General features: G+C 61.3%; 50 protein-coding genes. 30 read left to right on the top strand and 20 right to left on the bottom strand.

Annotated features, from left to right (window positions below; all coding sequences use genetic code 11):
* The 10 genes from SOX55_RS10405 to SOX55_RS10360 all read left to right on the top strand — a co-directional run.
* Positions 1 to 721: glycosyltransferase family 4 protein (locus SOX55_RS10405; protein WP_325287387.1), on the top strand; the 721-nt coding region annotated here is incomplete at its 5' end.
* A 9-nt stretch (positions 722 to 730) separates the two neighbouring features.
* Positions 731 to 1498 carry an ABC transporter permease gene (locus SOX55_RS10400; protein ID WP_325287386.1) on the top strand — a complete coding sequence of 256 codons (768 nt, stop codon included), beginning with the start codon at positions 731 to 733 and terminating at the stop codon, positions 1496 to 1498.
* A gap of 11 nt (positions 1499 to 1509) precedes the next feature.
* On the top strand, positions 1510 to 2259 hold the full coding sequence (locus SOX55_RS10395) for an ABC transporter ATP-binding protein (protein WP_325287388.1): 750 nt from the start codon (positions 1510 to 1512) through the stop codon (positions 2257 to 2259).
* Positions 2260 to 2513: 254 nt separating this feature from the next.
* Positions 2514 to 3896: a glycosyltransferase family 39 protein gene (locus tag SOX55_RS10390; RefSeq protein ID WP_325287385.1), complete on the top strand. Its 1383-nt coding sequence runs from the start codon at positions 2514 to 2516 to the stop codon at positions 3894 to 3896.
* Positions 3897 to 3935: 39 nt separating this feature from the next.
* Positions 3936 to 4904: a glycosyltransferase family 2 protein gene (locus SOX55_RS10385; protein ID WP_325287384.1), complete on the top strand. Its 969-nt coding sequence runs from the start codon at positions 3936 to 3938 to the stop codon at positions 4902 to 4904.
* 35 nt (positions 4905 to 4939) lie between these two features.
* Positions 4940 to 5308 carry a GtrA family protein gene (locus tag SOX55_RS10380; protein WP_325287383.1) on the top strand — a complete coding sequence of 123 codons (369 nt, stop codon included), beginning with the start codon at positions 4940 to 4942 and terminating at the stop codon, positions 5306 to 5308.
* A gap of 25 nt (positions 5309 to 5333) precedes the next feature.
* Positions 5334 to 6539 (top strand): hypothetical protein, encoded by a 1206-nt coding sequence (locus tag SOX55_RS10375; protein WP_325287382.1) that lies wholly within the window; start codon positions 5334 to 5336, stop codon positions 6537 to 6539.
* Positions 6532 to 7011: a COG2426 family protein gene (locus SOX55_RS10370; protein ID WP_325287381.1), complete on the top strand. Its 480-nt coding sequence runs from the start codon at positions 6532 to 6534 to the stop codon at positions 7009 to 7011. The genes SOX55_RS10375 and SOX55_RS10370 overlap by 8 nt, the downstream gene beginning before the upstream one ends.
* Positions 7012 to 7040: 29 nt before the next feature.
* The gene (locus tag SOX55_RS10365; protein WP_325287380.1) at positions 7041 to 7967 is read left to right on the top strand and encodes a nucleotidyltransferase family protein; all 927 of its coding nucleotides are present in this window, start codon (positions 7041 to 7043) and stop codon (positions 7965 to 7967) included.
* A gap of 346 nt (positions 7968 to 8313) precedes the next feature.
* Positions 8314 to 9288 (top strand): tyrosine-type recombinase/integrase, encoded by a 975-nt coding sequence (locus SOX55_RS10360; protein WP_325287379.1) that lies wholly within the window; start codon positions 8314 to 8316, stop codon positions 9286 to 9288.
* 241 nt (positions 9289 to 9529) lie between these two features.
* Here SOX55_RS10360 and SOX55_RS10355 read toward each other — a convergent pair whose 3' ends face one another.
* From SOX55_RS10355 to SOX55_RS10340, 4 genes are all read right to left on the bottom strand, one after another.
* The gene (locus SOX55_RS10355) at positions 9530 to 9886 is read right to left on the bottom strand and encodes a thioredoxin family protein (protein WP_325287378.1); all 357 of its coding nucleotides are present in this window, start codon (positions 9884 to 9886) and stop codon (positions 9530 to 9532) included.
* A 32-nt stretch (positions 9887 to 9918) separates the two neighbouring features.
* On the bottom strand, positions 9919 to 10671 hold the full coding sequence (locus SOX55_RS10350) for a DUF2703 domain-containing protein (protein ID WP_325287377.1): 753 nt from the start codon (positions 10669 to 10671) through the stop codon (positions 9919 to 9921).
* Positions 10672 to 10685: 14 nt separating this feature from the next.
* Positions 10686 to 11699 carry a permease gene (locus SOX55_RS10345; RefSeq protein ID WP_325287376.1) on the bottom strand — a complete coding sequence of 338 codons (1014 nt, stop codon included), beginning with the start codon at positions 11697 to 11699 and terminating at the stop codon, positions 10686 to 10688.
* 86 nt (positions 11700 to 11785) lie between these two features.
* A complete protein-coding gene (locus SOX55_RS10340; protein WP_325287375.1) occupies positions 11786 to 12100 on the bottom strand; it encodes an ArsR/SmtB family transcription factor in 315 nt (104 codons plus the stop codon).
* Positions 12101 to 12557: 457 nt separating this feature from the next.
* Between SOX55_RS10340 and SOX55_RS10335 the strand changes: the two genes are divergently transcribed.
* The 7 genes from SOX55_RS10335 to SOX55_RS10305 all read left to right on the top strand — a co-directional run bounded on the left by SOX55_RS10335 (position 12558) and on the right by SOX55_RS10305 (position 19748).
* Positions 12558 to 13055 carry a TRAP transporter small permease gene (locus SOX55_RS10335; protein WP_325287374.1) on the top strand — a complete coding sequence of 166 codons (498 nt, stop codon included), beginning with the start codon at positions 12558 to 12560 and terminating at the stop codon, positions 13053 to 13055.
* A complete protein-coding gene (locus SOX55_RS10330; RefSeq protein WP_325287373.1) occupies positions 13052 to 14338 on the top strand; it encodes a TRAP transporter large permease in 1287 nt (428 codons plus the stop codon). The genes SOX55_RS10335 and SOX55_RS10330 overlap by 4 nt, the downstream gene beginning before the upstream one ends.
* Positions 14339 to 14429: 91 nt before the next feature.
* Positions 14430 to 15518 carry a TRAP transporter substrate-binding protein DctP gene (dctP, locus tag SOX55_RS10325; RefSeq protein WP_325287372.1) on the top strand — a complete coding sequence of 363 codons (1089 nt, stop codon included), beginning with the start codon at positions 14430 to 14432 and terminating at the stop codon, positions 15516 to 15518.
* A gap of 136 nt (positions 15519 to 15654) precedes the next feature.
* Complete coding sequence (locus SOX55_RS10320; RefSeq protein ID WP_325287371.1) at positions 15655 to 16521, top strand: NAD(P)-dependent oxidoreductase; 867 nt, start codon at positions 15655 to 15657, stop codon at positions 16519 to 16521.
* A 45-nt stretch (positions 16522 to 16566) separates the two neighbouring features.
* The gene (locus SOX55_RS10315; RefSeq protein WP_325287370.1) at positions 16567 to 17562 is read left to right on the top strand and encodes a thiamine pyrophosphate-dependent dehydrogenase E1 component subunit alpha; all 996 of its coding nucleotides are present in this window, start codon (positions 16567 to 16569) and stop codon (positions 17560 to 17562) included.
* Positions 17562 to 18539 carry an alpha-ketoacid dehydrogenase subunit beta gene (locus SOX55_RS10310; protein WP_325287369.1) on the top strand — a complete coding sequence of 326 codons (978 nt, stop codon included), beginning with the start codon at positions 17562 to 17564 and terminating at the stop codon, positions 18537 to 18539. The genes SOX55_RS10315 and SOX55_RS10310 overlap by 1 nt, the downstream gene beginning before the upstream one ends.
* Positions 18540 to 18551: 12 nt before the next feature.
* Positions 18552 to 19748, top strand: a complete 1197-nt coding sequence (locus SOX55_RS10305) for a dihydrolipoamide acetyltransferase family protein (RefSeq protein WP_325287368.1) — start codon at positions 18552 to 18554, stop codon at positions 19746 to 19748.
* 189 nt (positions 19749 to 19937) lie between these two features.
* Here SOX55_RS10305 and SOX55_RS10300 read toward each other — a convergent pair whose 3' ends face one another.
* The 4 genes from SOX55_RS10300 to SOX55_RS10285 form a co-directional block, all read right to left on the bottom strand.
* A complete protein-coding gene (locus SOX55_RS10300) occupies positions 19938 to 21290 on the bottom strand; it encodes an APC family permease (RefSeq protein ID WP_325287367.1) in 1353 nt (450 codons plus the stop codon).
* Positions 21291 to 21371: 81 nt separating this feature from the next.
* The gene (locus tag SOX55_RS10295; RefSeq protein ID WP_325287366.1) at positions 21372 to 22595 is read right to left on the bottom strand and encodes an amidohydrolase; all 1224 of its coding nucleotides are present in this window, start codon (positions 22593 to 22595) and stop codon (positions 21372 to 21374) included.
* A 207-nt stretch (positions 22596 to 22802) separates the two neighbouring features.
* Positions 22803 to 24731: an AAA family ATPase gene (locus SOX55_RS10290; protein ID WP_325287365.1), complete on the bottom strand. Its 1929-nt coding sequence runs from the start codon at positions 24729 to 24731 to the stop codon at positions 22803 to 22805.
* Positions 24732 to 24832: 101 nt separating this feature from the next.
* Entirely contained in the window at positions 24833 to 25660 is an 828-nt protein-coding gene (locus SOX55_RS10285) for a MerR family transcriptional regulator (protein WP_325287364.1), read from the bottom strand.
* A gap of 119 nt (positions 25661 to 25779) precedes the next feature.
* Between SOX55_RS10285 and SOX55_RS10280 the strand changes: the two genes are divergently transcribed.
* Positions 25780 to 27081 (top strand): MATE family efflux transporter, encoded by a 1302-nt coding sequence (locus tag SOX55_RS10280; protein WP_325287363.1) that lies wholly within the window; start codon positions 25780 to 25782, stop codon positions 27079 to 27081.
* 81 nt (positions 27082 to 27162) lie between these two features.
* Here the strand turns inward: SOX55_RS10280 and SOX55_RS10275 are convergent, their stop codons facing one another.
* From SOX55_RS10275 to pepV, 4 genes are all read right to left on the bottom strand, one after another.
* Positions 27163 to 28536 carry a transglutaminase-like domain-containing protein gene (locus SOX55_RS10275; protein ID WP_325287362.1) on the bottom strand — a complete coding sequence of 458 codons (1374 nt, stop codon included), beginning with the start codon at positions 28534 to 28536 and terminating at the stop codon, positions 27163 to 27165.
* Between the two features lie 87 nt (positions 28537 to 28623).
* On the bottom strand, positions 28624 to 29814 hold the full coding sequence (locus tag SOX55_RS10270; RefSeq protein ID WP_325287361.1) for a DUF819 family protein: 1191 nt from the start codon (positions 29812 to 29814) through the stop codon (positions 28624 to 28626).
* A 98-nt stretch (positions 29815 to 29912) separates the two neighbouring features.
* Positions 29913 to 31007, bottom strand: coding sequence for a dipeptide epimerase (locus SOX55_RS10265; RefSeq protein WP_325287360.1), 1095 nt, complete (start codon positions 31005 to 31007; stop codon positions 29913 to 29915).
* A 19-nt stretch (positions 31008 to 31026) separates the two neighbouring features.
* Positions 31027 to 32397, bottom strand: coding sequence for a dipeptidase PepV (pepV, locus tag SOX55_RS10260; RefSeq protein WP_325287359.1), 1371 nt, complete (start codon positions 32395 to 32397; stop codon positions 31027 to 31029).
* Between the two features lie 353 nt (positions 32398 to 32750).
* Between pepV and SOX55_RS10255 the strand changes: the two genes are divergently transcribed.
* Positions 32751 to 33083: a DUF3870 domain-containing protein gene (locus SOX55_RS10255; RefSeq protein WP_325287358.1), complete on the top strand. Its 333-nt coding sequence runs from the start codon at positions 32751 to 32753 to the stop codon at positions 33081 to 33083.
* A 57-nt stretch (positions 33084 to 33140) separates the two neighbouring features.
* On the opposite strand, the gene SOX55_RS10250 is transcribed toward SOX55_RS10255, so the two are convergent.
* Together SOX55_RS10250 and SOX55_RS10245 are read right to left on the bottom strand one after the other, a co-directional pair.
* Entirely contained in the window at positions 33141 to 33857 is a 717-nt protein-coding gene (locus tag SOX55_RS10250; protein ID WP_325287357.1) for a LytR/AlgR family response regulator transcription factor, read from the bottom strand.
* Positions 33858 to 33872: 15 nt separating this feature from the next.
* Positions 33873 to 35555 carry a LytS/YhcK type 5TM receptor domain-containing protein gene (locus tag SOX55_RS10245; RefSeq protein ID WP_325287356.1) on the bottom strand — a complete coding sequence of 561 codons (1683 nt, stop codon included), beginning with the start codon at positions 35553 to 35555 and terminating at the stop codon, positions 33873 to 33875.
* A 330-nt stretch (positions 35556 to 35885) separates the two neighbouring features.
* Here SOX55_RS10245 and SOX55_RS10240 point away from each other — a divergent pair, with 330 nt between their 5' ends.
* The 11 genes from SOX55_RS10240 to SOX55_RS10190 all read left to right on the top strand — a co-directional run bounded on the left by SOX55_RS10240 (position 35886) and on the right by SOX55_RS10190 (position 48934).
* On the top strand, positions 35886 to 36941 hold the full coding sequence (locus tag SOX55_RS10240) for a TAXI family TRAP transporter solute-binding subunit (RefSeq protein ID WP_325287355.1): 1056 nt from the start codon (positions 35886 to 35888) through the stop codon (positions 36939 to 36941).
* A gap of 88 nt (positions 36942 to 37029) precedes the next feature.
* Positions 37030 to 37530 (top strand): DUF1850 domain-containing protein, encoded by a 501-nt coding sequence (locus tag SOX55_RS10235; RefSeq protein ID WP_325287354.1) that lies wholly within the window; start codon positions 37030 to 37032, stop codon positions 37528 to 37530.
* On the top strand, positions 37530 to 39521 hold the full coding sequence (locus tag SOX55_RS10230) for a TRAP transporter permease (protein WP_325287353.1): 1992 nt from the start codon (positions 37530 to 37532) through the stop codon (positions 39519 to 39521). The genes SOX55_RS10235 and SOX55_RS10230 overlap by 1 nt, the downstream gene beginning before the upstream one ends.
* A 149-nt stretch (positions 39522 to 39670) precedes the next feature.
* Positions 39671 to 41299 carry a gamma-glutamyltransferase family protein gene (locus SOX55_RS10225; RefSeq protein WP_325287352.1) on the top strand — a complete coding sequence of 543 codons (1629 nt, stop codon included), beginning with the start codon at positions 39671 to 39673 and terminating at the stop codon, positions 41297 to 41299.
* A 386-nt stretch (positions 41300 to 41685) separates the two neighbouring features.
* Positions 41686 to 42162 (top strand): MarR family winged helix-turn-helix transcriptional regulator, encoded by a 477-nt coding sequence (locus SOX55_RS10220; RefSeq protein ID WP_325287351.1) that lies wholly within the window; start codon positions 41686 to 41688, stop codon positions 42160 to 42162.
* Positions 42159 to 43910, top strand: a complete 1752-nt coding sequence (locus SOX55_RS10215) for an ABC transporter ATP-binding protein (RefSeq protein ID WP_325287350.1) — start codon at positions 42159 to 42161, stop codon at positions 43908 to 43910. Before SOX55_RS10220 ends, SOX55_RS10215 begins: the two co-directional genes overlap by 4 nt.
* The gene (locus SOX55_RS10210) at positions 43910 to 45850 is read left to right on the top strand and encodes an ABC transporter ATP-binding protein (protein WP_325287349.1); all 1941 of its coding nucleotides are present in this window, start codon (positions 43910 to 43912) and stop codon (positions 45848 to 45850) included. Before SOX55_RS10215 ends, SOX55_RS10210 begins: the two co-directional genes overlap by 1 nt.
* Before the next feature lie 183 nt (positions 45851 to 46033).
* The gene (locus SOX55_RS10205) at positions 46034 to 46642 is read left to right on the top strand and encodes a DAK2 domain-containing protein (RefSeq protein WP_325287348.1); all 609 of its coding nucleotides are present in this window, start codon (positions 46034 to 46036) and stop codon (positions 46640 to 46642) included.
* A 62-nt stretch (positions 46643 to 46704) separates the two neighbouring features.
* Positions 46705 to 47703 (top strand): dihydroxyacetone kinase subunit DhaK, encoded by a 999-nt coding sequence (locus SOX55_RS10200; RefSeq protein ID WP_325287347.1) that lies wholly within the window; start codon positions 46705 to 46707, stop codon positions 47701 to 47703.
* A 3-nt stretch (positions 47704 to 47706) separates the two neighbouring features.
* Positions 47707 to 48588, top strand: a complete 882-nt coding sequence (lsrF, locus tag SOX55_RS10195) for a 3-hydroxy-5-phosphonooxypentane-2,4-dione thiolase (RefSeq protein ID WP_325287346.1) — start codon at positions 47707 to 47709, stop codon at positions 48586 to 48588.
* Positions 48589 to 48610: 22 nt separating this feature from the next.
* A complete protein-coding gene (locus tag SOX55_RS10190; RefSeq protein WP_325287345.1) occupies positions 48611 to 48934 on the top strand; it encodes a hypothetical protein in 324 nt (107 codons plus the stop codon).
* A gap of 51 nt (positions 48935 to 48985) precedes the next feature.
* Here the strand turns inward: SOX55_RS10190 and SOX55_RS10185 are convergent, their stop codons facing one another.
* The 6 genes from SOX55_RS10185 to SOX55_RS10160 form a co-directional block, all read right to left on the bottom strand.
* Entirely contained in the window at positions 48986 to 49732 is a 747-nt protein-coding gene (locus SOX55_RS10185; protein ID WP_325287344.1) for an AAA family ATPase, read from the bottom strand.
* 246 nt (positions 49733 to 49978) lie between these two features.
* Positions 49979 to 51013 carry an XdhC family protein gene (locus SOX55_RS10180; RefSeq protein WP_325287343.1) on the bottom strand — a complete coding sequence of 345 codons (1035 nt, stop codon included), beginning with the start codon at positions 51011 to 51013 and terminating at the stop codon, positions 49979 to 49981.
* A 12-nt stretch (positions 51014 to 51025) separates the two neighbouring features.
* A complete protein-coding gene (locus tag SOX55_RS10175; RefSeq protein WP_325287342.1) occupies positions 51026 to 51679 on the bottom strand; it encodes a class II aldolase/adducin family protein in 654 nt (217 codons plus the stop codon).
* A gap of 77 nt (positions 51680 to 51756) precedes the next feature.
* Positions 51757 to 52380 (bottom strand): Crp/Fnr family transcriptional regulator, encoded by a 624-nt coding sequence (locus SOX55_RS10170; RefSeq protein ID WP_325287341.1) that lies wholly within the window; start codon positions 52378 to 52380, stop codon positions 51757 to 51759.
* Positions 52381 to 52813: 433 nt separating this feature from the next.
* Positions 52814 to 55726 carry a M56 family metallopeptidase gene (locus tag SOX55_RS10165; RefSeq protein ID WP_325287340.1) on the bottom strand — a complete coding sequence of 971 codons (2913 nt, stop codon included), beginning with the start codon at positions 55724 to 55726 and terminating at the stop codon, positions 52814 to 52816.
* A 6-nt stretch (positions 55727 to 55732) separates the two neighbouring features.
* Positions 55733 to 56092: a BlaI/MecI/CopY family transcriptional regulator gene (locus SOX55_RS10160; RefSeq protein WP_325287339.1), complete on the bottom strand. Its 360-nt coding sequence runs from the start codon at positions 56090 to 56092 to the stop codon at positions 55733 to 55735.
* Between the last annotated feature and the right edge of the window lie 573 nt (positions 56093 to 56665).

Genomic DNA, 56665 nt, shown 5'->3' with positions numbered 1-56665 from the left:
AGCTGGGCGACAGAAGGACATGCGCCCCTATTACAAGGACAGCGCTATGACGCTGATTTGTTCGCTGAAGGAGGGGCTTGCCCTGACGGCCTACGAATCCCTGTCCATGGGAAAACCGGTGGTCACGTCAGACGTGGGCGGACAGGCGGAGTTGATCGACGATACGGTGGGCCGGGTCCTGCCGCTTCTGCAGAGCGAGGCGGAGGAGCTGGACAGCCGGGCGTTTACGGAGGAGGAGATCCGGCAGTACGCGGACGCCATCGCGGAGCTGCTGGGAGACACGGGTGCTTATGAGAAAATGTGCGCTGCCTGCCGACGGAAGATTGAGGAGGGCTTTTCCTCCCAGATTATGATCCGGAAGCTGGAGCAGATCTTTGAGAACTTGGTGAACGACCCGACAGCGGTCCAGAAGCGCAGGACGACGGCGGCAGAGTTGCAAAGATTCGGACATTTGATCTCAGATCACTACACCATGTATCGACTGTATGAAGCGCAGCAGGCAGAGGCAGGGGAGGTCTGGAAATCGCGAGAGTGGTTCCGCGAGCTGTATGAAAATGCGATTGGGCAAGGAGTGTCCGGACAGGATGCGTTGCAGGTTTCCGGAACGACACTCCCGGAAACGATGCTCCAACTTTACAGGTCCGGCAAAATCGGATTCAAGTACATCTTCAAATACATCCTTGCGTGGGCAAAGTACAAACTTGCAGGGAAGAAAGCGTAAAGAGGCACCATGATACAAAAGTTGAAAAAATACCAGTTCCTGTTTGAGGAACTGGTAAAACGCGATTTCAAAAAGAAATACAAAAGAACGGTATTGGGTATGGCGTGGAGCCTGCTCTCTCCACTGCTGATGCTGCTGGTCATGCGGTTGGTCTTCACGCAGTTTTTCGGTGCCACGATGGAGCATTATACGACCTATTTGTTCTGCGGCAACCTAATCTTTGCCTGCTTCAGCGAGTCTACCGGACTGGGGATGACGTCCCTTCTGGAAAATGCGGACATCTTCTCCAAGGTCAACGTGCCGAAATACCTGTTCCTGCTGTCCAAGAACATCCAGGGCCTAATTAACTTTGGACTGACATTGTGCGTGTTTTTCCTGTTCTGCGTTCTGGACGGTATCACCTTCACCTGGAAGCTCATCCTGCTGGTGTATCCGGTCTGCTGCCTAATCCTGTTCAATATCGGCGTGGGACTGATCTTGTCGGCGCTGTTCATGTTTTTTCGGGATATTCAGTACCTCTGGTCGGTATTCACCCAGCTTTTGATGTATATGTCTGCAATCTTCTACACCATCGACCACTACAGCTATGCTGTGCAGTGCCTGTTTTTAGCCAATCCGATTTATCTGTTTATTCGCTATTTCCGGAAGATCGTCATCGACGCCACGATCCCCACCGTGTGGTTCCACCTGCTGATGGCGGCGGACGTGGTGATCGTGCTGGCTCTGGGCTGCTGGATGTACAAGAAGTACAATCACAAGTTCCTGTACTATATCTGACGGAGGACATGATGGAAGTTTTAAAATTGGAAAATGTCTCCATCCGGTATATGATGGGAGACTTCAAGGAGATCGGACTGAAGGAATATGTGGTGCGCCGCTTGAAGCGGAATTACTACGTTTCGGAATTCTGGGCGGACCGGAACATCAGCTTTTCTTTGGAGCAGGGCGATATGCTGGGGATTATCGGCACCAACGGCGCGGGGAAAAGCACGCTGCTGAAGGCGATATCCGGGATCATGGAGCCTACAGAGGGAACGGTGGAGCGGAAGGGAAACATCGCCGCATTGCTGGAACTGGCCTCCGGCTTCGACGGCGATTTGACCGTGCGGGAAAACACCTACCTGCGGGGTGCCATGCTGGGGTACACCCGGAAGTTTATGGACAAAATGTACGACCAGATCATCGAGTTTTCCGGCCTTGGGGAGTTTCAGGACCGCCAGTTCAAGCATCTGTCCTCCGGCATGAAGTCCAGGCTGGCGTTCTCCATCGCCAGTCTGGTGAATCCGGATATCCTGATCCTGGACGAGGTTCTTTCTGTGGGCGACGGCGCCTTCAAAAAGAAAAGCGAGGCCAAGATGAGGGAGATCATCGCCGGCGGGACCACAACGATCTTGGTCTCCCACTCCCTGGCACAGGTGCGGGAGATGTGCAATAAGGTGCTGTGGCTGGATAAAGGCCGGCAGATCGCCTTCGGAGATGCAGAAGAGATCTGCGACAGGTATCAGCAGTTTTTGGATGGTGGAATAATTTTAGAGTGATTTCTCCTCATGGAAGATATGACACACATAAGGAGCTAACTATGAGGTCGGTATCAAATCGGATGCTTGGAATCATTGGCATCTCATATCTATTGATCATGATTTACATCAATGTGATGGTCATGATCGTTTCTCCCAATATGGACTACCCCTGCAAAAGAGAGATTGTACATCTATCTATTTTTGCTGTTGCCTTGGTATGTGTTTTGGGAGTAGTGACCGTTTTACAGAGTAGATACGTACGGCCAATATGTATGAAGCTGAACGAAAAAACGGCACAAAAGATCGTGACCTATGGCTGCATCATTTTCTGCATGCTCCAGATCTATATGTGCTTCAATTACTATTTTTTAACAGATTGGGATGTAGACCTGATTTATCAGTCCGCCACTGAGCTGGCAAACGGAACTTTCGAGAGCGCCCAGCGGTATGGCGAGTTTTGCTGGTACTATTCAACATATCCAAACAATATGGAACTTCTTGGGGTCTTTGTGGCTTGCTTAAAGCTGAATCAGTATTTTGGAGCGTTAGATCCCGAAAATGGAGTGATGGTGTTTATCGCGCTGAACTGCGTGATCATGTCAGTGACTGGTCATTTGTTGTATCAAGTGATCACACAGCTGTTCTCACACCGTTGGGGACTGGCGGGGTGGATCATCTACGTACTGTTCATCGGACTGTCGCCGTGGGTCGTGATCCCGTATAGCGATCCCCTGGGATTCATTTTTCCAACATTGGAATTGTGGCTCTTTCTGAAATTGCGGTCGAGCGATCGCAAATGGCCATATAGCATATTGCTGGGAGTTGTGAGCGGTATCGGATACTATATAAAGCCGCAGACGATCATTATGCTGCTCGCGATCGGCATCGTTGTATTTATACATTTCTTAACGCTTTTCACAGATCGGAACAGGTGCAAGCGAGCCATATTGCTGGCTGTGTTGTGTGTGTTTTCTGTATACCTTTCTTCTTTCGTACCAAAGGCGACCAGTTCCGCTTTGGGTGTCCCGCTTGATCCTGCCCGAACGTTTGGGGCAAGTCATTTTGTGATGATGGGGATGAACCCGGAGAAGCGGGGCGTCTACTCACAGGAAGACTGCGACTTTTCCCACTCTTTTGGCGATGCAGCGTCGCGAAAGCAAGGGGAGATCGCCGTTATCAAGGATAGGCTGAAGCAATACGGTGTTGGCGGATATTTCTATTTGCTGAATCAGAAATTACTGACCACATATGGAGACGGAACCTTTGCCTGGGGATTTGAAGGGTCATTTTGGAAAGAGATACCGCCATTGAAAAACAGCGGCGTATCCGTCCTGCTTCGGGAGTTCTATTACAGAGATGGAAAGCATTTCTCGGCATTTATAGCGTATATGCAGTTTTTCTGGATCTCGACGCTTCTTTTATCGTGCTTTTCCTATAAAAGAAGAAATCCCAATCCTATTTTTGCGGTGCAGCTTGGCGTGATAGGATTGACGATGTTTGAACTGCTGTTTGAAGCAAGAGCCCGATATTTGTACACGTTTTCTCCGTTGTTCCTTCTTCTTGCAGTGTGCGGGGCGCGCAACATTTACTATATGGTGCGCCATTGCTTGTGCCTCAGAGCTGAGAATGCGCGCGAACTGGGATCTTCAAATTGAGGATCCGACCAAAGTGGTATATCAAAGGGGGAACAAAATATGAGTTCGATCCTATACATAGTAATCCCCTGCTACAAAGAGCAGGAGGTCTTGCACGAAACTGCCCGTCGCCTGAAGGCCAAGATGGAAAGCCTGATCTCGGCGGGAAAAATCAGTCCGGAAAGCCGTGTCCTGTTCGTCAATGACGGCTCCACGGACCAGACTTGGCCCATCATCTGTGAATTACACAAGGCAGACCCGCTGTTCTCCGGTGTGGATCTCTCCCGGAACCGGGGCCATCAGAACGCTTTGCTGGCCGGGCTGATGACGGCGAAGGACAGGGCAGACATGGTCATCTCCATGGATGCGGACTTGCAGGACGACATCAACGCGGTGGACGCGATGGTGGACAAGTTCTATGCGGGCTGCGACATCGTGTACGGTGTGCGGTCCTCACGTAAAAAGGACACTTTTTTCAAAAAATTCACCGCAGAGGGGTTTTACCGCGTCATGAGCTTTTTGGGCGCTGATACGGTGTTCAACCACGCGGACTACCGCCTGATGTCCAAGCGTGCCCTGGAAGGCCTTGCCCAGTTCAGGGAAGTGAATCTCTTCCTGCGGGGCATCGTACCCATGATCGGCTATCAGACCGGCGTGGTGGAGTATGAGCGGGGAGAGCGCTTTGCGGGCGAGAGCAAGTACCCGCTGAAAAAGATGCTGGCTTTCGCGGCGGAGGGCATTACATCACTGTCCACAAAGCCGCTCCAGTACATAACAGGGCTGGGCTTTCTGATCTTTGCCGTCAGCATCCTGATGCTGATCTACTTCATTATCCAGTGGGCGGTCGGCAATACCGTGGCGGGCTGGGCCAGTGTGATCTGCTCCGTGTGGGCCATCGGCGGCCTGATCTTGCTGTCTCTCGGCGTGATCGGAGAATATATCGGAAAGATCTATCTGGAGACGAAGGACCGTCCCCGCTTCATTATCCGTGAAATTCTCGATGATAAGAACTCTGAGGGCCGCGTATGAGGATAAACTGGAAGGATAACACACTTTTCAAGTTTTTGATCGTAGGTGTGTTCAATACGCTTGTCGGCTGCGGGACCATGTTCCTGCTGTACAATCTGGCGCATTGCTCCTATTGGGTTTCTTCTGCCGCCAACTATATCGTCGGCGGGATCGTGAGCTTTTTCCTGAACAAGTATTACACCTTCGGGAATAAGAAGTGGGAATGGGCGCAGGTGTGGAAGTTTGTGCTCAATGTCACGGTGTGCTACCTTTTGGGATACGGCCTGGCAAAGCCCATCACCCTGCGGCTTTTGGAAGGACAGGCTGTGCGCGTTCAGGAGAATGTGGCGATGCTGGTGGGCATGTGCCTGTATACCGGCCTGAATTACCTGGGGCAGCGGTTCTTTGCGTTTCGGGGAAAGTGATCTGTTTGAGCAATAAGGAGCGTCTATGACCAAATTTGAAAAGAGAACTCTTGATTTCGCGGACCGGCACCTTCCGCTTTTGCTGGCGGCTTTGTGTACGCTTTTGGGAATTGCGGTCCGGGTTTCGCTGCGGGAGGTCGTCAGCGACGATTACAATACCTTTCTGCAGCCGTGGTATAACTTGATCTCCGCCAACGGATTATCCCAACAGGTTGGCGACTACAATTTCCTCTATCAATTCATCATCTGGATATTGACTAAAATACAGATCCCCTCTCTATATGCGTATAAGATCTGTTCGTGCATTTTTGACTGGGTCCTTGCAATTACTGCCGGCGTGATCGTTCGCAGCATCTCTGTGCATGAGAGAGAATGGGTTGGGTGCCTTGCATATTGCGCAGTACTGCTGTCTCCCGTCGGTTTTCTAAACTCAGCGGCATGGGCACAATGTGATGCGATTTACAGCGCGTTTGCGCTGCTGGCGATCCTGCATCTGGAAAGAAAACAGTATACCAGGGCGATGTGCTTTCTGGGGGTCAGTTTTGCGTTTAAGCTGCAGGCTGTATTTGTGCTGCCGCTGTTCCTGGTTGTGTATTTCACGGAGCGGAAGTTTTCTGCCGCCCGGTTTTTGCTCGTTCCCTGTACCATGGTGATTCTGTCATCGCCAATTGTTCTGTGGGGGAGAAGTTTGACTGAGGTAGTGAAAATTTACTTTAGTCAAACCGGTACATATCAGGCAATGTCCATGAATTACCCTTCCCCGTGGCTGCTTTTGTGCCAAGCGCGGGAACAGACCCAATATGCGTACCTGAAAAAGGCTGCCATTGTTGTGACGGTATTTGTTTTGGCAGCGCTGATGGTTTGGTGGATCAGGAAAGCTTACGCGCCAACGGGGAAGAATCTGTACATGATGGCGTTCCTGCTGGTGTATACGTGCGTGTTGTTTTTGCCATCCATGCACGAGCGGTACGGATACCTGTACGAAGTGCTGGCAATTATTTTAGCGATTTTGATTCCAAAGACGATCCCTCTGTGTGCGGGCCTGCTTGCCATCAGTATGAATACGTACGGAATCTATCTGTTTGGGGTTTCCGGAAACTGGACTTTCTTAGCATGTGCAAACCTGTTTTTCTACTGTGCGTATATATATTCTTTGAAAGAAGAGTTTCAACCCGGTATTACAGAAAAAGCAAACGAAGAAATCACCTACAAGGGAAAAAGAAATGCTTGAAAATTTAACAGCAACCACAGTTGGAAAGCTGGCCAGGACATTCCTGCTTTCCATGGTCCCGGTTATCGAACTGCGCGGCGGCCTGCCGTACGGGATCGCGCTGGGCCTGGACTATCCGCTGGCTTTAGCAGCAGCTATCCTTGGAAATATGGTCCCGGTCCCATTGATCATCCTGTATATCCGGCATATATTCCATTGGCTTCGGAAGCAAAGTCCGTGGTGGCATGAAAAAATAGAAGTGCTGGAGAGAAAAGCCCACCTCAAAGGGCGGATGGTCCGCAAGTACAGAACGCTTGGTCTGTGCGTTCTGGTAGCGATTCCGCTGCCGGGTACAGGCGCTTGGACCGGCGCTCTGGTGGCGGCGGTAATGGATATGCGGCTGAAAAGCGCGGTTCCCACCATTTTCCTTGGGGTGTGCATCGCATCGGCTATCATGACGGCGGTGACCTTTGGAGTCATCCATATCTTGTAATGAGAGATAGAAATAGAGGAAACAGATATATGAAAACCACATTAGTTATTATGGCGGCTGGCCTCGGTTCCCGCTACGGCGGCAACAAGCAGGTGGACGGTGTCGGTCCTAACAACGAGATTCTGATGGAATACTCCATTTATGATGCCATCCGGGCGGGCTTTAGTAAGGTTGTATTCATCATTAAACCCGAAATGGAGGGTTTGATGCACCGGCTCTGCGGAGACTACTTAGCGAAGAAAGTGGCAAAAGACGGCACACCTTTTGAAGTTGCATACGCTTTTCAGGACTTTTCATCGGTCCCCAATTTTTACAAAATACCGGCGGAACGGACGAAACCCTTTGGCACAGTCCACGCATTGCTTTGTGCGGCAGATGTAGTCCACGAGCCGTTCTGTGTCATCAATGCAGATGACTACTATGGTATAGGTGCCTATCAGACGGCCCATGATGCTCTCCAGCGTATGCCGGGAACCGGCAAAGCTGCTATGGTAGGCTATCTGTTGAAGAACACAGCGAGCCTCTACGGAAGCGTTACCAGAGGTATCTGCACGGTGGAGAACGGAATGCTGAAAGCAGTAAAGGAGACGCCGCAGATCAAGCTGCACCCAGATGGACAACTGGAGAGTGTGCTGGAGCAGAAAATGTTAAATCCGGACGCTATTGTGTCTATGAATTTCTGGTGTTTTATGCCTAGCATTTTCCCATTATTGAGAGAATACTTCGATGACTTCCTAAAGAATAAAGCCGGGGACGACATTATGGCCGAATGCCTGCTGCCCAACATGGTAGATGACTTGATGAAGCAACAGCAACTGGAGGTATCGGTTCTTCATTCTCCTGATAAGTGGTTCGGGATGACTTATAAAGAAGATAGGGCATTGGTGTCAGAAGAGCTAAAGTGCCTGCATGAACGAGGGGTATATTCATCAATATTTATGTCGTTGGTTCGGTGATGATCTTCTCTGCGCGGCTTTAAAATGTTGATTGATTTTAGCTTGTGTCAGGTAATAACTGGAAGTGTTTTTTGTCGGGCGCACAATTGCTGTAAAAGTTCAAAAATCATACAGCTTCAGCAATTTGCCGCACAGGAAACGGCTGCGGTCCAAGCGCTCGAGCGCTTGCAGTTACCTGCGCCAAAATCCCTGTATTTCTTCACACGCAGGAGGTCACTGGTTCGAGTCCAGTAGTCTCCACCAAATCCTTGGAAACCAAGCGTTTCCAAGGATTTTTTCTATTTTCCCGCAAATGTTAGAGCGCCTGCGTCCTTACCAAAAATCAAGATACGCAGGAGGTCTGATTATGAGCCGAAAGATTAAGCGCACACCGCAGGCAGCATTGTCCATTCAAGGAGCCTTTGATGAATTTGTGGTCGCTCAAACCGCAAAAGGATTTTCTGAATCCACCATCAAGAATTACCATTCACATTTTCACTCCATCAGCAAGCACTTCGACATTGAAAAGTCATTTGGCGAACTCACGCAAACAGATATTGACGGTATGATCGTTTCCATGCGGGAAAGCGGTTTGGCAACAAACTCCATCAGCAGTTATCTTCGAGTGTTTAAGACATTTATGAATTGGAGCCAACAGCAGGGCTATACCACCTTAACCGTCCCCAACTACAAACAGGTGGAAACAGTGAAAGACCCCTATACTGACGAAGAACTACTGCGGCTTTTGGAAAAGCCAAAAGCAAATTGTAATTTTTGTGAATATCGAAACTGGGTGATCGTCAATTTCCTGCTGAATAGTGGCTGCCGTGCCTCCACCGTTCGTAATATCCAAAATAGAGATGTTGATTTTTCCAATAGCCGAATTGTATTTAGGCATACGAAAACCCACAAAGTTCAAGTAGTGCCGTTGTGTAGTCAAATGGTGCGTATCCTTAAAGAATACTGTAAAACGCGCGGCGGAGGAGAAAGCGACTACCTTTTCTGTGATGAATATGGTGAAATGTTATCCGCTAACGCCCTGCGCCTTGCCATTGAACGCCACAATCGAAGCCGTGGTGTCGAAAAAACATCAATTCATCTGTTTCGGCACACATTTGCCCGTAAATATCTGATTGATTGTGGTGGGGATGCGTTTATGCTCCAAAAACTGTTAGGTCATTCTACGCTGAAAATGACCCGCCATTATTGTAATATCTATGACGCAGATTTAGCCAAAAACTATGACAGGCTTTCCCCGTTAGCAATTATGAGCCAACCGAACAAAAAGATTAAAATGAGGCTTTTGATGAGGACCGGAAAGCAGCCATGGAGTGCGGCATGAACGGCTTCCTTTCCAAGCCCATCCTGATTGATGAGCTGGCCGAAACACTGCGAAGCGTATTTGGACAGGGAGGAAAGAACGGTTGAAAAGGGCTGCGGAGCAGGGCTTTGCGGCGCTTTTCAGCGGAAAATGAATCATCCAAAAAAGGACACGCCCCATTTGAAATGGGGCGGGTCCTTCTGGAATGCGTCTGCGGCTTCAACGGAATGCCATTGGCCGTCCGGCGCCATGCTTTTCACTTTCAGTAACCCAGCCTGCGCAGCAGCTTCTCCACGTCGGCGGCCTTCAGCACCTTGCCCATGGAGACCACCTGCTCATTGACCACGATGGCAGGCATGGACATGACGCCGTAGCCCATGACCTTCTCCATGTCGGTGATGTACTCCACCTCCAGGTCCAGCCCCATGGCCCTGACGGCGGCCTTCGCGTTTTCGTACTGCTCGTGGCAGGACTTGCAGCCCGCGCCCAGCACCTTGACGGCTGCGGCCTCGCAGCCGGTTCCGCAGCAGCCTTCCTCCGTCTTTGCCCCGGAGCCGCAGCAGCAGGCGGGAGCCTGCGCTTCCGCTTCCTTCTTTTTTCCAAAACCAAACAGACCCATGATGATTTCCTCCTTCACTGTTTTGATGATCCTTAGCAGGAGCAGCCGCACCCGCAGGAGGGGCTGCTCCCGGATTTTTTGGCCTTGCCCTCATAAAACCGCCGGAGATTTTCGGGCAGCTCATAATCGCCCCGGGGACACTCCGGCTGCGCGTTCAGGCTCCTGAGAATGGCGTTTGCCAGCATCTCCCTGGTGGGCACCTCGTAGGTCCTGCCCCCGTATGCAAACACCCGGCAGTTCACCTCCGTTCCGGCGATCTCCCCGCAGCAGCCGCAGCCGGACTCCCGCACGGCCCCGAAAATGTCCCGGCCGTTCACCAGAATGGTGGGGGAGGAGAGGAAGTGATATTGCTCCGCCAGCTGCGGCGTGGCCATTTCCCGCTTCCGGTACTCCACCGCGTAGCCCGCCAGCTCCAGCGCGGGGCGGAGGACGGCAACAACTTCATCCAGAACCGCGCCCGTGCCCACACAGCGGTCACAGGTGTTCAGGTCGAGATACAGGTACTCAATCCGCAGCGGACGGCCCTCCGCCGCCTCCGGCTCCGGATCGCAGCAGCAGGCGGGCGGGGCGTCGGACCGCGCCCCCGTGTCTCCTGTATAGGCGATGGCCCCCGCGGGGCAGTTCCTCTGGCAGCCGCGGCAGCGGTCGACGCACCCGTCGGGATGCACCACCACCGGGACAGGGGCCTTCCCCTTGTCATAAACGCCGTGGCGGCAGAAGTCCACGCAGGCGCCGCATTCCGTGCAGGACAGGATGTCGATGACAGGATACCAGTGTTTTGCCATGCTCTGTCCCTCCTTCAGATCAGCAAAAACTGAATGGCGTTGAAAAAGTAGCCCACCGCAATGATGCCGCCGGTGCAGATGGCGGCGAAAATGGCCAGCAGCCGGGGCTTCACCGCCTTGCGGAGCATGATCATGGAGGGCAGGGACAGCGTGGTGACGCCCATCATGAAGGACAGGACCACCCCCAGCCGGGCCCCCTTGGCCAGCAGCGCCTCCGCAATGGGGATGGTGCCGAAGATGTCGGCATACATGGGGACGCCGGCGACGGCGGCGATGATCACGCCGAAGGGGTTGCCGGTGCCCAGAATCCGGACGATCCACTCCCCGGGAATCCAGTTGTGGATGAAGGCGCCGATGCCCACGCCGATCACCACATAGGGCGCCACCTTTCTGGCGGTGGACACCACCTGCTCCCAGGCGTACCGGATGCGATCCCGGAAATGCAGCTCCTCCCGGGGAACATCGATGGCATGGCCGCTGCGGATGAATTCCTCCACCTGCTCCTCCAAATGCAGCTTTTCAATGAGGGTTCCGCCTGCCACGGCGATCACCAGCCCCAGCACCACATAGACAATGGCCACCTTCCAGCCGAAAATGCTCATCAGCAGCACAAGGCTCCCCAGATCCACCATGGGGGAGGAGATCAGGAAGGAGAAGGTGACGCCCAGGGGCAGCCCCGCGCCGGTGAAGCCCATGAACAGAGGGATGGAGGAGCAGGAGCAGAAGGGCGTCACCGTGCCCAGCAGGGCCGCGGCGCAGTTTGCTCCCAGCCCCCGGAACCGGCCCAGAATCTTCTTCGCCCGCTCCGGCGGAAAGTAGCTCTGAATATAGGAGATGATCAGGATCAGAACACCCAGCAGCACCATGATCTTGATGACGTCGTAGAAAAAGAAGCGGACGGTGCCGCCCGCCTTGCCTGCGGGGTCCAGCCCGACAGCCTGTACGGCGACGCCAATCAGGCGGTTCAGCCATTGCATGCCCAGGACCTCGTTCTGAAAGAAGTCCCACCCGGCCCGGAATGCTTCCATCGTATTTCCTCACTTCCTTTAAAATCAAAAAAATTCGATTTGAATGGTCCGAAAAAAGCCATCTCCGCATTGGGATGGCTTTTGCTTCATTGGCAGCAGCTTTCGCATCCGTCGGGGGTCTCCGTGACGGCTGTGATCTCCCGCAGCAGCGCAATGGCCTTTTCACTGCCCTGCCGGCTGATCTGGTAGTGGGTCCATTTTCCCTCCTCCCGGCTGGTGACAATGCCGGAGTCGCAGAGAATCTTCATGTGGTAGGAGAGGGAGGACTGGGGCATCTCCATCTCCTCAATCAGGACGCAGGCGCACTTCTCTCCGCCGCGCAGCAGCTCCAGTATCCGCTGCCGCCGCTGGTCACAGAGGGCCTTGAACACCCTGGCCCGCTCCTCGTATACCGTCGCCATGCGCTCACCTCAAATCAAGTTTTCTTGATTGATTATAGGCCTTACATCCAAAAATGTCAATCTGTTTTTTTGCGCGGCTGCGGAAAAACCCGCCGTCAGTGTGTGAAGTAAGATGTACAGATATGACAACATACAACCTGCGGGCTTCTCAGTGAAAGAAATCCTGCAGAAATATCATAAAAATTGCCGGGAGGAAAACCGCTGCATTGTAAAACGCAAAGAAAAAGTGACAGAAAATGCTAAAAAACGGGCGTTTATCCGATTGATCGACAAAAAACAGATGTAGCAAAACGCCGGGAAACTGTTTTTTCCGGGGAGAAAGAAGCTGCATCAGACATCTTGCATTTTTGAAAAAAGCATTTTATAATTTTAAACAACTAAATAGCGGGGGTTCCCGCTGTCTGGGAAAATCGGAAAGGTACGGTGAAGTGGTCCTATGAGATTGTATAAGAGGTGTATGGACACCTTGGCCGCGGCCGAGAAGGCTGTGATAGGAATCCTGCTGCTGATCGAGGTGGTGCTGACCGCCGGAAACGTTCTGTCCCGCTACGTGATCCACAGCGGCTGGTCCTTTACGGAGGAGATCGTGGTGGCGCTGCTGGTGCTGATGTCCGTCATCGGCGCGGCGCTGTGCGTCCGGGAGAGCGGCGGCCTGGTGAGCCTGACGCTGCTGACGGACCGGCTGCCCAAGCGGGTGCGGCTGGCGCTGGATATTCTGATGATCCTGCTGTCCATGGCCTTCGCCGCCGTCATGCTCTGGTACGGCATCCAGCGCTGCCTGGTGCAGGTCCGCACCAACCGCACCACGGCGGTTCTGCAGCTGCCGGAGTGGTATTACAGCTCCTTCATCCCCATCGGCGGCGCGCTGCTGCTGGTGCACTTTGTGGAGCGGATCGTGGATGACCTCCGGGAGATCATTGGCTGCCGGGGCGGCGAGGAGGACTCTGAGAAATGACATACCTGCTTTTGTTCGGCGTTTTCTTTATTCTGCTGTTTCTGGGCGCCCCCATCTGTATGTGCCTGGGATTGTCCTCCGTGCTGGCCCTGCTGCATAACGGCACCAGCCTGACGGTGGTGGCCTCCAGCGTGTATGCCGGCATTGCCAAGTACCTGCTGCTGGCGGTTCCCTTCTTCGTCCTGTCCGGCAACATCATGGCCCGGGCGGGCATCTCCCGCCGGCTGATCGCCTTCGTGGACGCCTGCTGCGGCCACATCCGGGGCGGCATCGCCGTGGTGTGCGTGGTGGTGGCCTGCTTCTTCGGCGCCATCTCCGGCTCCGGCGCCGCCACCGTGGCCGCGCTGGGCGTCATCCTGGTGCCCGCCATGATCGACCGGGAGGGCTTCGATCCCCCCTTCGCCACCGGCATTATGGCCGCCGCCTCCTCCATCGCCATCATCATTCCCCCCAGCATCTCCTTCGTGGTGTACGCCTCCATCACCGGCGCCTCCGTGGGCGACCTGTTTATGGCGGGCATCATTCCCGGCATTCTGATGGGCCTGGCCCTCATCGTCATTGTGGAGATGAAGGCCAGAAAGGACCACCTGAAGCCCTCCCACGGGTGGATGGGATTCCGCAACCTCTGGGACACCTTCCGGGACGCCGTGTGGGGCCTGCTGATGCCGGTGATCATTCTGGGCGGCATCTACGGCGGCATTTTCTCCGCCACGGAGGCCGCCGCCGTGGCAGTGGTGTACGGATTGTTTGTGGGCGTGTTCATCTATAAGGAGCTGGACCTGAAGGCGCTGGCGGCCTTGTTTGTAGACACCGCCAAAACCACCGGCGGACTGATGCTCATTGTGGGCGCGGCCGGCATCTTCTCCTACGCCTGCACCGCCTACGGCATCTCCACCGGCGTGCAGAATCTGCTGCTCAACGGCAGCGGCAACCGCTACGTGTTCCTGCTGATCGTCAACATCGTGTTCCTGGTTGCCGGCTGCTTCGTGGACGCCAACTCCGCCATGTACATCTTCATCCCCATCATGACCCCGGTGGCCAAGGCCTTCGGCATCGACCTGATCCACTTCGGCATCATCGCCACCGTCAACCTGGCCATCGGCCAGGTGACGCCGCCGGTGGGCATGAACCTGTTTGTGGCCACGGGCCTGCGCATCGACGGCCACAAGCCCGTCACCATTGCCGAGATCTCCAGAGCGGTGGTTCCCATGATCCTGTCCGCCCTGGTGGTGCTGCTGCTGGTGACCTACGTGGAGGGCATCTCCATGTGCCTGATTGCCTGATCCCCCCGCCGGCCGCGCCGGCATGATCCTGCTGTGCTTCACCCCGCGTGATGACATAGATTTTTACGTTACTTGAAGGGAGAAAACCATCATGAAAATCCGCAAGATCCTGGCATTCGCAATGGCGCTGATTATGACCGCCTCTCTGGCGGGCTGCGGCGGCTCGTCCTCCGGCAGCTCCGGTGCTGCCGCCGCTCCGGCCGCCTCCGCGGCTTCCTCCGCTGCCTCCTCCGTTTCCGGCACCAGCTTTGAGCCCATGACCTGGTCCGCCGCCACCTCCGGCGCCGACAGCTCCAACTTCGCCGCCGGCCTGTACAAGTTCGGCGAGCTGCTGAAAGAGCGCACCGGCGGTGCCATCACCCTGAACGTGTTCCCCTCCGACCAGCTGACCAACGGCAACGCCGTGGACAGCCTGCAGGCCGAGATGGAGGGCACCATTGACGTGACCTTCCAGGCCGACGGTATCTGGAGCAACTTCGATCCCCGCTTCAACGTGCTGATTCTGCCCTTCCTGTTCTCCACCACCGACCAGGTGGACGAGAAGCTGTTCAACGGCGCCGGCGGCCAGTACATGATTGACATGCTGGAGAAGGAGCAGGGCGTCAAGTGCCTGGGCATCGGCGAAAACGGCTTCCGCTACATCACCAACAGCAAGCACGAGGTCTGCACCCCCGACGACCTGAAGGACCTGAAGCTCCGCGTCGGCGGCAGCCCCCTGCTGACCCGTACCTATGAGCTGTGGAACGTGGACTACACCACCGCCAACTGGGCCGAGGTTTACACCGGCCTGCAGACCGGCCTGTATGACGGCCAGGAGAACCCTGTGGCCGTGGTTCACGCCTCCTCCATCCAGGAGGTCCAGAAGTACGTCACCGCCTGGACCGCCCAGTACAGCTGCATGTTCCTGACCATGAACGGCGACCTCTTCAACAGCCTCAGCGATGAGCTGAAGCAGATCGTGGAGGAGTGCGGCGCGGAGGCCTGCGCCTATCAGGTGGAGCTGACCCGCCAGCAGTGCGAGGACTACCTGAAGGTCTGGGAGTCCGACTACGGCATGCAGGTCCACTACACCACCGAGGACGAGGTGGCCCAGTTCAAGGCCCTGTCCGATCCCATCTATGAGGAGGCCGTCAGCAAGTACGGCTTCACCCAGGACCTGCTGGATATGTTCATTGACTGACCGCCTTTCCCGGGTCTGACAGCGGTCTGAGCGCGTAATTGACCGCCGCGGCCGGCCATCCCTGGCGGGAAGGTCGGCCGCGGCGACTATCATTTCCGGCGGCTGAGGACTTCAGCCGCCCCAACGGAGGCAGCGTATGAAATTGGGTTTGATCGGCATGGGCGTCATGGGACTGCCCATTGCCCTGAATCTGGTAAACAAGAGCGGACTTCCCGTGCTGGGCTTCGACGTGGTGGAGTCCCAGTGCGCCCGGTTCGCGGCGGGCGGCGGCACGGTGGCCGCCTCCCCGGCGGAGATCTATGAAGCCTGCGGCGTCATCTTTTTCAGCCTGCCCAGCAACAAGCTGGTCAGCGCGTATCTGGAGGAGGCGGTGGCCGCGTGCCCCGCCGGGACCATCCTGGTGGACCTGAGCTCCTCCTATCCCACGGTGATCCGTGCCTTCGCCGAAGCGGCGGAGAACAGGGGCGTCGGACTGGTGGACTGCCCCGTCAGCGGCGGGGAGGCCGGCGCCGTGGCCGGTACCCTGTCCGCCATGTGCGGCGGCAGGCCGGAGGACGTGGCGGCGGTGATGCCCTACCTGCGGCTGTTCAACAGCAAGGTTACCCACATGGGCGGTCTGGGCTGCGGCTACGCGGCGAAGCTGGCCAACAACATGATCATCGGCGTGGAGATTGCCGCCGTGGCGGAGGCCTTCGCCTACGCCCGCCGGGCGGGCCTGGATGAGCGGACCCTCTTCGAGGCCATCCGGGGCGGCGGCGCCGGCAGCAGCGTGCTGGAGGTGAAGGGCCCCAAGATGCTGGACCGGGACTACTCCGTCAGCTCCCGGCTGTCCATCCACCTGAAGGACCAGCACAACGCCCTGCTGCTGGCGCAGGACACCGGTGCCTGCACCCCCATGCTGGAGCTGGCCACCCGCCTGATGGAACAGCTGGAGGCTGCCGGCCGCGGCGGCGAGGACGTGGCGGCCCTCATCGACCTGTTCGGGGAAGAAAAACCGCAGTGAGCACCGCGGCCCGGAAGCCGCGAGAAAGAAATAGGAGGCAACAATATGCAGGATATCAAGCAATATGACCGGCAATTCCTGCTGGATATGCTGGAAAACATGTGGACGGTCCGGAAATTCGAGGAGACCGCCGCAGACTGCTTCGTGAAGGGCATGGTCAGCGGCAACCTCCACATCTGCCTGGGCCAGGAGGGCCTGGTGGTGGGCGCCAACTCCGCCCTGGAGCCTACGGACTTCGTCACCGCCAGCCACCGGGGCCACGGCCACTGCCTGATGAAGAGCGGGGACCCGGACCGCACCATGGCGGAGCTGTTCGGCAAGACCGAGGGCTTCTGCGGCGGACACGGCGGGTCCATGCACGTGACCAAGGTGGAGAGCGGCCTGCTGGGCGCCAACGGCATTGTGGGCGGCGGCATCCCCCTGGCCACCGGTTCCGCCATGGCGTCCAAGCTGAAGGGCGACGGCGCCGTGACCGTGGCGTTTTTCGGCGACGGCGCCACCAACCAGGGCTGCTTCCACGAGTGCATCAACATGGCCGCCGCATGGAAGCTGCCGGTGGTCTACTTCGTGGAGAACAACGGCTTTGCCGTCTCCGTGCCCATTGAAACCGTCACCAACACCCCGAACCTGGCGGAGCGGGCCAAGGGCTACAACATCCCCGGTGAGGTGGTGGACGGCACGGACGTGCTGGCCGTCTACGAGGCCACCAGACGGGCCGTGGAGCGGGCCCGCAGGGGAGAGGGCCCCACCCTCATCGACTGCCATGTCTACAAGTTCATCGGCCACTTTGTGGGCGACCCGGCGGCCTACCTGCCCCAGTCCTACAAGGATGCCGCCCATGAACAGGACGCCATTGAGAAGTTCAGAAAGCTGCTGCTGGACAACGGAATTGCCTCGGAGGAGGAGCTGACCGCCATGGAGCAGCGGGTCATTGAGAAGATCGGGCACGCCAAGGAGTTCGCCGTCAACGCGCCGCTGCCGGACAAGAGCACCGTGCTGGATCACAACTATTCCTCTGACAATGAAAGGAGCGTCCGCTGATGAGAACCATTACCATGATCGGCGCCATCCGGGAAGCCATCGAAGAAGAGATGAAGCGGGACGAAAACGTCATCATGCTGGGCGAGGACATCGGCGAGATGGGCGGCCCCTTCGGCTCCGCCAAGGGATTGCTGGAGGAGTTCGGCCCCGGCCGCATCATTCAGACCCCCATCAGCGAGTGGGGCTTCACCGGCATCTCCGTGGGCGCCGCCGTGCGGGGCATGCGCCCCATCGCGGAGCTGATGTACAATGACTTCATCTCCGTCTGCCTGGACCCCATTATGAACCAGGCCGCCAAGCTGTGCTATATGACCGGCGGACAGGTGTCCGTCCCCATGGTGCTCCGCGCCCCCACCGGCACCGGCCGCCGGGGTGCCGCCCAGCACTCCCAGAACATGGAGGCCCTGTTTGCCCACATTCCCGGCCTGAAGGTCATCTGCCCCTCCTGCCCCCAGGACGCCAAGGGCCTGCTGAAGTCCGCCATCCGGGACGATGACCCGGTGATCAGCCTGGAGCACAAGGCCCTCTATCCCCAGAAAGGGGAGATCGATGACAGCATCGACGCCATCCCCCTGGGCGTTGCCAGCGTGAAGCGGGAGGGCAGCGACGTGTCCATCATCACCTGGAGCCGCCAGGTGCAGTTCTCCCTGGAGGCCGCGGACCGCCTGGCGGAGCAGGGCATTCAGACGGAGGTGCTGGACCTGCGGACCCTGGTTCCCCTGGACTGGGACGCCATCTGCAGAACCGTCAGCAAGACCCACCGCGCCGTCATCGTGGAAGAGGACGTGCGGCGGTGCGGCTTCGGCGCGGAGATCGCCGCGGAGATCGGCGAGAAGCTGTTCGACACCCTGGACGCCCCTGTGGTGCGGGTGGCCGCCCTCAACAGCAGCGTGCCCTTCGCACCGGTGCTGGAGGACGAGATCTTCCCCCATCCGGAGACCATCGTGGACGCCGTGGTCAACCTGGTGAACCAGTAAAGGAGGCGGGCCATGATCTCTGAAATCAGGATGCCCCAGCTGGGCGTTTCCATGGAAACCGGCACCATCTCCCAGTGGCACAAACAAGTGGGCGATCCCGTGAAGGCCGGCGACGTGCTGCTGAGCATCGAGACGGAAAAACTCACCAACGACATCCCCAGCGAGAGTGACGGCGTGCTGCTGGCCATCGTGGCGCAGGAGGGGGAGGAGCTTCCCATCCAGGCGCTGCTGGGCATTGTGGGCGCGCCGGGCGACACCTGGGAGGGCCAGAGCGCCGGCAGCGCGCCTGCCGCGGCGCCCGCGCCCCGGCCGGAGCCTGCTCCGGCCCCCGCCGCCCCCGCCGCCGCGGATCACCGCGTCAAGGCGTCGCCCCTGGCCAGAAAGGTGGCGGCCGACCTGGGCGTGGACCTCAGCAAGGTCACCCCCGGCGGCACCTCCGGCCGCGTCCGGGAGCGGGACGTGCGGAGCTATTATCAGCAGATGACCCGGACAGCGGCCCCTGCCGCCGTGCCGCAGCCCGTTTCCGGAGAACGGCGGGAGAAAATGAGCGCCGCCCGCCGGGTCATCGCCCGCCGCATGACCGACAGCATCCTCACCGCCCCCCAGGTGACGCTGACCCGGGAGGTCAACGCCGACAGACTGCTGACGCTGCATCAGGACATCAAGGCGTCCGTCCGGGACACGAAGGTCAGCATCAATGACCTGCTGATCCGGCTGCTGGCTGCCGCCGTGGTCCGGGAGCCGGTGCTGAATGTCTCCGTGGACGGGGATTACCTCATCCGCCATGACCACGTCAACATCGGCGTGGCGGTGGCGCTGGAGGACGGACTGCTGGTGCCCGTGGTGCGGGATGCGGAGTGCAAGGGCGCCCTGGCCATTGCCGCGGAAACCGGCAGCCTCATCGCCCAGGCCCGGGCAGGCACCATCTCCCCCGACGCCCTCACCGGCGGCACCATCACCATCAGCAATCTGGGCAGTTACGGCGTGGATGGCTTTACCCCCATCGTAAACCTGCCGGAGACGGCCATCATGGGCGTCGGCCGCATTGTCCGCAAGCCTGCCGTGGCGGAGGATGGCAGTCTCTGCACCGCCAACATGATGATGCTCAGCCTCTCCTTTGACCATCGGGCTGCAGACGGCGCGGCGGCGGCCAGATTCCTGAAGCAGTTCGCGGAACTGGTGGAAAACCCCGGCTTCGCTCTGCTGTGACCCCGCTTCCGGCGGGCGGAAACAGAATAACCGCAAAACAGAGGCGGGTCTCATTCTGAGACCCGCCTCTGACTGCTCCTGACGCTCAACACCCCGGAAAGCTTTGCTTTCCGGGGTGTCGGGCATGGAGAAAATTGAGAAAAAGGGAGGGAATATCACCGGAGGTCTGGTGTGAAAACCTCTGATTTGTCAGGACAGCTCGTAGCTGTCTTCCACCCTGACCTTGCCGCTCTTGAACCGGACGCTGCCGAAGAGGAAGGCAAAGGCCACCACTCCCAGGTTGCCCAGCAGCAGCGGCAGGGGCAGCTCAAAGGAGGAAGTGATGCCGGAGATGACGATGACCAGCAGGTCCACCACGCACAGCGCCTTCAGCGCACCATCGCTGATGTGGAAGTCGGACTTGTTCCAGGCGTCGGGCAGCACCTTGGGCATCCGCCACAGGCACAGCACGATCATGGACTTGGTGATGGCGCCTACGGTGATGGTGACATTGCTGATGATGTCGATGTCGATGTTGAAGGCGATGGGCACGAAGCCGATGACATAGTAGAAGGCCAGCAGGATCAGGGGCGTGCGGTACTTGGGATGCAGGCGGGCCAGGGAGCGGGGATACCAGCCGTCATTGCAGGCCTGCATCAGGGGCTTGGTGCAGGTGGCGATGGAGCTGTTCAGAGTGGTCAGCAGGGCCATCCAGCCGCCGCCGATGCAGAACAGGTAATACAGGGGCTTGGAGAGAATGGCGTTGGCCACAATGCTCAGGGGCTGGCCCGCCACCTGCTCCACAGGCAGCACGCCGGCGGCCACGATGCCGATCAGGCCGTAGAACACGGAGACGCCCAGGGTGGAGAACAGCATGACCCGGGGAATGTCGCGGGTGGGATTCTTGGCTTCACCGCTCATCTGGGTGACGTACTGGGCGCCGTCGCAGGTGTAGCTCATGAGGACGGAGGCCGACCACAGACCTGCAAAGCCCTTGGTCATGAACTGGGTGGGCTCAAAGTAGTTGCCGTCCAGCTTGGTAAGACCGACGGCGGTGAAGATGGTCAGGGAAATGACCAGCAGCACCACGGCCATGTTCTGAATCTTGGCAAAGGCGTTGATACCGAAGGTGTTGGTGATGAACAGCAGGGTCAGAATGCCCAGGGCGATGGTTTTCCGGGTGAGATTGGGCAGGAAGGGCATGGCGTAGTCCGCGAAGGACAGGGCGTACATGGACAACGTGACGCTGGTCAGCAGGGCGATCATGGAGTAGGTGCCGGTCCAGCGGGGGCCCAGGAAGGTGCCCACCATGGAGTAATCGCCGCCTCTGTAACGGGCCACGGAGTTCAGGAAGATCTGGGGAGAGCGGGCCAGGATGGCGATGAGGCCGCCGATGACGAAGGCAATGCAGACGCTTCGGCCGGTGTCATCGATGCCCCAGCCGGTGAGGGACATGATGCCCGAACCGATGATGGAGCCGATGCCCACGGCCATCAGGTCCCAGAAGCCCAGAACGCGCTTCAGGTCCTTTGTGGACGATAAGTTGTTGGGGTTGTTTGACATGTGGTTCTCTCCTCTCTGTTGTTTGACACTTGTTTCAGGCGGGCGGCGTGCAGGCGCCGCCGGCGGGGAACACCGGGGGGATTACTCGCGGTAGTTTCTGGCGAACTCGGCTTTCAGCTGTCCCAGCTTTTCCGGGTCACCGGCTACCCGCAGGCCCGTCAGGGCCATCAGCTTGCCGGCCAGCATGCACTGGTCAATGGGATACTCGTTGCAGGTCAGCAGAGCCGTCTCGTCGGCATGGCCCACGGGGGTGGGCTCACCGTCATGGACAATGGGGAAGGTGATCTCCACCGTGGGGATCTTGTAGGCCACACAGCCCAGATCCGAGGAGGCCTTGGGCAGGTTGCCGAAGGTGAAGCGGGAGGAGTCAATGCCCAGATCGGCGGCATATTCGGCAGCCTGGTGGTACAGGGAGGGCACGGGGGTGGCGCAGTACCAGGGGGCGTCCCATTTGTAGATGGCGGTGGTTTCCGTCATCAGCTCAGCGCCCCTGATGACGTTGTCCACCCGGCGCATCAGAGCATTCAGCTCGGCGGAGTCATTGGTCCGCAGCTCCACGTTCAGCGTGGCCAGGTCGGGGACGGAGTTGGCCGCCGTACCGCCTCTGGAGATGATGTAGTGGATGCGGTTGGTCTCCACCATGTGCTCCCGCAGGAACTCCAGACCCATGGTGGTGAGAATCACTGCGTCCAGAGCGCTGCGGCCCTTTTCCGGAGCGGAGGAGGCGTGGGCAGTGCGGCCCTTGAAGGTGAGCCAGTTGTCATGGGTAGGCCAGACAATGGCCTTGCCGGTGACCTCGGAGCCCCAGTCGGCGCCATAGTGGTTGGCCAGCATCAGATCCACCTCGTCCATGTAGCCGCCCTCCAGAATGTAGTGCTTGGAGCCTTCCAGCTCTTCAGCGGGGGTGCCGTAGACGATAACGGAGCCGATGGAGGCAAAGACTTCTTTCAGAGCCAGGGCGGCGGAGAAGCCGGCTGCGGCAATCAGATTGTGGCCGCAGGCGTGGCCGTTGGGCAGAGCGTCATACTCCAGCATCAGTCCGATGACGGGGCCGCCCTCCTTCCCCCGGAACACGGCCTTGAAGGCGGTGGGCATGTCCACGTCCTGGTTGAATTTGGGGTGCTTTCCGGTGAGGCCCCGTTGAACCTCAAAGCCCTCTTTTTCCAGAGCGTTCATCAGCAGAGTGGATGACTGAAACTCCTCCCAGCCCACTTCCCTGAACTCCCAGATTCTTTTGGCGATCTTATGGATTTTCTCCCGGTTTTCGTCGATGACTTCCATCATCCGCTTTTCTGCAGGGGTCATTCCATTCCCTCCGTTTCATAGATTCACGGACAGCCGGTCCGTTTTCCGGTGAACTTGTTTCCAGTATAGCCGCGGGCCGTTAAAACTCCGTTAATACCCCCGGCAATTTTCAGAAAATATGAAAAAAACGGCTCACAGATTTTTAACGGAAAAATCTGTGAGCCGAAAATCGAAGGACGGTATTTTTTCGCGGCGGGGAATCGGGCCTTACAGCGGCCGCTCTCCCTGAAGATTCCGCAGAGCCTCCGTCCGCTCGGGGTTGCCGCCGTATTCATAGTGACGGATGGTATAGGGCAGCAGAATGCGCCAGCGGTCGCCGGTTTTCTGCGTGTCGTAGAATTCCGCCACAGCGCGGTGCCACAGCTGCCGCTTGCCCATGGACAGGTTCTGGTGCACATAGTCCTTGTAGAACTGGTGCCTGAACTTGTAGACGATGCCGCTGCCCCAGGGCTGCTCCGCAATGAACCCGGCGGTCAGCAGCTGATCCAGCAGCTCGATCAGCTCCATGGGCGGAAGCCCCGTCAGAATCTCCAGGTCCTCCAAGTTGGCGTGCTCAAAGTGGATGGACAGGGCGTCCAGAACCCGCCGCTGCTGAGGGGTGAGCCGGTCCAGCCGCAGCTGAATCAGCAGGTCGATGCGGGGCAGGGGGCAGTCTTTTTTCCACCCCTCCTGGCGGATGACGTTGAGAGTCTCCATCAGCACCAGGGGATTGCCCTCCGTGCGGAGATACAGCTGGTGGGCGTCGGCGCCGCCGGCGGCCGGGTCCTGCAGCACCTCCCGGATGATGGCGGCGGTCTCCTCCTCCGTGAAGGGAGAGAGGGTCAGCGTGGTGATGAGATTCCGCTCCTGCAGCGCCAGCAGCAGGCCGCGGATTTGCTTTTGCTCATCGGTGCGGCAGGTGGCAATGAGAAACACCTGGTCATTGCCGAACTCAATCATGATCCGCTGCAGAAGCTGCCGGCTGACCGGGTCCATCCACTGGAGACTGTCAAAATACAGAATGATCTTCCGCCGGCTCACCAGCTCCTTGAACAGCCGCAGCACGCCGTCGATCAGCGCGGCGGAGGTCCGGCCGTCGTCGCCGTCCTCCCCGGTGATCCGGCCGGAGAGCAGCACCGGCAGCAGACTCAGGCTGCCCTCGGACAGCCGGACGGTTCCGGCGGCGCACAGGTTTTCCAGCTGGACGAACAGGTCCCGCCAGGCCTTCAGGGGAAACTCCTCCTCCACGCTGTAGCAGTGGGAGGACAGCTGCAGCACCCCGGAGTCGCAGTTCATCTCGAAAATCTGCTGCATCAGCGCGGTTTTGCCCACGCCCACCTCGCCGCCGATGACCACGGAGACGGTGGACTCCTCGTTCAGAAACCAGAAGAGCCGCTCGTCGATGAACTGCAGCTCCGCCCGGCGGCCGAAGAAGCTGTCCCGGGTGCCGGGCCTGCGGAGCGATGCCACCTTCTTCCGGTGGAGCAGCGTCCGGTACAGCAGCTCCACCGCGTGGGAGGGGGTTTCGGCCAGATCGTCCTGAAGGCGCTTGGCGTACTCCTGATACAGCTGGAGCCCCAGGTCGTACTTCTCCGCCTGGGCAAAACACTTCATGCCGGCGAGGACCATCTCCTCGTCCCAGGGCCGCCAGAACTGCCAGATGCCGGTGAGCTGCTGCAGCCGGGCGGTGTCCCGGCAGACGGCGGGGTCTTTCAGCTGGTTTTCGATGTAGGACAGGCTGCGGGAGATCTGCAGCTCCCGCTTTTGCTCCACCCAGGCGTCAAACTCCGGGCAGTCCTTCAGATAGAAGAAATCCAGAAACCGCTCCCGGGACAGGGCAAATTCCGGGTCCGGCGCGTCCCAGTCCGTCCGCACGCCGCACCGCTGATTCAGCTTCAGGTCATTCCGGCCCTGGAGGATGATGATGTCCTCCCCCAGGCAGCGGCGGATCTGAAACAGGGCCTGGCGCAGATTCTTCCGGCCGGACTCCTCGTCGCAGGAGCCCCAGAAAAAGGACACCAGCTCGTCCCGGCTGGCGTTCTTCTCCACGCAGAGATAGTAGAGAATGCCTTCCGCCTTCCGGTAGGGAAAGCGGACCAGCTCTCCGTCCTGATAGACGCCGGGGGTCCCCAGAAGCGTTACCCGATAGTCTGACACTGCCATCCCTCCATCCGGTGGTGTTCCGCCCTTTCCGGCGGAGTTATACGATCTGTATAATTATGAACTAATTTACCATATTTTGTGCGGCTTGAAAAGCCCTATTTTTTCCCATCCGCCTGCCGGACCACCCGCAGTTGCAGCTCCGTGCGGAATTCCGCCTCCCGGGCGGTGTCATGGATGTCGGACAAGTAAAGCTCCAGCGGCGTGTCCAGCGGGCGGAAGCCCTCCGCCTCCGCCAGGGCGTACAGCCGCCGGTAGCTCTGCCGGATGTCGGCGTAGGGCCCGGCGTGGATCAGGGAGAGGTAGGTCCCCGCCGGGAAGGCGCCGTCGGCCTGCTCCCCCTCCTCGCACAGGAAGAAGACCCCGCTGTACAGCAGCTCCAGACGGTCGTCCCACAGGACCGCCGGCTCCATGACGGCGCCCATCCGCCGGTTGCCCAGCTCCTTCAGGAGACTCCGGCGCTCCTTCTGGAGCTTGCGCAGCAGATAGTCCACCTTCGGCTCCGGAATGGCCTTCTCCCGCAGAAAGAGACACGGCCGCTCCGGCAGCTCCAGCCGCAGCACCCGGCCGGCGGGCCGGTCCATGGCCTGGCGCAGCCGCTGCCGGCGCTGCTGAACGGCTGTCAGCCGCTTTTGGAGGGCGGCCATTTTCCGGTGGAGCATCTCCTCCTGACCGGCCAGCATGGCGTCGGTGCCCGCCACGGTGCGGGGGGCGCAGAAATACTGCCGGATCTCCTCCATCCCCACCCCCAGCTCCCGCAGGGACCGGATGATGTTCAGGTCACACAGGTCATCCACCGAGTACTCCCGGTAGCCGTTGGCCCCCCGCCGGGGATGAATCAGCCCCTGCTCCTCGTAGTAGCGCAGGGTGTCGCTGTTGAGCCCGTACAGCTTCGCCAGCTCCGCAATGCGGAAATAGGAACCCATAAAGTTGTCCTCCCCCTATTGACTCTCGTATTATACGATAGTTTACACTGTGGGAAGCCGGCAGTCAAGCCCGGGCGGCCCCTTCCCGGACTTCCGGCGGTGATCGGAGGAAAACCAACATGTCTCTGCGCAGAAAATTCATTCAGTTTGTGGTCCCGTCCATCATCTCCATGTGGATTTACTCCCTGTACACCATGGTGGACGGCGTGTTTGTGGCCGCCGGGGTGGGGGAGCATGCCCTGGCCGCCGTGAACCTGTCGCTGCCCTATGTGAACGCCCTGTTCTCCCTGGGGCTGCTGTTTGCCGCCGGCACCTCCGCCCTGATCTCCATGGCCCTGGGTCGGGGGGAGCGGGAGACGGCCTGCCGCTATTTCAACCAGAATCTGGTAGTGGTCAGCATTGTCTGCCTCAGCGTGACGGCGGTGACGCTGCTGGCGCTGGAGCCGGTGGCCCGGTTCCTGGGCGGCGGCGCCGATACACTGGAATACGTGAAGCAGTACGTGGGCGTCATCGCGCCCTTCGCCATCTTCTTCGCCGTCTCCTACAACCTGGAGCTGCAGGTGAAGGCCGACGGCGCTCCCCGCGTCAGCACGGCGGGCATCATCTGCTGCGGGCTGATGAACATGGCGCTGGACTATCTGTTTGTCATGCGCCTGCACTGGGGAGTCCGGGGGGCGGCCCTGGCCACGGGACTGGCCCAGGTCACCAGCACGGCGGTGTTTGTGGTGTATTTCCTGTTCCGCCGGAAGCGGCTGGAGTTCGGGTGGTTCGGCTGGGACCTGTCCATCTATCGCCGCAGCATTCCCCTGGGGCTGTCCGACGGACTGACGGAGCTTTCCAACGCCCTGGTGATTTTCGTGTTCAACCTGACCATTATCCGGGTTCTGGGGCCGGACAAGGTGGCCAGCTACACCATCATCGGCTACGTGAACACCCTGGTGCTGATGACTATGTCCGGCACGGCTCAGGGCATCCAGCCCCTGGTGAGCTTCCACTACGGCGCCGGGGAGCGGCAGGTGTGCCATACCTTCCTGCGGTACGGGGCGGCGGCCATTCTGGCCTTTTCCGTGACGCTCACCGCCGCGGTCCAGCTTCTGGCGCCGGCCATCGTGGGACTGTTCCTGGAGGAGTCCTCCCCGCTGTACCTGTATACCATCGGGGCGCTGCGGAAGTTCGGCGTGTCCTTCCTGCTGCTGGGGTGGAATGTGCTGGCCGGCGGCTATTTCACCGCCGTGGACCGGCCCCGGTTCGCCCTGCCCATCTCCCTGGGCCGGGGGTGCGTGCTGCTGCTGTTGTCGCTGGCGGTGACGGCCTTCGTCATCGGCGGCGAGGCGCTGTGGTTTGCCACGGCGCTGTCGGAGGGTGTGTGCCTGGTGATGACGGCAGCGTTTTTTCTGCGGTATGTCCGCAGCGGGCGCTGAGTCCGGCGGCGCGCTCCCTGTACGGAACGAAGAACCCTCATGAACAAAGCTCCCTCCGCAGGGCGGAGGGAGCTTTGCCTTTTAAAGTTCCGTGCATTCCAGGACTTCCTTGCTGCGGAGAAATTCGTTGTACTGCAGACCCCGGTCCGGCAGCTCCATCTCCCCCACCTGGTTGTCGTAGGGGTCCGCCCGCCAGTGGTCCTTGGGCACGTCGAAGTCCCCCTCAAAGCGGGTGTTGGCGGCCATGCGGAAGGGGTCCAGATTGCCGAAGTAGTGCCGCCGCCGGGCCTCGTTGCCCTCCCGGGCGGCACCGCAGCCGAAGGAGGGGTCGGCGTACAGCCAGCCGTAGGGGGCGGCGTAGAACTGGGCCCAGTCATGGGCGCCGCAGAACCCCGGCTCCGCCTTCCAGCCGCTCTCCCACCGGGCGGGAATGCCGGCGCAGCGGCACAGGGTGATAAACAGCAGGGCCATCATGCCGCAGTCTCCCCGCAGGTTCCGGGCGCAGGTCTCCGGAATGGACTCCAGGCCGAAGTAGGCCCGCACGAAGGAGTACTGAACGTTCAGGGTAATGTAGTCATAGAATCGCCGGGCCTTTTCCAGCGGCTCCTCCACCCCCTCCGTCAGATGCCGGGCCAGCTCCCGGATGCAGGGGGTGAACAGCACGTGGGAGGGCTGCTCCTCCGTGTCAAAGGCGGGCCGCTCCGCCGCCGGCAGGGGGTGGGACAGGACCGTGTACCGGGCGGTGCGGGTGTAGGAGAACTCCACGGTGAAGGGGTGGTTCTCCGTCAGCACCTCCTCCCAGAACACCACCCGCTGGGGCGCCGTCTCCGGGGAGATGTGAGCGGGAGCGGGGGAGACGGACTCAATGCGGATGTCGCTCTGGGCGCCGCAGGCGCAGGGCAGGGGCAGGTAGGCCCGCACCCGCTCCCCCGGGCGGAAGGTCTCCGGCTTCAGCTGCACGCTGGCCCGGCAGCGGATGCGGAGGGACACGCTGCCCTTCTCCCGCATGCTCCGGAGGGTGTCCTCCAGCATGCCGCTGGAGTCATGGCCGTCGGCCCCGGTGGGGAGCACCCCCGCCCGGCGGGCGATGGCGGCGTCGGTTTTGCACAGGCTGTCGAACCAGCGGTCAAAGTAGTGGGGCACGCCGTCGATGTAAATCCAGTCGATGCGGCGGTCCCGCTCCAGGGTGTCGAATTCTTCGCCGGAAAAGTCCGGGATTTTCTCCCGGGCCAGGTCCAGGGCCTGCTGCCGGGTGAGGGGATAGTCCAGCGGCAGGCGGCGGAGAATCTCCCGCTCCGCCGTCAGGCATTTTCGCAGGGCTTCCGGCGTGTGGGGGGACTGCAGGTGCCGGTCAATGGCGGCGATGGCGCCGGGGAAGTCGCCGTGGTACTTCCGGCGCAGCACGTCCTCCGGCAGACCCATGTGCAGATAGCGGAAATTGTCGTTGATTCCCATATGCATCCCTTCTTGTTGACAGGTATGCCCCGCCCTTTCGGGCGGGGCATACCACAGTTGGACAGGATTCCGGCAGATTCAGCGGCGTCAGGCCAGCATTTGCAGAATGGCGCCCATGCCCAGACCGCAGAAGTTGCCGATGGCCGCGCCCAGCACGCCCATCAGAACGCCGATGCCGGCGAAGGAGGGGTCGTAGGCGGTGGAGATGATGGGCGCGGAGGCGGAGCCGCCGATGCAGGCCACCGACGCGGTGGAGCACATGCAGATGTCCCAGTGGAACAGCTTGCACAGGATGAACATCAGCACCACGTGGACCACCAGAATCAGCAGGCCGTAGACCACCCACATGGGGGCGCTCAGCAGGTCGGAGACGGTGGCGGTGGAGGCCAGCAGGGAAACCACGGCGTACAGGTAGACCTGAGACAGCTCCTCCACGGCGGGCAGCTTGCCCAGGGGAGTCATGGCGCAGATCAGGCCGAAGATGGTGATGAACACGGTGGTGCAGGTGCCCTTGTCGAACATGCCCAGGCCCGCGGCCTTCAGGCCGGCGTTGGCGTTGGCGCCCAGCCACTGGAAGATGGCGGAGACCATGAGGGACAGGCCGATGAGGAAGATCCAGTCGCTGGCGGTGGCCTTGTGGGCCTTCTCCTTGGCCACCTCGGCGTTGGCGGCCTCGGCGATGGCGTCCAGACCGTCGGTGTTGGCCTTCACGGCCTTGTTCCACTTGTCAGCGTAGCGGACAGCCAGCAGCAGCAGGGCAATCCACAGGGAATAGCACACGGTGTCCAGGGCCAGGGCGCAGCTGTAGGCGCCGGCGTCCACCGGCAGGGCGTCCTGCATGGCGGCCATGTTGGCGGAGCCGCCCACCCAGGAGGCGTACAGCGCGGCAGTGGCGGCCCAGGTGGTCTCGCCGCCGCCCAGGGCGCCCTTGAAGGCGGGATACAGCACCACGAAGCCGATGGCCAGGGTGGCGGCGCTGCCCAGGAAGATGGCGATCATCCGGGGACCCAGCTTGCCCAGCTTGCGGAAGTCGCAGCGCAGCAGCATGACGAAGATCATGGCGTACAGGATGTTGTTCTTCACGGAGCCGTAGGCGGCGGACACGCCGTCGGAGTTGTACAGGCCCATGGTGCAGAAGATCATGTTCAGCACGTAAATCCACACCAGGGGCGGCACCACGCCGAAGACCTTCCACTTGGTCTTTTTCTCCAGGAACAGAAGGCCGCCGGCAATGAACATCAGGAACGCGATGTAAGTAAAGCCGTTTGTGATAACCATAGTTTTCTCCCTTTCTCAATCATATTTAAAAAGCACCGCGGCGGAGGGGTGTCTCCTCCCGCCCGTTCCGCCCGACGCGCTTTTCCGGTGGGGACGGATTACAGATAGGTCAGCCGGCCCGGTTCAAAGCCCTTGATGCCCAGGCCCGGCTCGTCGGAGACGGTGATCTCCTTCTCGTTGAACACCGCGCCGCCCAGAATGGGGTCCTCGCTGCACAGCACGGGGCCGTCCAGGTCGATTTTGGTGATGATCTTTTTGGCGCAGGCCAGCTCCACCGCCGCATTGACGGAGATTTTGGCCTCCAGCATGCAGCCGATCATGCACTCCACGCCGTAGACCTCGGCGGCGGAGGCGATTTTCAGGGCGTTGTACAGTCCGCCGCACTTCATCAGCTTGATGTTCACCAGGTCGGCGGCGCCCATCTGCATGATCTTCAGGGCGTCCTCGGGGCTGAACACGCTCTCGTCCGCCAGCACGGGGACGTAGCTGCGCTCGGTGACGTACTTCATGCCCTCGAAGTCATGGGCCTTCACCGGCTGCTCCACGAACTCAATGGCCAGGCCCTGCTCCTGCATCCGGTTGAGGATGCGGACGGCCTGCTTGGGCTCCCAGGCCTGGTTGGCGTCAATGCGGATGCACACGCTGCTGCCCACCGCCTGCCGGACGGCGGCCAGCCGGGCCACGTCCAGCGCCGGGTTGGCGCCCACCTTCACCTTCAGGCAGTCATAGCCCCGCTCAATGGCGTTGACGGCGTCCCGGGCCATCTCCTCCGGGTCGTTGACGCTGATGGTGATGTCGGTGACGATGGACTTCCGGGCGCCGCCCATCAGCTTGTAGACGGGAATGCTGTACAGCTGGCCGTACAGGTCCCACAATGCCATGTCCACGGCGGCCTTGGCGCTGGTGTTCTTCACCACGCACTTCTGCACCGTCTGGAGCAGGTCCTCGAAGTCATCCACCTCCCGGCCCAGGATGCTCTTGCCGATGTGGTCCTGGATGGCGCCGATGATGGCGCCGGTGGTGTCGCCGGTGATGGCTCCGGTGGGGGGCGCCTCGCCGTAGCCCACCGCGCCGGTGTCCGTCCGGAGCTCCACAATCACGTCCTCCACGCTGTTGACGGTGCGCAGGGCGGTCTTGAAGGGCACCCGCAGGGGGACCGAAATCTTCCCCAGCCGGACTTCTGTGATTTTCATGCTGCCTCTCCTCCTTCTCTTACTTTGCCAGTTGGTACATCGCCTCGGCGATGATCTGGGCGTTTTTCATCAGCTTCTCCACTTCGATGAACTCGTCGGGCTTGTGCTCCCGCACCTCATCGCCGGGGAAGATGGGGCCGAAGGCCACCACGTTGGGCAGGGCCTTGGCGTAGGTGCCGCCGCCGATGCTCAGAGGCCGGGCGGGCAGGCCCGTCTCCCGGGCGTAGACCGCCAGCAGCGTCTGCACCAGCTCGCTGTCCTCCGGCACGTACAGGCTGGGCTTGTGAACCTGCTTCTCCAGGGTGAAGCCGGCCTCCCGGAAGGCCGCCTCCAGTTGGGGGGCGCAGTCCTCAAACCGTTTGGTGACGGGGTAGCGGTAGTTGATGCACAGCGACAGGGCGCCCTCGTCCGCCTCCGCCGTGCCCCAGTTCAGCGTCAGTTTGCCGGACACATCGTCCTCCAGGGCGATGCCCAGGGAGGCGCCGTCGGTCTCCATGCCCAGCCGGTCCGCCAGAAAGGCCACGGCCTCCGCAGCCCCGCCGGACAGGGGAACGCCCTTCAGGAACGCCATCAGCCGGCCGATGGCGTTCTCCCCCAGCTCCGGGGTGCTGCCGTGGGCGCTGACGCCCAGGGCCTCTACCAGCACGCCGGTGTCCGTCGCGGTGCAGCGGACCTTTTCCGCGGACCGGGCGGCGATCTCCGCCGCCGTTTCCGGCGGGCAGGCGATCTCCGCGGCGGCGGAGGCGGGGGTTACGTTGGGGGCTGAGCCGCCGGTGAGGCGCGTCAGCCGCACCGGGCCGGTCTGGCAGTAGGTTTTCCGGAAGGTGGCGTTGATGATGCCCTTCTCGCCGTTGATGACGGGGTACTCCCCGTCGGGGGTGAAGCCCAGCACCGGCAGCTCGCCGCCGTGGGCGCGGTAGTATTTCATGTCCTGGCTGCCGGTCTCCTCATTGGTGCCCAGCAGCAGCCGGATCCGCCGCCGAAGGGGCAATCCGGTGTCCCGCAGGGCCGCCAGGGCGTACATGGCCGCCACCGTGGGGCCCTTGTCGTCCATGGCACCACGGCCGAACACCTTTCCGTCCCGGATCTCGCCGCCGAAGGGGTCGAAGGTCCAGCCCTCCCCGGCGGGGACCACGTCCAGATGGCCCACCACGGCCACCATCTCTTCTCCGTCTCCGTACTCGCACCAGCCCACCTGCTGGTCCATCCGGCCGCAGGTCAGGCCCAGCGCCTCCGCCGTGGCCAGGGCGTGGTCCAGACACCGGCGGACCTCCCGGCCGTAGGGGGCGCCCTCTTCGGCGGGCCCCTCCGCGCTGGGAATCCGGATGCTCTCCTGCAAGCTCCGCAGCAGCTCCTCCTGCCGGGCGCTTACCGCCTCTTTCAAAGTCATACGCAGCCCTCCGTTCCTTCATCCATAAAAAAGACCAGCAGAGGAAACGCGATATGCTCGCGTCCTCTGCTGGATTTCATCCTCTCTTTGGTACAGGGTACTGTACCACGCCGGATAAAGCAGCCATATTCAGACCCCGGACGGGGCCTCTTTCCTCATTTAGCATAGTAAAAAACCGGCCGCCCGTCAAGAGGACCCGGTGCTTTTCTATGTTTTTTATTGAGATTTCCGAAAATAACTGTGCAATATAGACAAAATCAGGAATTCCAGTTCTTGACAATTCCTCCTGGATGTTTCATACTGAAGCAAACAGGCCCCAACGGCACGCGGAGTTTGGGAAGGAGCAATGTCGCATGAGAAAGAACAGTCAGCCCGCCACCTATTTTGTCATCGGCGAGTCCCGCACCAACGCGGACAACGCCATCACCCGGATTTACGGCTCGTTTTACCTGGCTCTGGAGGTGGACAGCGCCACCGACGAGATTGTGGCCTTCAACTGCACCCACACCCTGGAGCTGACGGAGTCCTACCTCCGGCGGCTGTTTGTGGGGGAGAACATCTTTGAGCTGGAGGACTGGCTGGAGAACACCCTGAAGCAGTGCTACGGCGGCTCCTCCCGCCGGGCGGTGCTGACCAGCTACCGGGACGCGGTGAAGCGGTACCGGGCCATGCGCAGCGGCGACTGACAGCTGAACATTTTAACGCCCCCGTGACGCGAGTCACGGGGGCGTTTTGCGCCCTGATCAGATCTCCAGCCGGCGGCGCAGCTCCTTGATCCGGTCCCGGCCGATGGGCAGCACCGTGGAGGAATTGCGGACCCGCAGGGCGAAGCTGCTGTTGTTCCAGGGGAAGATGTCCTGGATGTATTTCAGCTGCACGAGGCAGGTTTTGTGAATGCGGTAGAAGCCCTGGCTGGCCAGGCGGTTTTCGTACTCGGACATGGAGGCGTTGTCGGCGTACTCCTCGCCGGACAGGGTGTGGAGGATGCAGCCCCGGCCGGAGCCGTCCGTCTCGATGTAGGTCACGTCCCCCACGTCCAGCAGCGTGGTGTGGCGGTTGCTGCTGATGGCCAGCCGCCCGGCGGTCACCGCGGGGGCTGCCGCCTCGCCGGGCAGGCACCGGTCCAGCACCTGGCGGATGCGGGCGGGGTCGAAGGGCTTGAGGATGTAGTCATCCACCTGCATCTCGAAGGCCTGGACGGCGTACTCCGAGTAGGCGGTGGCGAAGATGATCTTGGCGGCGGGCATCAGCCGCCGGGCCAGGGACGCCACGGTGGTGCCCTCCATGTCCCCCAGGTGGATGTCGATAAACAGAATGTCAAAGGTGGACCGCTCCAGCAGCTGCATGGCCTGGGCGCCGTTGCCGGCCTCCTCCACCACTGCCTGGGGCAGGTACTCCCGGATCTGGTGGATCAGCTCCACCCGGGAGTATTTTTCATCGTCAATGACCGCGATACGCACGGCGGATTCCTCCTTTTACAGGGCAAGCGTTTCCCGCGGCGGCGTCAGCGGGATGGAAAAGGACACGGTGGAGCCGCTCTCCGAGCTGTCAATCCGGAAGTCGCACTGGCTGCCGTAAATGCTGCGCAGCCGCTTACGGACGTTGAACAGGCCGGTGTAGGTGGGATCGTCGGGGTCCTGCAGCTTCTGCAGCACCTGCTCCGGGAAGCCGTGGCCCTGGTCCGTCACGCTGATGTAGGCCCGCTCCGCGTCCTGGCGGATGCGGATGGCCACCCGCCGGTCGTCCACCGCCGTGCCGCCGTGGCGGACGGCGTTTTCCACAATGGGCTGGAGGATCAGGGGCGGCAGCTTCAGCCGGGTCAGGTCGGCGGGCAGCTCCCGGGTCACGTGGATGGCGTCTTCAAACCGGGCCTCCGTCAGCAGCAGATAGTTGTCCACGTTGGACAGCTCCTGCTGCAGCGTCACAAACGGCTCGTTGATGGACAGGGTCTGGCGGAAATAGTTGGCCAGCACCAGTATGGTCTCCCGGGCCCGGTCAGGGTCGGTGAGGCACAGGGCGGAAATGGTGTTCAGGGCGTTGAACAGGAAATGGGGGTTGATCTGGGACTGCAGCGCCCGGAACTCCGCCTGCTGGCGCAGGTTGATCTGGTGCTGGAACTCCCCCAGTTCCAGCATGGAGGAGAACAGCTGGGCCAGGCTCTCGGCGGTGCGGCCGTGGGCCTCCAGCATCAGGCTCTGTCCCGCCGGGATGATGAGAATCAGGGTGCCCACGGTGGCCTCGTTCCACACCAGCGGCGCGGCGATGAGGGCGCTGCCGGCGGGAATGGAGTTGCCTGCCTCGCCGGGATAGTCCGGCAGCATGGTCAGCGTCCCCTGCTCCAGCGCCTGCCGGGCGGGGGCGGGGAGGGTGGTGACGGCGGCGCCGCTGGCGGCCAGCACCGTATCACGGTTAGTAATGGCCACCTGAAAGTCCGGCAGCATGGAGTGGACCGTGTCCGCCGCCTGCTGCAGCGCCTGGCGGTTTCCCAGGCCCTCCCGCAGATAGGGCAGGCACTTCTGGGCCACCAGCAATGCCAGGGCCTGCTGCTCTACCATTTCAATGCTGAGATTCCGGTTCAGCCGGTCCAGCGTGCGCATGAACACCACCAGCCCCACGGAGTTCACCAGAATCTTCGGGATCAGAATGGCCTTTTCCAGCGCCACTGCGGCGGCGAAGGGCTTGGCCAGCACCAGAATCAGCAGGGCCTGAACGCCCTCGGCAAAGACCACAATGCCCACCAGGGCCGCGCTGCTGCGGCGGTGGTGGGAAAACCAGCGGGAGTACGCGGCGCCGATGAGGCCGAAGGTGAAGGTACCCACTCCGCAGGCCAGGGCGGTGAAGCTGCCGGGGTGATAGAAGTAGCGGTGGACGCCGCTGATGAGGCCCGCCATGACGCCGGACAGCGGCCCGCCCACCAGGCCCGCCGCCACCGTGCTGATGACCCGGGTGTTGACTACCGCTCCCTGGTATTCCAGGCCCGTGTAGGTGCAGCAGATGGACAGCAGTCCGAAGATCAGCCCCAGGGAGAACTGGGCGGCCCGGGAGCGGCCGTGGGCCTTCAGCATCTGCCGCAGGGGCCGCAGCTCCGTCAGAACGGACGCCACCAGCAGCAAAAGGCTGATGTTCAGCAGCAGATAGATAAACAGGTTGTTCTGCATGTTTTGCAACCTCGTCTTTCGTAAACCGGTGGAAAAACAGGGGGAAGGCGTCGGCCGCAATGGCTTTTTACAGCAAAATTTTTCCACGCGTCATAGTTTACCATCAGTTTTCCGGCGTTTCAATGGGATAAAATGGAAAAATTTCAGCGGGATGAACCGTTGACGTTAAAAATTTAACCGTTCTCCCGCCAGCGGCTACCGTACACCCCCATTTTGTTGACGGTGACAAAATTTTTCAATATGATGAACGCCAAAGGGAAAAACTGAACAGATTCTGACCCTTTCCCGTCGGATTCCGTCGGGAAAACAAAAAAAGGAGAGAAGAGAACTATGAAGAAGATCGTTGCCCTTGCACTGGCCCTTTGCATGACCGCTTCTCTGGCTGCCTGCGGCAGCAGCGGAAGCAGCTCCGCCCCCAGCGCCGCTCCCGCCGCGTCTGCCGCGTCCTCCGCAGCCGCCTCCGCCGGCCAGGCTGAGACCAAGGGTCTCACCGACGCCGAGCGCGCCAAGGAGTTCATCACCGTGGGCACCGGCCCCACCTCCGGCATCTACTTCCCCATCGGCGGCGCCTTCGCCACCGCTCTGAAGGAGTACGGCTACCAGACCTCCGCCGAGGCCACCAACGCCACCGGCCAGAACATCCAGAACATCCTCAACGGCGACTGCGAGATCGCCATCGCCATGCAGGACGCCGTCATGCAGGCCTACACCGCCACCGGCGCCTATGAGGGCAAGGAGCCCGCTGCCGGCCTGAAGGCCCTGATGCGCCTGTGGCCCAACTACGTGCAGCTGGTCACCACCGCCGACACCGGCATCAAGTCCGTGGAGGACCTGAAGGGCAAGCGCGTGGGTGTGGGCGCCGCCAACTCCGGCGTGGAGATCAACGCCCGCATGATCCTGGATGCCTACGGCATTACCTATAACGACATCACCCCCGACTACCTGGCTTACGGCGAGGCCATCGACAACATGAAGAACGGCCAGTGCGACGCCGTGTTCGTCACCTCCGGCCTGCCCAACGCCACGGTGATGGACCTGGGCGTGCAGTATGACATGGTCATCGTCCCCATTGACGGCGCCGGCCGCGACAAGCTGGTCAGCGAGTATCCCTACTACGCCAAGTCCGTCATTCCCGCCAACACCTACAACAACACCGAGGACGTGGAAGGCGTTTTCGTGTACAACATCATGCTGGTCCGCGAGGGCCTGTCCGACGCCATGGTCTATGACATGCTGGAGGGCATCTTCGCCAACATCGGTACCATCAAGGCCTCCCACAACGCCGCCGACAAGAACATCGACATCACCTTCGGCGTGGACGACATCCAGCTGCCCCTGCACCCCGGCGCCGAGGCCTTCTGGAAGGATAACGGCTACATCAAGTAATCACTGCCCGGCTCACCTCTGAGCTTTCCACGGGGCGGTGCGGGCGGAGCGTCCGCACGCACCGCCCCTCATCATCCGGAGACTGCGAATGAAAACAGCGGAAAAACGCCATGCCCTGCAGGCGCTGGCTTTCCTGGCGGCGGCAGCCGCCTTTTTCTGGTGGGGCCTTCTGGCTCCCCGGGGAACGGTGTTTCAGCTCTATGACCGTGACCGGCATCAGGTGGTGTTTGAAACGGACATCCGCTCCGGCGACCGGCTGCGCCTGGAGATCGAGCACTCCTTCGAGCACATCCCCTGGTTTGAGTTCTACACCGTCACCGACGATCTGCAATTCAACCTGGACGCCATCGCCGTGGCGGGCTATGGCGCCGGCATCCCCGCCGAAATGGACGTTCCCACCCGGGTGGAGGGCGGCCTTGTGTGGATGGAGGAGATCAACAGCCTGTTTCCGCGGTTCAGCTGGATCACCTCCGCGAAATATATGAAGGGTCTCGCCCTCAACGGGGAAGAGGTCTTTGACTTCCGGTCCCTGCCTGACGCCAGCAGGATCCGGGGAGAAATCATCATGAAAAGGGGGTATCTTTCCTGATGTCTGACAAGAAGAAAACTACGGCGGGCGCCGTCGATTCCGCGCCGGTGGACGCCGCCAAGGGCGCCGAGATCATGGAAAAATACGAAAAGGAATCCCGCACCCGCGTCTTTGACAGCGGCGCAATGAAAAAGGTCATCTATGTCCTGTGCCTGCTGTTCTCCGTGTACCACCTGGCCTACGCCTCCGGCATCCGGCTGCTGCAGATGGTGAACATCAAGCACCATGCCATCCACGTGGGCCTGATCCTGCTGCTGGGCTTCGCCCTGTATCCCGCCTTCAAGAAGTCCAGCCGGAAGAAGATCGTCTGGTATGACTGGATCTTCATGGTCCTGTCCGCCGTCATGCCCTTCTATGTGTTCCTGCGCTATCCCACCTTCATCTCCACCGGCTTCCAGGGGGAGACCATCGACATCATCATGGGCACCATCCTGATCCTGCTGGTGCTGGAGTGCGCCCGCCGCCTCAGCGGTCCGGCGCTGCCCATTCTGTCCGTCATCTTCCTGGTGTACTGCGTGTTCGGCCGCAGCTTCCCCGGCGTGTTCATGCACCGGGGCTACACCTGGCACCGCATCGTCACCTACCTGACCACCGATATCTACGGCATTTACGGCACGTCCATCAAGGTGGCGGCCACCTACATTGTGCTGTTCATCATCTTCGGCGAGGTCATGAACAAGTGCGGCATGGGCCAGTTCTTCAATGACATCGCCAACGCCCTGGCCGGCCACACCAAGGGCGGCCCCGCCAAGGTGGCGGTGCTGGCCTCCGGCTTCCTGGGGTCCATCAACGGCTCCGCCGTGGCCAACGTGGTCACCACCGGCACCTTTACCATCCCCCTGATGAAAAAGACCGGCTACTCCAAGGAGTTCGCCGGCGCCGTGGAAGCCACCGCCTCCGTGGGCGGCCAGCTGCTGCCCCCCATCATGGGCGCCGCCGCCTTCGTCATGGCGGAGACCCTGGGCGTGCAGTACGGCGTCATCATCAAGGCCGCCGTGGTTCCCGCCCTGATCTACTACCTGGGCATCATCATCCAGGTGCAGATGCGGGCCACCAAGGACAACCTGAACGGCATCCCCAAGGAGCAGCTGCCCCGGGTGAGCCAGGTGATGAAGGAGCGGGGCCACCTGCTGATTCCCATCGCCTTCCTGCTGTACATGCTGATCTGGAGCGGCAAGACCGTCATCTTCAGCGCCTTCTGGACCATCGTGGTCACCGTGGTGGTGGCGGAGCTGCGCCCCATCAGCCGCATGAACCTGAAGGACATCTGCGACGCCCTGGTGGCCGGCGCCAAGTCCACCGTCTCCGTGGCTGTGGCCTGCGCCTGCGTGGGCATCATCGTGGGCGTCTGCGGCCTCACCGGCTTCGCCCTGAACGTGGCTCACACCATCATCAGCATCGGCCAGCAGAGCCTGTTCCTGACCCTGCTGTTCACCATGGTCACCTGCATGATCCTGGGCATGGGCCTGCCCTCCATCCCCTCCTACCTCATCACCGCCACCATCGCGGCGCCCGCCCTGGTGGAGCTGGGTCAGCCGGAGATCGCGGCCCACATGTTCTGCTTCTACTTCGCCATGTTCGCCAACCTGACGCCCCCCGTGGCCCTGGCCTCCTTCGCGGCGGCGGGCCTCTCCGGCGGCAGCCCCATGAAAACCGGCTGGCAGTCGGTGCGGCTGGCCTTGGCGGGCTTCATCGTCCCCTTCATGTTTGTCTACAGCCCGCAGCTGCTGCTGGAGAACGTGACGCTCCTCAGCGGCACCCGGGTGGTCATCACCGCCTGCATCGGCGTGGTGCTGATCGCCGCCGCCGTGGAGGGCTACCTGATGGGCAGAATGAACGCCGCGCTGCGGCTGATTGCCGGCGTGGGCGCCTTCCTGCTGATCAACAGCAGCCTCATGACCGACGTGGTGGGCATTGCCTGCTTCGCGGTGATTCTGCTGGCCCAGAAGCTGGTGTTCCACAAGAAGAACGCCTTGCCGGCCGGCGGCTGACCGCCTTTCCCGGATTCCCGGTGCCCCCCGGCCTGTGCCGGGGGGCTTTTCACGTTTCCTCTTTTCAAACGGCGGAGAGTCTGGTAAAATACACCTATTAAATAATATACGGAATCCTGTGGAAGAACCAACGAAAGGAGAAACCCGTCATGTTTTCATTTGACCCCCAGAAGTACACCTATCCCTCCCGCCGGAACGTGGTCTACGCCCGCCATGCCATGGCCTGCACCTCCGTGCCCCTGGGCGCTCAGATCGGCCTGGACGTGATGAAGCGGGGCGGAAACGCCATGGACGCCGCCGTGGCCATGGCCGCCGCCATGCCGCTGCTGGAGCCCACCGGCAATGGCCTGGGCTCCGACTGCTTCGCCCTCATCTGGGTGGAGCGGGAGAAGAAGCTCTACGGCCTCAACGCCAGCGGCGTGGCCCCCGCGGCGCTGTCTCTGGACGTGTTCCGGGAGAAGGGCCTCACCGCCATCCCCAAGGCGGGCTGGCTGCCCACCATGGTCCCCGGCGCCCCTGCCGGCTGGGCCGCCATCCATGACCGCTTCGGCACGAAGCCCCTGGCGGAGCTGTTCGCCCCGGCGGTGGACTACGCCCGGGAGGGCTATCCCGTGCCGGTGAACGTGGAGAAGCAGTGGGTCAACGACTCCAGACGCATCGCCGCCGCCATGGCGCAGAACCCGGCGCCCCACGAATACTGGTGGAAGTCCTTCATGAAGCCCGACGGCACCCCCTACCGCACGGGAGAGCTGTTCCGCTGGGAGGCCTACGCCGACACCCTGGAGGAGCTGGCCGCCACCAACTGCGAGAGCTACTACCGGGGAGCGCTGATGGAGAAGATCGTGGCCTTCAGCCGCGCCACCGGCGGCTATTTCAGCGAGGAGGACTTCCGGAACTACCACCCGGAGTGGGTGGAGCCCATCACCGCCGACTATAAGGGCTATACCGTCTGCGAGATCCCGCCCAACGGCCACGGCATCACCGTCCTCATGGCACTGAACATCCTGAAGGGGCTGGAGCTGCCGGCGGACAAGGAGGACCCGGAGACGTACCACAAGATCATCGAGGCCATCAAGCTGGCCTTCGCCGACACCCAGACCTACGTGGCAGACCCCCGGTACATGCGGGTGAAGGTGGAGGACATGCTGTCGGAGGAGTACGCCGCCCGCCGCCGTGCCCTGATCACGGACCGGGCGTTGACGCCGGAGCCGGGCGACCCCTCCTGCGGCGGCACCATCTACCTGTGCACCGCCGACCCGGAGGGCAACATGGTGTCCTTCATCCAGAGCAACTACACCACCTTCGGCGCCGGCGTGGCCATCCCCGGCACCGGCATCTCCCTGCAGAACCGGGGCGCCAACTTCTCCCTGAACCCGGACAGCGCCAACTGCCTGGCAGGGGGCAAGAAGGCCTACCACACCATCATCCCCGGCTTCATGCTCAAAGACGGGGAGGCGGTGGGGCCCTTCGGCGTCATGGGCGCCTTCATGCAGCCCCAGGGCCACGTGCTGGTGGCGGTGAACACCATCGACTACCACATGAACCCCCAGGAGTGCCTGGACGCCCCCCGGTTCCAGTGGGTGGGCGGCAAGCACGTCCAGCTGGAGCGGGAGGTGTCGGCCCACATCGGACAGAAGCTCTCGGCCATGGGCCACGAGGTGGAGGTGATGAACTCCAACCTGACCATGGGCCGGGGCCAGATCATCTGGCGGACGGAAAACGGAGCGCTGGTGGGGGGTACGGAGCCCCGCTGCGACGGCACCGTGGCCGCCTGGTAAGAAAAGCAAACAGCGCGCCGCTGCCTTCCGGAAGCGGCGCGCTGTTTCGGCTTGTCCCAAAAAACTCCTCTTGGAGGAAAAGAGTTTCGTTTCGCAGGGGGAGTATGAGGGGGCGGGAGCCCCCTCGTGTGGAATCGGATGCCTGCAAAAAGCCTGTATAGCAGGCGTTTGCGCCGCGCAGCGGCAGCTTTTTGGACTGCGCAGCAGGCAAAAAAGCGAGGCATTGTGAAGGCTGTCGAAAAAGTCCAGAGGACTTTTTCGACAGCCTGAGCGGCGCTCTGTTTTGCCGTCCGCGGAATGTTCACAGAATTTTCATTGACATTCCCGTGCACAGGACTATAATGTTTGCTTGCAAACAGTTTCAAAGCAAACAAGGAGGCGGACTTATGGAAAAACGGATGGCCGTGGCCCATCAGCTGAAAATTGCGGCCAACAAAACCACCCGTCTGGCGGAAGCGTCCATTCCGGCGGAGGTACGGCGGGATGTGACGCCGGTGCAGAGCCACATTGTGGGCTTTCTGTACCACAACCGGGACCGGGCGCTGTACCAGCGGGACGTGGAGGCGGAGTTCTCCATCAGCCGGGCCACCGCGTCCAAGCTGCTGACGGCCATGGAGCGGGGCGGACTGATCCGCCGGTCCGCCGTGGCGGGAGACGCCCGGCTGAAGCGGCTGGAGCTGACGGACAAGGCCCTGGCCCACATGGAGCAGATCCGGCAGGGGCTGAGCCGGCTGGAGAGCTGTGTGACTCAGGGCATGACGGCGGAGGAACGGGAGACGCTGATCCGCCTGCTGCAGAAAGTGGAGAACAACGCCGAGGCCGCCTGGCGGCTGACCCGGACCGGAAAGGAGAAACCCCTATGATCAGAACCCTTTGGGCGCGGGTGGGCGCCTACCGCCGGGAGGCCGCCGCGGCACCGCTGCTGACGGCGCTGGAGGCGGTGCTGGAGACCATGATCCCGCTGGTGATGTCCGCCATCATTGACCGGGGCATCGAGGCGGGAAACATGCGGAATGTCTTTCTGTACGGCGGACTGATGGCGGTGCTGGCGGCCATGGCCCTGACCTGCGGCGTGCTGGCGGGCCGGTTTGCCGCCACGGCGTCCACCGGACTGGCCGCAAACCTGCGCGCCGGCATGTTCCGCAACATCCAGACCTTCAGCTTTTCCAACATTGACCGCTACAGCACCGCGGGCCTGGTGACCCGCCTCACCACCGACGTCACCAACGTGCAGAACGCCTTCCAGATGATTCTGCGGATGTGCGTCCGGGCGCCGGTGACCATGCTGTGCGCCGTGGTGATGGCGGTGCGGGTCAGCCCCCGGCTGAGCCTGGTGTTCCTGGTGGCCATGGTGTTTCTGGGGCTGGTGCTGGCGGCCATCATGATTCCCACCCACAGGCTGTTCCGCCAGGTGTTCCGGAAGTACGATGACCTGAACGCCAGCGTGCAGGAGAACGTGTCCGCCATCCGGGTGGTGAAGAGCTTCGTCCGGGAGGACCGGGAGGAGGAGAAGTTCCGCCGGGCGGCGGGCAACGTCTGCCGGTTGTCGGTGACGGCGGAATCCCGGCTGATCGTCAACATGCCGGCCATGATGACGGCGGTGTACGGCTGCAACCTGGCCATCAGCTGGTTCGGCGCCCACATGATCTCCGCCGGAAGCCTCACCATCGGCCAGATGAACCAGATGCTGTCCTACGTCATGAACATCCTCATGAGCCTGATGATGCTGTCCATGATCTTCGTGATGCTGACCATGTCCGCCGCCAGCGCCCGGCGCATCGCCGAGGTGCTGAACCAGGAGAGCGACCTGACCTCCCCGGAGGACGCCGACACCGCGGTGCGGGACGGCAGCGTGGACTTTGAAAACGTCAGCTTTGCCTACCAGTCCGGCAGCGGCCGCCCCGTGCTGCAGAACATTGACCTCCACATCCGCTCCGGCGAGACCATCGGCATCATCGGCGGCACCGGCAGCGCCAAATCCAGCCTGGTGAATCTCATTTCCCGGCTGTATGACGTGACGGAGGGCACCGTCCGGGTGGGGGGCAAGGACGTGCGGACCTACGATCTGGACGTGCTGCGCTCCCAGGTGTCGGTGGTGCTGCAGAAGAACGTGCTGTTCTCCGGCACCATCTACGAAAACCTCCGCTGGGGTGATCCGGAGGCCAGCGACGAGGAGTGCCGGCGGGCCTGCCGCCTGGCCTGCGCCGACGAGTTCATCAACCGCCTGCCTGACGGGTACAACACCCGCATCGACCAGGGCGGCGCCAATGTCTCCGGCGGCCAGAAGCAGCGGCTGTGCATTGCCCGGGCGCTGCTGAAAAAGCCGAAGATCCTGATTCTGGACGATTCCACCTCGGCGGTGGACACCGCCACCGATGCCCGCATCCGGCGGGCCTTCCGGGAGGAGATTCCGGATACCACGAAATTCATCATCGCCCAGCGCGTCGACAGCGTCCGGGACGCCGACCGCATCCTGGTGCTGGACGAGGGCCGGGTCAGCGGCTTTGGCACCCACGATGAGCTGCTGAAGAGCAACGCCATCTACCGGGAGGTCTATGAGGGCCAGACCCGGGGCGGCGGAGATTTTGACGGAAACGGAGGTGAGGACTGATGGCGGAGACGAAATACACCTCCGGCGCGGCCAGAGGCTCCAGAGGTCCCCACGGCCCTCGGGGCATGGGACCCCGGCCCAAGGTCAAAAACCCGGGCAAGGTGCTCAGGCGGCTGTTTGCCGTGGTGCTGCGGAAGTATAAGCTCCACTGCCTGGTGGTGCTGGTGTGCATCGCCGGCAGCGCCCTGGCCACGGTGCAGGGGGCGCTGTTCCTCAAAACCCTGGTAAATGACTTTGTGAAGCCCATGGCCATGACCGGCACCGGCGACTTCGCCGGCCTGGCGGCGGCGCTGCTCCGGGTAGGCTGCATCTACGCCGCCGGCATCCTGTGCGCCTACGCCTACAACCGCATCATGGTCACCGTGGCCCAGAGCGCCATGCTGGACCTGCGGACCCAGGTGTTCGCCCACATGGAGCGGCTGCCGGTGGCCTACTTTGACCGCCACGCCCACGGCGACATCATGAGCGTCTACACCAACGACATCGACACCCTGCGTCAGGTGATCTCCCAGTCCATGCCCCAGCTGGTGAACAGCGTCATCACCATCGTCAGCGTGTTTACCAGCATGATGCTCCTCAGCGTGCCCCTGACGGTGCTCAGCTGCGCCATGGTGGCGCTGACCATGGCCCTCAGCAAGCAGCTGGTGGCCCGCTCCGGCCGGTACTTCGTGGAGCAGCAGGAGAACCTGGGCCGCCTCAACGGCTACATCGAGGAGATGATGGCCGGCCAGAAGGTGGTGAAGGTGTTCTGCCACGAGGAGGAGAGCGTGGAGGAATTCCTGAAGCTCAACGAGAACCTGCGCCGCAGCGCCAACAACGCCAACAAGTTCGCCAACATGATGATGCCCCTGGCGGCCCAGCTGGGCAACTGCAGCTACGCTCTGTGCGCCGTGGCGGGAGCCGCCATGGCCGTAACCGGCGTGGGCGGCGTGGACCTGGGCACCATCGTGTCCTTCCTGACGTTGAACAAGAGCTTCTCCCAGCCCTTCAGCCAGATGAGCCAGCAGGCCAACAGCGTCATCATGGCCCTGGCCGGCGCCCAGCGGGTGTTCGCCCTGCTGGACGAGGAGCCGGAGCAGGACGAGGGAACCGTGACGCTGGTGAACGCCGGATATGACCGCTCGGGGAACCTGACGGAGGCGGCGGAGCGCACCGGCACCTGGGCCTGGAAGCAGCCCCGGGGCGACGGCACCTTCGCCTATACGGAGGTCCGGGGCGACATCGTGTTCGACGACGTGGACTTCGGTTACCTGCCGGAGAAGATCGTCCTCCACGATATCAAACTCTACGGCCGGCCGGGGCAGAAAATCGCCTTCGTCGGCTCCACCGGCGCCGGAAAGACCACCATCACCAACCTCATCAACCGGTTCTACGATATCCAGGACGGCAAGATCCGCTATGACGGCATCAACATCAACACCATCCGCAAAGCGGACCTGCGGCGGTCCCTGGGCATCGTGCTTCAGGACACCCACCTCTTTACTGGCACGGTGCTGGAAAACATCCGCTACGGCCGCCTGGACGCCACCGACGAGGAGTGTGTGGCGGCGGCCCAGCTGGCCAACGCCCACGGCTTCATCTCCCGCCTGCCGGAGGGCTACAACACCATGCTCACCGGCGACGGCGCCAATCTGTCCCAGGGCCAGCGCCAGCTCATCGCCATCGCCCGGGCGGCGGTGGCGGACCCGCCGGTGCTGATTCTGGACGAGGCCACCTCCTCCATCGACACCCGTACCGAGGCGCTGGTGCAGCAGGGCATGGACGGGCTGATGTACGGCCGCACCACCTTCGTCATCGCCCACCGGCTGTCCACCGTCCGCAACGCCGACTGCATCATGGTGCTGGAGCAGGGCCGCATCATCGAGCGGGGCACCCATGACGAGCTGATCGCCCAGCAGGGGCGGTACTATCAGCTCTACACCGGCAGACAGGCAGGCTGACCGAAAGCCCCGGCCCCTTCGGGGACCGGGGCTTTTTTCACGGAAAAGCAGTCGAAAAATTGTGAAAAATATTCAAAATGACGGAAACTGATTGCAATGAAGCTGGGAATTTGTTACAATCAGAGCAACCATACAGCCTGCCGACGCGCCAAGCTGTAAAATCGAAACGGGAGATGGATTCCAATGACAAGAGAACAACTGGCCCTTCGGCTGAAGAACGCCTGCCGGGAGGTCATCGCCGCGGAGGAGGAGCTGACGGAGATCGACTCCAGGTTCGGCGACGCGGACCACGGCCTCACCATGACCAAAATTGCCCACGCCATTGAAGGCGCGGTGGACGGGGCCGACGGCACCCTTCAGGAGCTGCTGGATGACGCGGCCATGGCCGTCATGTCCCTCAACGGCGGCAGCGCCGTGCCCCTGTGGAACACCTGGCTGGACGGCATGCAGGAGGGGGCTCCGGAGGCAGAGGAGACGGACATCGCCGGCATTCAGGCCATCTTCGCCCAGGCTCTGGAGGAGATCAACGACATGTCCGGCGCCAAGGTGGGGGACAAGACCATGATGGACGCACTGATCCCCGCCAGCGAGGCCATTGCTGCCTATGACGGCGCCAGCGAGGACGAGCTGTTTGAAGCCGCCGCTGCGGCCGCCGCCCAGGGCGCGGAGAACTCCAAAAACTTCGTGTCCAAATTCGGCCGGGCCAAGAGCTACGGCACCAGGACCATCGGCACGCCGGATGCCGGCGCCATGTCCATGGCCTGCTTCTTCCGGGGTCTGGCCCGGAAGTGACCGTCTGTGATCCCGCCGAGGCGGGGGAGAGATACCAATCTGAAATGTGGAGGTAGCCCAGTATGAAAATGAAGAAGTTTATCAACGCGCCGGAGACCGTCACTGATGAGGAGCTGCAGGGCCTGGGACTGGCGTTCAGTGACATTGTGGAGGTGGACGGACACCTGGTCATCAGCAAGGACCTGGCGGACGCCGACCGCGTGACCATCGTCACCTACGGCGGCTCCGGCCATGAGCCTGCCCAGGCGGGCTATGTGGGCAAGGGCATGCTGGACGTGCAGGCCGTGGGCGATATTTTCGCCGCCCCCAACGGCCAGCTGGTGTTTGACGCCATGAAGCTGGCGGACAAGGGCCACGGCGTGCTGCTGCTGACGCTGAACTATGCCGGCGACCAGCTGGCGGGCAAGCAGGCCATGAAGCTGGCCAAGAAGGCGGGCCTCAACGTCCGTCAGGTGGTCACCGGCGAGGAGATCCAGTACGATTCCAACGGCGAGGACAACAAGCGGGGCCTGGCCGGCGCCGTGGCGATGTACCACGTGGCCGCCGCCGCTGCCCGGGAGGGCAAGACCCTGGACGAGGTGGCCGAGATCGCCCAGCGCTACGCCGACAACATGGCCTCCGTCACCGTGAAGGTCAGCGACGCCACCCATCCCCAGAACGGCATGTCCTTCGGCGACCTGGGGGAGACGGACCTGATGGAGATCGGCGCCGGCCAGCACGGCGAGGGCGGCGGCGTCCGGGTTCCCATGCTCAGCGCCAAGGAGACCGTGGCCACCGTTGCCGGTGCCCTGTCCAGAAAGCTGGGCCTCCAGTCCGGCGACAAGGCCTTCGTCATGATCAACGGCTGCGGCGCCACCACCATGATGGAGATGCTGGTGCTGTTCAAGGACACCGTGGAGTTCCTGAAGGGCATGGGCGTGGAAGTGGTTGGCAACATGGTGGGCGAGATCCTCACCGTGCAGGAGGCCGGCGGCTTCCAGATGAACATCGCCAAGTGGGACGATGAGACGCTGCGGCTGTGGAACACCCCCTGCCGCACCCCCGCCTACAGCAAGGAGTAAGCCATGGCGGACAATGTTGGAAACAAGGCGGCCAAGGACTACCATCTGGACGTCCCCGCGCCGCGGCAGGACTTTTTCGCCAAGGGCCTGGGCAACACCGACTGGGGTATGAAGAACCGCATTTCCCGGCTGTTCTCCCCCAAGTCCGGCAACACCGTCATGCTGGCCTTTGACCACGGCTACATCATGGGCTCCACCGCGGGCCTGGAGCGGCTGGACGTGACCATCACTCCCCTGTGCCAGTACGCCGACGTGCTGATGGGCACCCGGGGCGCCATCCGCTCCTGCATTCCCCCCACCCTGAACAAGGCCGTCTGCCTCCGGGCCACCCATGACAGCTCTGTCCTCTTTGAGGACATGAGCGGCGGCAACGGCCTGGGTCTGGATATGGAGGACGCGCTGCGGATGAACGCCGCCGCCCTGGCCATCCAGTGCTTCGTGGGCGGCGCCGGGGAGCGGGATTCTCTGGAGACGCTGTGCCGGGCCGCCGACGCCGGCTACCGCTACGGCGTGCCGGTGCTGGGCGTCACCGCCGTGGGCAAGGAAATGGCCCGCACCACCCAGTACTTCCTGCTGGCCACCCGCATTCTGGCGGAGCTGGGCGCCAGCGTCATCAAGACCTACTACTGCGACGATTTTGAGAAGGTGGTGGCCGCCTGTCCCGTGCCCATCGTCATCGCCGGCGGCAAGAAGCTGCCGGAGGACGAGGCCCTCACCATGGCCTACCGGGCCATTCAGTCCGGCGCCCGGGGCGTGGACATGGGCCGCAACATCTTCCAGAGCGACCACCCCGCCGCCATGTGCCAGGCGGTGGCCAAGGTGGTCCACGAGGGCTTTACCGACAAGGAGGCCTATCAGTTCTACCGGGAGCTGAGCAATACCTGATATTGAATAAGGAGGAATCCCCATGGCCGCGGAGTATATGCACATCGGAATCCCCGTTCTGAACAAGAAGCCCAACATGGTCTATAATGAGTGGGGCAAGTTCTGGGTCAACGAAAGCGTGGACGCCTATGACTACAAGATCGAGTATCTGAAGTTCGAGGAGGGCACCCGCTTCCCGGAGATCCTGTCCAAGCAGCCCCATGTGGCCTACAAGGTGGACAACGCCGATCCCTATCTGGCGGACGCCGACCGGGTCATCTTCGGGCCGGAGGTCCTCAGCGACACGGTGCGCCTGGCCTTCATCGTGAAGGACGACGCCATCATCGAGCTGTACGAGGAGAAGTAAAGGAAAAGACCTGAACAGACCCCTGCCAAACCGGCAGGGGCCTGTTTTGCGTCATTCTTCTGCAAACAGGTATCTCAGCATCCGCTCCGGGGCCTCCAGAAACCGGCGGGTCAGCTGGTAGTGCTCCGTCTGGCGGTAGTCCACGCTGCGGATGCCCTCATCCCGCAGCTCCAGCACCTCCGCCCTCGGATAGGTCATGAGAATGGGGGAGTGGGTGGCGATGAGGAACTGGGAGCCCTTCCGCTCCAGCTGACGCACCAGCGCCAGCAGCTCCAGCTGCCGGGCAGGGGACAGCGCCGCCTCCGGTTCGTCCAGCAGATACAGCCCCTGGCCGCCGAACCGGTTTTCCATCAGAGAAAGAAAGCTCTCCCCGTGGGACTGCCTGTGGAGGGACACGCCGCCGTAGCTGTTCAGCGCGCCGCCGCACCATGGGGTGCGGTCCAGCTCATCCAGATAGGTGGCCACGTTGTAAAAGCTCTCCGAGCGGAGAAAGTAGCCGTCCCGGGGATAGGCCCGGCGGATGAGGGTCAGGGACTCCCACAGGGGGGACACGGTGTCCTCCGTGGAAAACCGCACATTGCGGCTGCCGCCCTCGCCGTTGAACCCGGCGCACACCGCCATGGCCTCCAGCAGCGTGGACTTGCCGGAGCCGTTTTCCCCCACCAGAAAGGTGACCCTCCGGCGGAAATCCAGCCCGCCCCGGTTCCACAGGTCCCGCACCACCGGCAGCTGCCGCAGGTAGGACCCCTCCGCCGGCAGCGCCTTCAGCCGCACTCCGGCCACATAGTTTTCCGTCACGGTTCACTCTCCGTCCATCATGTCATAGTAGTCGGAATCGCAGGAAAAGAGGATGTACTCGCCGTTCACCAGTCCGAAAAAGCCTTGCGCCGTGAAATAACCCTTCATGTCTGTGTCCTCCTGTCCGGAAAGTGGAGGGGGGACCCCTCCCTGTTGTCTTGATTCTACAGAAGGCAATGCTCAAAAGTTTGAGCACTGCTGAAAGGGCGCAAAAAACCGCCCCGGGCACACCCGGAGCGGTTTTGTTCATTTCATGGGACAGCCGTGAACGATGGGGCCGCCGTGGGCCTCCCGGTCCAGCGCCCGCGCACAGATCATCTCCCCGGCAATGCTGACGGCGATCTCCTCCGGCGTCACGGCCTTGATGGCGGTGCCGATGGGGGCGTGGACCCGCCGCAGGGCTTCCTCCGGAATGCCCCGTTCCCGCAGCTTCTGATTGACTGCCGCCGTTTTCGTCCGGGAGCCCATGACCCCCAGGTAAACCAGGGGGCGGCGCAGCAGCTGCTCCTCCACCTCCAGGTCATGGCTGTGGCCGTTGGTCATCACCACGGCGTAGTCCTCCGGCGTCAGGTCCAGGCAGTCCTCCAGGCGGCGGTAGTCGCCGCAGATCACCCGCTCCGCGTCGGGGAAGCGGCTCCGGTCGGCAAACTCCGGCCGGCAGTCCATCACCGTCACCCGGAACCCCACGCTCCGCAGCAGCGGCACCAGGGGCAGGGCACAGTGGCCGCCGCCGAAGAGGAACACCCGCTCCCCCACCGGCAGGGGCAGGGAGAACAGCTCCCCTGCCAGCCGGGCGGACCGGCCCTGCAGAGGCGCGGTGTCCGCCGGAGCGTCTCCCGCCAGCGCCGCGCCGTCTCCGTCCAGCAGCGCCGGAGCGCCGCCGTCGGTCCGCAGCAGCAGCCAGCCGGGCCGGCGGCTGCGGAGACAGTCCAGCAACCGGGCGGTCAGGTCCTGCCAGACCTGGCTGCCTCCGGGAATGTACTGAAACAGCACGGTGACGTCGCCGCCGCAGACCATGCCGATATCCTGGCCGCCGTTTTGCCGCAGGCGGAAGGGACGGAGGGCGGAGCGGCCCTCTGCCAGCAGCTCCATGGCCGCGGACTCGGACACCTTTTCCACCGCGCCGCCGCCGATGGTGCCCGCCAGCTGCCCGGCGGCTCCCACCAGCATCTGGGCGCCGGCGCCCCGGGGGGCGGAGCCCTCCTCCGCCACAATGGTCACCAGCATGGCACCGCGGTGGGCGGCCAGCTCCTCCGCCAGCGTTTCAAAAATCCGGATCATAGGCCCTCCCGGTCACTTCTGCCCGTATTTGTGGAGGAAAAAGTCATGGAAAAAGGCGCAGTCCTCGTCGGAGATCTCCACAGCGCCGCCCAGCGCCTGGGCGTCGATCCACACCTGGGCCGTCTTTTCCAGCACCACGGCGGCGGTCAGCGCCTCGCTGAGGGTGCGGCCCATGGCCACCGCGCCGTGGTTGGCGATGAGGGCGCCCATGCGGCCCTCCAGGGCCTGGGCCACCGTGTCCGCCATCTCCCGGGTGCCGGGCATGGTGTAGGGGGCGCAGCGGATGCTGCCGCCCAGAATCTGCACCTGGTCGTCGCAGACGGCGGGAATCCCCCGGTGGGCGGCGGCCACCGCCAGCGCCTTGGGGGAGTGGGTGTGGATGATGCCGCCCACCTCCGGCCGGGTCAGCAGCAGTCTGGCGTGGAGGGGGACCTCCACCGAGGGCTTCAGGCCGCCCTCGTATTCGCCGGTGCGCATGTTCACCAGCACCATCTGCTCCGGCGTCAGCCGGTGATAGTCCATGCCGGAGGGGGTGATCACCATAAACGTGTCGTCCACCCGGCCGGAGACGTTGCCCCAGGTTCCGGCGGTCAGTCCGCTGTCGGCCATGGCCCGGGCGGTGTCGCAGACCGCCTGCCGCACGGCCGGTACTGTGTGTTTGTCCATATCCGCGCCTCGATTCTTGATTGATGAGACCATCATGGACTGCCGCCGCCGTTTTGTCAAGCGGGGAAGGGGCGGCTTTATTTCCCCTCCTCGCCGCCGGGGAGGGGAGGCTGCTGCGCCTCCGCCCTGCGGAGCGACTGCCGGATCCGGCTCAGCGTCACCGGCGTCATGTTGAGAAAGGAGGCGATGTCCTTTCCCTTTACCGGCTCCACCAGGTCCGGGTAGGTCCGGCAGAACCACTGGTAGCGCTCGGCGGCGTTGAATTTGTAAAGCGCGGTTTTCAGCTCCCAGTGGTTTTTGAAGGACTTCATCAGCAGCCGGAAATACAGGCTCTGCAGGGATTTGAAGCGCCATATCCGGGAGGTGACCTCCTGCATGGGGATGCTCAGCACGCGGCTGGGCACCACGGCCTCAATGCTGATGGGGGCGGCTTCCGCCAGATCGGAGCTGGGCATTACCGTGAAACCGGGCTCCGAGACGAAGCAGTCTGTAATCTCCTTGCCGCTGGAGCTGGGGAAATAGCCCCGGAAAATTCCCTCAATCAGGAACAGAACGTTTTTCACCGGGTCACCCTGTTTTATCACACATTCGCCTTTTTTGACCTCCAGAACCTCGGACACCTCCTGGGCGCGCTGGATCAGCGCCTCGTCCGGCAGCAGAAGAACCGATCTGAAAAAGGCGGGCAAATCAAAGTCAGGCATCACAACACTTCTCTCTTCCAAGATGTACTTCTTGTACAAAAAAAGTAAGCCACTCTGATTATAGCACCGCCCCAATATGGTGTAATTAACCTATGCTAATTTTGAGAATGTGCGGGAGGAAGAGATTGGTAATTTTCACAAAAGGGGAAATGTGTCTGCAGACGCGCCGTTTCCCGGCCTTTTTGTCGCTGGCTGCCGGAAAACGGCGGCTTTCCGGCGGGCTTCGGCGGGCGCTTTGTCCGCGGAATGTGAACCGGATCGCAAAAATTTTCCGTGGGCATTCGGAGCCTCCGGCGGAATTTGTGCAATTTACAGGTGTGCCGGCCCGCGGCCGTTGGGAATCCTGCCGGAAAAGAACATGACAAATCCCCCGGAACCCTACGGTTCCGGGGGATTTGCGGTCAAAGGCGGGGCGTTTCCGGCGGCCTGCCTGTCAGCCGGAGGAGCTTTCCAGCCGCTGGAGGGAGACGATTTGATAGGACGTATCGTTCACCCGGCGCAGCGTCAGCAGATCTGTGCCGTTCACGCTGTACAGCCGGATGATCTCCCCGTCCTGTTCGCCCCGGGCGCAGACAAAGATGCCTGGGCCGAAGTCCGAGGTGTAGGTGTAGTAGGCGTCGTACTCCGGCAGGTAAGCCACGCCGCCGGTGTCCAGGTCCGCCGTGGAAATGCCCGCGTACTCGCCCAGGACCAGGTCCACCAGCCGTCTCGGAAATTTATGGACGGGCACCGGCATCTTCTCCAGGGAGGCCACATCGGCGAAGGGCCAGCCGTCCACCTGCCGCAGGGCCTCAAATTCCGCGTCACTGGTGCGGCTGCCGTCTCCCGGGAAGTACCGCATGAACTCCTCGAAGTTCAGCTCCGTCACATCGTCGTAATAGGAGGTGAAGAAGCAGCAGCGGGGATTCACGCCGATGTCATTGCCCTGCTTATCCTGCACAATGGGTTCGAACCAGTCATTGAACCAGTTAATTTCCTCCTGCGTCAAAGGCACAGCAGAAGTCGAAGTGGTATCTGCCACGGATTTTTCTGTAAACGGAGTTAGGTTGCCATAGTCAATTCGGATAGACTCCAACACCTCTTTGAATTTTTCAAGATTGGATTCCTCACAGTTGTAGAACCCTTCGACAGGGCGGTTTTCCATATAAACCAGCCTACCATCCTCCGTCCAGCAGCCACAGAGCAGTCCTTCCGAAGGCTGCCCCACAATACTGGTAGCGAAGTCGGGGAAAGTTGTCGATACGGTCAGCATCCAGCCACCATTCAGGGAAGGGGTATACAGATCGTGCTCAATGTACTCTGGTGCATAATAGAGGTTGGCTTTGACAGAGAACATATTATCTGAGCCGAAATAGTCCACCTTGATCAAATCAGCAAACTTTGCGGGAACCGTGATGGTAATCTCGCCATTTTCATAAACGGGAACAGACTGTTCATCGACATAGGTCTGCCCACCCGCAATCCGCCCATCCACGGTAAAGCTTTCCGCCATGGCATAGAGGGTTTCCAGTTCTCCGGGGTCTTTGGTGCTGCCGGAGGGCAGCAGAACCGACACCCGCCAGCAGCCGCCGTCCGGTGTATCGGTGAAATACCGGCGGGCATAGTCATCGCCCTGCTGTTCCCAGACGCGGTTTTCGCTGTCCAACGGTTTCAAGTAGGAACTGTTTCCCCGGAGAGACGGGGCGACTTCCGGGCCGAAGTAAGCAACGATCAGGTAAGCGCCGGTATCATAGGCGGAACTCCAGGCCCATGTGCACTCCTCGTTGTCTCCTGTCACTCTGGCCTGTCTCCAGCCCGATACCGGGATATAGATGTACCATCCGTCCCCGTCATAGCGGTGGGCGGGGGCGGCTTCGCCGCCCACTGTCAGATTCTTTACATACAGCGGCAGGTCCAGCCCGTTCTCCGTCACGTACCAGTCATAAACGGCCTCCTCATAGCTGTTGTGGCAGCCGTAGAAGTCCAGGTTGTCGTTGACGACGGCGTTATAGACCAGATTATAGGTGCCGTCCGGATGGCGCAGGGCCACGATGTTGTGGCCGCCCTGGCCCTCCAGGTCATACCAGCCGTCCTCCTCGTACATGCCGCCCACCAGCATGATCTGCTCCGGGTCTGCATCCACCTGCACAAGATAGTGGAAGGTCCATGCCTCCAGGGTGCCCTCCGGGGCAAGACCCGCCACTTCCCCCTGCTTTTCCAGCCAGGCCAGCTTCGTGCCGGTGACGTTGGCGGTGGCCTCCGTGCCGTCCGGGCGGTAGTAGTGGACGGTTTTCTTCCCGTCCATGACCCGCCGGGCGTACTCCTCCATGCTGGCAAACTGCCCGGTCATGGAAGCGGCGTCCACAGGCGGTTCGGCGGGGGCTTCCCGGGGATTCCCGGCGCAGGCGGCCGCCACCGCCACACAGACCGCGGCGGCGGTCACGGTGATCCACACCCTTGGTTTCTTCCAACTCAACAGATTTTTGATGCGGCCCTTGGTGTCCCCTTCGCCGAAGGCCAGGGGCGTCCCGGCGATGATGCGCCGTCCGGTGGCAAGACTCAGCAGCGACGCGGAGTAGTCCGCCCGGATGCTCTCCCCCAGCTTCTTCACCACCGCCTCGTCGCAGCTCATCTCCATGTCCCTGGAGGACAGGACGAAGGCCGCCCACACCAGGGGGTTGAACCAGTGGACGCACAGGGCCAGGAAGGCCAGCGCCTTTACAATATGGTCTCCCCGGCGGATGTGGTGCTGCTCATGGAGGATGATGTAGCTCTGCTCCTGCTCCGTCAGGGAGGAGGGCAGATAGATTTTCGGACGGAGAAGCCCCAGCACAAAGGGAGAGCCGATGCCGTCCGCCAGCCAGAGGTTCTCCCGCAGCGGTACGGCCCCCACCAGCCTCCGGCGGAGCCGCAGCAGGGACGCCGCGCTGTACACGGCCAGAGCGCCCATGCCGGCCATCCACGCCAGCGTCGCCAGAACCACCGGGGCCTCCAGCGGGTCTGCTGCCATCTGTTCCTGGCCCCGGGGCAGCGCCTCATTGACGGACTGATTCACGCCCGGCACGGGAAGACGCACCTCCGGGTCCCGGGTGTGAACCACGTCCCGGGGCACGTACTCCACCACGCTGGTGTGGGCCGTAGCCTCCGTCACAGGCGCGTCCAGCAGCCCCAGCAGGGAGAAGCCGGTGGCAACGGACACCGGACAGAGCAGCCGGAACAGCACCACCGCCCAGAGGGCGTAGGAAAAGATTTTCGGCGCCTTTTTCAGCAGCAGTCTTGCCAGCAGCACAAAGAGAATCGCCGCGCCGGCCGTCACGCTCATGTTGAGCACCATGGGAAGCAGCCGGTAGGAAAGGAAGTTTCCCATTCCGCGTCACCTCCTGCTCTGGTCGATCAGGGCCTGCAGCTCCGCGATTTCCTCCTCGGACAGTTTCTTCCTGGCGGTAAAGGCCGTCAGGAACGCCGGGAGGGAGCCGGAGAAGGTCTCCTCCACGAATTTTTCACTCTGTACGGCGTAAAAATCCTGCCGGGAGATCAGGGAGGTCACAACACCTTCCCGGTTCTGGAAGATGCCCCGCTGGCACAGCCGCTTCAGCACCGTGTAGGTGGTGGATTTCTTCCAGCTCAGCTCCCGCTCCGCCAGCTTCACCAGCTCCGGGGAGGGGATGGGCTCGTTCTCCCAGATCATGTCCGCAAAGCGGGATTCAATGGCGCCCATTCTCAGTTCACCCATTTCAAAACCTCCAGTCTACAATCTGTAGTCTTTGCTGATAGTCTACATGATGTAAACCGATCTGTCAACGGTTTTTCCGGAAGTTTCTGGAGCCGGGCCGCCCAGGCGCAAAAAAAGCCGCCGCAAGCAGTATACGCTTGCGGCGATGTGGCGGAGAAGGAGGGATTCGAATTGCGTGAGACACCGTGTTAAGTAGTCTTTTGTAGTTCCAAAATCCCAGATTTTCAAGCGCTTACGGGACTGGAAATACATGAACATCCACTGAAACTACGAGTTTACTCCTTAAAAATGATCCTTACTTTGATAAGTGCTTTGCTTGTCGGAAATGTTGGGGTTTAAAAGGAAGAAAGTGTTGTATTTAAGAAGTATTGATGGCATAATTAAAAAACGCAAATTGCAATAACAAGTTGGACACCCCGTGGTAAAAACCTGGCTCACGGATGGAGCCGCAGGATCTATCCGTGAGCGAGGTTGCCGCAGCCGTCAGGCTGCGTAGACAGCGTCCAGAAAATCCTCAAAGAGTTCCTCCGGGGTGCAGTATCCGAGTTTCTTCCGTGGGCGTCCATTCAGCTC

Source organism: Dysosmobacter sp., from assembly GCF_034093755.1.
Classification (GTDB): domain Bacteria; phylum Bacillota; class Clostridia; order Oscillospirales; family Oscillospiraceae; genus Oscillibacter.
Note: the sequence above shows the minus strand (reverse complement) of the source record. Positions and strands in the feature narration are given on the sequence as shown.

What these genes read in the sequence shown, in the direction of transcription:
- SOX55_RS10400 (WP_325287386.1), top strand. Translation starts at nt 731, where the DNA reads ATGATACAAAAGTTGAAAAAATACCAGTTCCTGTTTGAGGAACTGGTA.
- SOX55_RS10395 (WP_325287388.1), top strand. Translation starts at nt 1,510, where the DNA reads ATGGAAGTTTTAAAATTGGAAAATGTCTCCATCCGGTATATGATGGGA.
- SOX55_RS10390 (WP_325287385.1), top strand. Translation starts at nt 2,514, where the DNA reads ATGAAGCTGAACGAAAAAACGGCACAAAAGATCGTGACCTATGGCTGC.
- SOX55_RS10385 (WP_325287384.1), top strand. Translation starts at nt 3,936, where the DNA reads ATGAGTTCGATCCTATACATAGTAATCCCCTGCTACAAAGAGCAGGAG.
- SOX55_RS10375 (WP_325287382.1), top strand. Translation starts at nt 5,334, where the DNA reads ATGACCAAATTTGAAAAGAGAACTCTTGATTTCGCGGACCGGCACCTT.
- SOX55_RS10370 (WP_325287381.1), top strand. Translation starts at nt 6,532, where the DNA reads ATGCTTGAAAATTTAACAGCAACCACAGTTGGAAAGCTGGCCAGGACA.
- SOX55_RS10365 (WP_325287380.1), top strand. Translation starts at nt 7,041, where the DNA reads ATGAAAACCACATTAGTTATTATGGCGGCTGGCCTCGGTTCCCGCTAC.
- SOX55_RS10360 (WP_325287379.1), top strand. Translation starts at nt 8,314, where the DNA reads ATGAGCCGAAAGATTAAGCGCACACCGCAGGCAGCATTGTCCATTCAA.
- SOX55_RS10355 (WP_325287378.1), bottom strand. Translation starts at nt 9,886, where the DNA reads ATGGGTCTGTTTGGTTTTGGAAAAAAGAAGGAAGCGGAAGCGCAGGCT.
- SOX55_RS10350 (WP_325287377.1), bottom strand. Translation starts at nt 10,671, where the DNA reads ATGGCAAAACACTGGTATCCTGTCATCGACATCCTGTCCTGCACGGAA.
- SOX55_RS10345 (WP_325287376.1), bottom strand. Translation starts at nt 11,699, where the DNA reads ATGGAAGCATTCCGGGCCGGGTGGGACTTCTTTCAGAACGAGGTCCTG.
- SOX55_RS10340 (WP_325287375.1), bottom strand. Translation starts at nt 12,100, where the DNA reads ATGGCGACGGTATACGAGGAGCGGGCCAGGGTGTTCAAGGCCCTCTGT.
- SOX55_RS10335 (WP_325287374.1), top strand. Translation starts at nt 12,558, where the DNA reads ATGGACACCTTGGCCGCGGCCGAGAAGGCTGTGATAGGAATCCTGCTG.
- SOX55_RS10330 (WP_325287373.1), top strand. Translation starts at nt 13,052, where the DNA reads ATGACATACCTGCTTTTGTTCGGCGTTTTCTTTATTCTGCTGTTTCTG.
- dctP (WP_325287372.1), top strand. Translation starts at nt 14,430, where the DNA reads ATGAAAATCCGCAAGATCCTGGCATTCGCAATGGCGCTGATTATGACC.
- SOX55_RS10320 (WP_325287371.1), top strand. Translation starts at nt 15,655, where the DNA reads ATGAAATTGGGTTTGATCGGCATGGGCGTCATGGGACTGCCCATTGCC.
- SOX55_RS10315 (WP_325287370.1), top strand. Translation starts at nt 16,567, where the DNA reads ATGCAGGATATCAAGCAATATGACCGGCAATTCCTGCTGGATATGCTG.
- SOX55_RS10310 (WP_325287369.1), top strand. Translation starts at nt 17,562, where the DNA reads ATGAGAACCATTACCATGATCGGCGCCATCCGGGAAGCCATCGAAGAA.
- SOX55_RS10305 (WP_325287368.1), top strand. Translation starts at nt 18,552, where the DNA reads ATGATCTCTGAAATCAGGATGCCCCAGCTGGGCGTTTCCATGGAAACC.
- SOX55_RS10300 (WP_325287367.1), bottom strand. Translation starts at nt 21,290, where the DNA reads ATGTCAAACAACCCCAACAACTTATCGTCCACAAAGGACCTGAAGCGC.
- SOX55_RS10295 (WP_325287366.1), bottom strand. Translation starts at nt 22,595, where the DNA reads ATGACCCCTGCAGAAAAGCGGATGATGGAAGTCATCGACGAAAACCGG.
- SOX55_RS10285 (WP_325287364.1), bottom strand. Translation starts at nt 25,660, where the DNA reads ATGGGTTCCTATTTCCGCATTGCGGAGCTGGCGAAGCTGTACGGGCTC.
- SOX55_RS10280 (WP_325287363.1), top strand. Translation starts at nt 25,780, where the DNA reads ATGTCTCTGCGCAGAAAATTCATTCAGTTTGTGGTCCCGTCCATCATC.
- SOX55_RS10275 (WP_325287362.1), bottom strand. Translation starts at nt 28,536, where the DNA reads ATGGGAATCAACGACAATTTCCGCTATCTGCACATGGGTCTGCCGGAG.
- SOX55_RS10270 (WP_325287361.1), bottom strand. Translation starts at nt 29,814, where the DNA reads ATGGTTATCACAAACGGCTTTACTTACATCGCGTTCCTGATGTTCATT.
- SOX55_RS10265 (WP_325287360.1), bottom strand. Translation starts at nt 31,007, where the DNA reads ATGAAAATCACAGAAGTCCGGCTGGGGAAGATTTCGGTCCCCCTGCGG.
- pepV (WP_325287359.1), bottom strand. Translation starts at nt 32,397, where the DNA reads ATGACTTTGAAAGAGGCGGTAAGCGCCCGGCAGGAGGAGCTGCTGCGG.
- SOX55_RS10255 (WP_325287358.1), top strand. Translation starts at nt 32,751, where the DNA reads ATGAGAAAGAACAGTCAGCCCGCCACCTATTTTGTCATCGGCGAGTCC.
- SOX55_RS10245 (WP_325287356.1), bottom strand. Translation starts at nt 35,555, where the DNA reads ATGCAGAACAACCTGTTTATCTATCTGCTGCTGAACATCAGCCTTTTG.
- SOX55_RS10240 (WP_325287355.1), top strand. Translation starts at nt 35,886, where the DNA reads ATGAAGAAGATCGTTGCCCTTGCACTGGCCCTTTGCATGACCGCTTCT.
- SOX55_RS10235 (WP_325287354.1), top strand. Translation starts at nt 37,030, where the DNA reads ATGAAAACAGCGGAAAAACGCCATGCCCTGCAGGCGCTGGCTTTCCTG.
- SOX55_RS10230 (WP_325287353.1), top strand. Translation starts at nt 37,530, where the DNA reads ATGTCTGACAAGAAGAAAACTACGGCGGGCGCCGTCGATTCCGCGCCG.
- SOX55_RS10225 (WP_325287352.1), top strand. Translation starts at nt 39,671, where the DNA reads ATGTTTTCATTTGACCCCCAGAAGTACACCTATCCCTCCCGCCGGAAC.
- SOX55_RS10220 (WP_325287351.1), top strand. Translation starts at nt 41,686, where the DNA reads ATGGAAAAACGGATGGCCGTGGCCCATCAGCTGAAAATTGCGGCCAAC.
- SOX55_RS10215 (WP_325287350.1), top strand. Translation starts at nt 42,159, where the DNA reads ATGATCAGAACCCTTTGGGCGCGGGTGGGCGCCTACCGCCGGGAGGCC.
- SOX55_RS10210 (WP_325287349.1), top strand. Translation starts at nt 43,910, where the DNA reads ATGGCGGAGACGAAATACACCTCCGGCGCGGCCAGAGGCTCCAGAGGT.
- SOX55_RS10205 (WP_325287348.1), top strand. Translation starts at nt 46,034, where the DNA reads ATGACAAGAGAACAACTGGCCCTTCGGCTGAAGAACGCCTGCCGGGAG.
- SOX55_RS10200 (WP_325287347.1), top strand. Translation starts at nt 46,705, where the DNA reads ATGAAAATGAAGAAGTTTATCAACGCGCCGGAGACCGTCACTGATGAG.
- lsrF (WP_325287346.1), top strand. Translation starts at nt 47,707, where the DNA reads ATGGCGGACAATGTTGGAAACAAGGCGGCCAAGGACTACCATCTGGAC.
- SOX55_RS10190 (WP_325287345.1), top strand. Translation starts at nt 48,611, where the DNA reads ATGGCCGCGGAGTATATGCACATCGGAATCCCCGTTCTGAACAAGAAG.
- SOX55_RS10180 (WP_325287343.1), bottom strand. Translation starts at nt 51,013, where the DNA reads ATGATCCGGATTTTTGAAACGCTGGCGGAGGAGCTGGCCGCCCACCGC.
- SOX55_RS10175 (WP_325287342.1), bottom strand. Translation starts at nt 51,679, where the DNA reads ATGGACAAACACACAGTACCGGCCGTGCGGCAGGCGGTCTGCGACACC.
- SOX55_RS10170 (WP_325287341.1), bottom strand. Translation starts at nt 52,380, where the DNA reads ATGCCTGACTTTGATTTGCCCGCCTTTTTCAGATCGGTTCTTCTGCTG.
- SOX55_RS10165 (WP_325287340.1), bottom strand. Translation starts at nt 55,726, where the DNA reads ATGGGAAACTTCCTTTCCTACCGGCTGCTTCCCATGGTGCTCAACATG.
- SOX55_RS10160 (WP_325287339.1), bottom strand. Translation starts at nt 56,092, where the DNA reads ATGGGTGAACTGAGAATGGGCGCCATTGAATCCCGCTTTGCGGACATG.